This window comes from Azospirillum sp. FG154, assembly GCF_057809575.1.
Genome location: NZ_JBMDKF010000001.1, coordinates 54120 through 111790 on the forward strand (window position 1 = coordinate 54120; position 57671 = coordinate 111790).

Genomic DNA, 57671 nt, shown 5'->3' on the forward strand with positions numbered 1-57671 from the left:
GCGTTGAAGCCGAACCAACCCACCCACAACAGCGAGGCGCCGATCAGCGACAGCACCAGGTTGTGCGGCATGAAGGCTTCCTTGGGGTAGCCCTTGCGCTTGCCGATGACCAGCGCGGCGACCAGACCGGCGACGCCCGCGTTGATGTGAACGACGGTGCCGCCCGCAAAGTCAAGCACGCCCAGGCCGAACAGGAAACCCGCCGGGTGCCAGACCCAGTGAGCGATCGGCGCGTAGACGACCAGCGACCACAGCGCGGTGAAGACCAGAAGCGAGGAGAACTTCATGCGGTCCGCGAAGGCGCCGGTGATGAGCGCCGGGGTGATGATCGCGAAGGTCATCTGGAACATCATGAAGATCGGCTCGGGGATCGTCGTCGCCACCGGGGAGGCGCCGCCCTCGCCCAGAACGAACGGCGTGGCGAAGTTCAGGCCGTTCAGAAACAGGCGATCCAGACCGCCGACATACGCGCCCTGGCCGGTGAAGGCGAGGCTGTAGCCGATCACGTACCACAGGACGCTGATGAGGCAGGTGATGGCGAAGCTCTGCATCACCGTGGCCAGCACGTTCATCTTGCGGACCATGCCGCCGTAGAACAGGGCCAGACCGGGGATGGTCATCATCAGCACGAGCGCCGTCGAGACCAGCATCCAGGCGGTGTCGCCACCGTTGATGGTCGGGGCCGCCGGGGCCGCCGGAGCCGCTGCGGCGGCCGCCGCCGCAGCCGCAGCCGCCGCAGCGGCCGCAGGATCTTGCGCCAGGGCGTCGGCGGGCAGACCGGCCAAGCCCAGAGCAACCGCCATCATCGGTGCGGCCAGAAGGAACAGACGGTTCATCGAGGCTCCTCTTTCTTCTAAATCACTCCCGCCCGCTGCGGCTCGTCCGAAACCCGAGGTCTGTTGGACGATCGCCGCAAGGGGCACCCCGTCCCGGTCGCCCCGTCCCCGGCAAAGACGGGGCGGCGGACGGGACCAAGGACGCTCCAATCACTTCAAGAAGCGTGCCAGCCGAAAATGGCGGGGAATCGTCAGGGTTGCCGCCGCGTCGGGTCCATCAACAGGCTTCTCCCGCCGAGTCGCGCCCTGCTCTGCCCGCATAATAGGCATATGTCGTTCCTGACATTCCGGTGCGGTTTTCGGGCTTTGGGGGTAGAATCCACGCCAACAGCCCCGCATTCACCCCGCCATATGGCTTGCATTGGTGCATATGGTCATTTTTTAGGCACATTGTGCGCCGCACTCTTGCGCATCTCCCGCCATCCCGCGCCAAAAAATCCACGCTCGCCGCCGCCTCTTGGCCCGCCGTTGCAGATGTGGCACCGTCAACGCCTCGCATCGGGATCGCCGACCGGCAACGGCAACCAAAAAGAAGCATTAGGGAGTGACGGCCATGCTCGACAAACGGGATTTGCGTCTGGCGCCGCGACGCGCCTTGGCCTTGGTTCTGGCCGGTGGGCGCGGCAGCCGTCTGAAGCAACTGACCGACCGGCGCGCCAAACCGGCGACCTATTTCGGCGGCAAGTTCCGCATCATTGATTTCGCCCTGTCCAACTGCGTGAATTCCGGCTTCCGCCGCATCGGCGTCATCACGCAATACAAGTCGCACAGCCTGCTGCGCCATCTGCAACGCGGCTGGAACTTCTTCCGGGGCGAGATGAACGAGTTCTGCGACCTGCTGCCCGCCCAGCAGCGGATCGACGAAACCTCCTGGTATCAGGGCACCGCCGACGCGGTGTACCAGAATCTCGACATCCTGCGCAGCCACGAGCCGGAGCACATCCTGATTCTGGCGGGCGACCACATCTACAAGATGGATTACGGCGCGCTGCTGCTCGACCACATCGCGCGCGGGGCCGACGTGACGGTGCCGTGCGTGGAGGTGCCGCGCGATCAGGCCAGCGGCTTCGGCGTCATGCACATCGACGAGGACCGCCGCATCATCGACTTCGTCGAGAAACCCGCCGATCCGCCCGCCATGCCCGGCAAGCCCGATGTGGCGCTGGCCAGCATGGGCATCTACGTCTTCAACGCCCAATTCCTGTACGACCAGTTGGAGCGCGACGTCGCCACCCCCGGATCCAGCCGCGATTTCGGCAAGGACATCATCCCTTACCTGGTGAAGTCCGGCGCCCGGATCATGGCGCACAATTTCGCCGACAGCGCGGTGATCGACGCCCCGGACGACGTGCCCTATTGGCGCGACGTCGGCACCATCGACGCCTATTGGGAAGCCAACCTCGACCTGTGCCACGTCACGCCGCAGTTGAACATGTACAACCGCGACTGGCCGATCTTCACCTATCAAGAACAGCTTCCCCCCGCCAAATTCGTCTTCGACGACGAGGACCGGCGCGGCATGGCGGTGGATTCGCTGGTGTCGGGTGGTTGCATCATTTCCGGCTCCACCGTGCGCCGCTCGCTGCTGTTCAGCTCCGTCCGCGTCAACTCCTACAGCGAGCTGCACGAGGCGGTGGTGCTGCCCGATTGCGACATCGGCCGCCATTGCCGCCTGACCAAGGTGGTGATCGACCGGGGCGTGACCATCCCCAACGGGCTGGTGGTGGGCGAGGATCCCGAACTCGACGCCCAGCGCTTTTACCGCAGCGAGGGCGGCGTCTGCCTCATCACCCGCGAGATGATCGACGCCCTGCCCAAAGACTGACCCCCTCGCCCTGTCCCACCAATCCCCTCTCCCGCTGAAAGCGGGGGAGGGTTAGGGAGGGGGCAACCGCAAACATCCCATCCCCCCGCCCCATCCCCAACCGAGTCGCCCCCGATGCGCGTCCTCTACGCCACGTCCGAATGCTACCCGCTGGTCAAGACCGGGGGGCTGGCCGACGTGTCCGCCGCTTTGCCGCCCGCGCTGAACGCCGCCGGGGCCGACGTCCGTTTGCTGCTGCCGGGATACCCGGCGGTGCTGAACGGCCTGTCGAATCTGCACGAGGTCGGCGACCTCATCACCGATCTGCCCGGCTGCGACCGCGCCCGCCTGCTGTTGGGCCGCACGCCCGACGGGGTTCTGGCCTACGCGCTGGACGCGCCGTCGCTCTACAACCGTCCGGGCAATCCTTACCTGGGACCGGATGGGCAGGATTGGCCCGACAACGCCCAGCGCTTCGCCGCGTTGGCCTGGGCCGCCGCCGGTTTCGCCGCCCACGCCAGCTATGATCCCTGGTGGCGGCCCGACGTCCTGCACGGTCATGACTGGCAAGCCGCGCTGATCCCCGCCTATCTGACCTTGCGGCCCGACCGTTTCAGCGGCCCGACGCGGCCCGGCACGGTGCTGACCATCCACAACATCGCCTATCAGGGCAATTTCGGCCCCTGGATGCTGGGGGAGCTGGGCTTGCCCTCCTCCTCCTTCCGCATGGACGGGGTGGAGTATTACGGCAACATCGGTTTCCTGAAGGCCGGTTGCTATTACGCCGACCGCCTGACCACGGTCAGCCCGACCTACGCCCACGAGATCCAAACGGCGGAGCATGGCACCGGCCTGCAAGGCCTGCTGGCCAGCCGATCCGCCGCGCTGTCGGGCATTTTGAACGGGGTCGATTACGACATCTGGGATCCGTCGCGCGACCCGCACAGCGCCGCGCGCTACAGCCCCGACGATCTGGGCGGCAAGGATTCCTGCAAGGCCGACCTGCAATCCGCCTTTGGCCTGGAACGCCGCCCCGACGCGCCGCTGGCCGCCGTGGTCAGCCGCCTGACCTGGCACAAGGGCCTGGATTTGGTGCTCGACGCCGCGCCGCAGTGGGTGGCCTGGGGCGGCCAACTGGTGGTGTTGGGCAGCGGCGACCCGGCCAGCGAGGCCGGATTCCGCCAATTGGCGCAGAACCACCCGCAATCGGTCGGCGTCCGCATCGGCTATGACGAGCCGTTGTCCCACCGCATCCAGGCCGGATGCGACTTGTTCCTGGTGCCGTCGCGGTCGGAACCCTGCGGCCTGACCCAGATGTACGCCCTGAAATACGGCAGCCTGCCGCTGGTCCGCCGCACCGGCGGTCTGGCCGACAGCATCATCGACGCCAACCCGGCGGCGGCCAACGACGGCAGCGCCACCGGCTTCCAATTCGTCAACGCCACGCCCCAAGAGCTGCTGTGGTCGCTGCGCCGCGCGCTGACCCTCTACCGCAAACCCGACCGCTGGCAAGCCACCCAACGCCACGCCATGACCCGCGACTTCGGCTGGAGCGGCCCGGCGGAGGAGTATATGGAGCTGTACCGGGGGTTGGTCTGACATTCACCGTAAGGTGGAGAGCAACCTGTCGGTCAGGAAGCCTCCACCCATGACAGAAACCCTTCCAAATCGTGGGACCAAACCAAATAAAGCCCTGATTTTTGCGCTGTTTGCAAATTATCTACCCCGAACACCCCTGAAAGCAGAGCCACGGGAACCACCGTTTCACCAAACTTTCCAGCCCAATGCTTTGCTTTGGCTGCCGTATCGTTGAGCACGCGCTTGACGCTGTTCACCACGGACGCGCTGTCCTTGGCTTCTACGGCGACAGCCCGTCCATCAGACAACCCAATCAACAAATCCGCCTTGCGCCCCCTCAGCGTGCATTCACCAAAGAAGGTCTTGGGTTTTGGCAACTGGTTGGGAGCGTCAACCTTGTTGCCGTTGCCGGGCGACAGCTTGGTGAATTTAGCATCCAGCAAAGCCTTCGCGAGCATCCCCTCGACCACACGCCCATAGGCCCGACGCTCCGTTTGGATTCGTTGCGAAGCGTGCAGCGACGCCGTCGCATAGACGGCGCGCTTGACCTCCGAAAACGTTGCTTTGCGTCGCGCCTTGACCCATGGAAACCGATTTCCATCCGTCAGTTGGCAAATTAGGCTCAAGGTCTGGTGGGCAAGATCCGGCTCTTTTCGCAACCGCCCTTTGGTCAAACGGGTCGTGCTTGCCGTCACCAACACGCCCAGATCATCCGTGGACACCGGCGGCCCCGCGACATAACGCAACGCATCGAACAGGTCCGGGTTGTCAATGATCGCGGCCAGCGCGGCAGGATCAGGACTGTCAGGATTCACAGGCGTCAACACGCGGATAAGGCGCCGTACGGCGGTCTTTTCCTGGCGCAGAAGCTGCGCATAGCGCAAGGTCGGCTCCGCAAGCCGACGCCTGCGGAAATCCTCCAAAGACCTTTGAGCTTCCAAAGATAATTCGTGTGCAGACCATAATCGCGGAGTGACGGCAACGTTGGGGCGGGTCACGTTTTGGCTCCGATCTCGGCGAGTTCCGGCAAATCGGGAACCCACAACCGTTCTATCTCTCTTGGTTCAAACTTCGTCAACCCACCCGCGTAGGTTCGCCCGCTGTCGACGCTGGTTCGCTCGCGCAAAAACTTCAGAAGCCCGGCAATCTGATTCGGACTCAGGGTTTGGCGCGGATAAAGCCCATGAGCGATGTTGATGTGGCGCGCCCCGCAGAGATTCAAAACAAAGGCGGGCGCACGGCGCGCCATATAGGTGCACATGATCGGAGCCGGTTCATAAAGACGCACCGACCACCACGCGCCGCGATGCTGGGCCACATACCCATCGGCAGCCCCCCTGGCTTTCGCCCAAGCCAGAAATCGAGCGACCGCCTTTCGGTGATGGCTGTCGATTTCGTCCAAATCCATCGGCAAATTCACCACCCGGCGCAGCGACGAGGCGTCCCACAGCGCGTCTCCAGCCGCAATCAGCTCACGCGCTTTTGTCACCGTTGGCATGAGCACGGCTTCGGGAAGCTCTTTGGCTTCGGCTCCGGCAATCCACACGCCGTTGCTTCCCGTGACTTGCCCCCGTGACACCCGGCACAGCGCGCCCAATTCAACATAATGCGCCGGGGGAGCTGCCGTCGGTCGGAGAATGGACGACCAACCACGCGCGCGGTCAAGCCGCTCCCACGGCACCGGAGCGCCGTCGGACAGGCCATTGAGCTGTCCAACATCCGCGACGCTGCGCATCCGAAACTCGTCTGGTCGGCGCCCAACCCGGAAACAGGTGATCGCTCCGGTCGTCGCGACATCGGCAAAGAGAATCGCCTTGGGATCCAGCACATGAAGCGCGCACCCCCCCAAATGATCCACCAGCAGACGCCGCAACGCGCCGCCATAATTCACATCAAGCCACTCCGCCGACGTGATGAAACAACCAATGTCTCCGAACTTGCTCAGTTCCATCGTCTTGAAAAAGAAATGGATATGCAAACCGGCAAGCTTGCTGGCTTTGATGCCAAGCTTTGAAGCGCTTTCGGCAAACCAATTCTTCCAGGTTGCCCCAAGATCGTGGTGACGCACATACGGAGGATTGCCAATGAAAAGAGTCACTCCCCGAATATCCGGCAACTGGATGGATCGATAGTCGCCAACAATCACTTGCGTTCGATCAGCCAGCCCGCAAACCGCCAAATTGGCCCGGAGCAGAAGCGCCGCGAGCGGATCCAACTCAACCGCAATCAGCGCGGCCTCTGGAAACTGTTTCGCCGCAGCCCGAATGTAACGCCCCGATCCAGCGCCGGGATCGACAATGCGGGCCGGCTCGCCTTGTGACGCCGCCCAGGCGACCATCGAGCGGACAATGGCTGGAGGCGTATAGACCGCGCCAGCGCTCCTGCGCTCTGCGGCCGATCTCAAGGCGCAGAACGCGGAGCCGAGCGGATCCTCGCCGCGTTCAATGGAGGCGCGCGCCGCAGCGATCACTTCGGGCGAAAGTTCACGCACAGCAGCGTGGGGGACGCGCCGCTCCACAGCCGTCAGCGAATCACAACCGGCAAGCAGCCGGGCCAAACCGGCAAGGTGACGTTCAGATGGGATCAAGCCTGAGAAAATGATCGGATCGCGCATCTCCCGGCTCGCCGTCTCATCATGTGAACCCGCGATCCGTTGACACGGTCGCTCAGCAATCGTCACAGCACACTCCATACCATCCCACACCCGCCCTTGCCGTGCGGTGGCCCCACCCGCCGCTTTGAATGCGCCTGTCCTGCTCCCAACGCGCCCAAGGAAGGCCTGTGGACGATTGTAGTCAATCAAACTCTATGCCGCCACCCCAAGCCATTGCTCCCATTCCGCCCCCGCACACCATCGTTGCGCCTACCCCGCATCGGCCCTATGGTGCGCGGCAAACTCTTAAAGTCCCTGGGCACCGATGACTGACCTCTCGCACATCCGCAATTTCTCGATCATCGCGCACATCGACCACGGCAAGTCCACGCTTGCCGACCGGCTGATCCAGCAATGCGGGGGCCTCGACGCGCGCGAAATGCGCGAGCAGGTGCTCGACAGCATGGACATCGAGCGCGAGCGCGGGATCACCATCAAGGCCCAGACCGTCCGCCTGCTCTACAAGGCCGAAGACGGCAAGCAATACACCCTGAACCTGATGGACACGCCGGGCCACGTCGATTTCGCCTATGAGGTCAGCCGCTCGCTGGCCGCGTGCGAAGGCTCGATCCTGGTGGTCGACGCCAGCCAGGGGGTGGAGGCGCAGACTCTCGCCAACGTCTATCAGGCCATCGACAACAACCACGAGATCATCCCGGTCCTCAACAAGATCGACCTGCCCGCCGCCGAACCCGACCGGATCAAGCAGCAGATCGAGGACGTCATCGGGCTGGACGCGTCCGACGCGGTGGAGATCTCGGCCAAATCCGGCCTGAACATCGGCGCGGTGCTGGAGGCGGTGGTCAAGCGCCTGCCGCCGCCCCAGGGCGACGCCGACGCGCCGCTGAAGGCTCTGCTGGTCGATAGCTGGTACGACCCTTATCTGGGCGTCGTCATTCTGGTGCGCGTGGTCGACGGCGTGCTGAAGGTGAACCAGAAGGTCCGCTTCATGGCGGCGGGCAGCGCCCACGACGTGGAGCGCGTCGGCGTCTTCACGCCCAAGGCGCTGCTGACCGGCGAGCTGCGGCCCGGCGAAATGGGCTTCATCACCGCCGCGATCAAGGACATCACCCAGACCAAGGTCGGCGACACCATCACCGAGGAGCGCCGCCCCGCCGCCGAGGCTCTGGCCGGCTTCAAGCCGTCGATTCCCGTGGTGTGGTGCGGGTTGTTCCCGGTGGACGCCGCCGATTTCGAGCGGCTGCGCGACAGCCTGGGCAAGCTGAAGCTGAACGACGCCAGTTTCCATTACGAGGCGGAGACGTCGGCGGCGCTGGGCTTCGGCTTCCGCTGCGGCTTCCTCGGCCTGCTGCATCTGGAAATCATCCAGGAGCGGTTGGAGCGCGAGTTTAACCTGGACCTCATCACGACGGCGCCGTCGGTGGTCTACAAGCTGAGCATGACCGACGGGTCGGTGCGGGATCTGCACAACCCCGCCGACATGCCCGACGTGATGAAGATCGACCACATCGACGAGCCGTGGATCAAGGCCACCATCATGCTGCCCGACGAGTATCTGGGCGGCGTCTTGCAGCTTTGCACCGAACGGCGCGGCCAGCAGATCGAACTGACCTACGCCGGCGCCCGCGCCATGCTGATCTACCGCCTGCCGCTGAACGAGGTGGTGTTCGACTTCTACGACCGGCTGAAGTCGATCAGCCGGGGTTACGCCAGCTTCGACTATCAGATGGACAGCTATGAAGAGGGCGACCTCGTGAAGCTGTCGATCCTGGTCAACGCCGAGCCGGTGGACGCCCTGTCGATGATCGTCCATCGCGGCCAGTCGGAACGCCGTGGCCGCATGATGTGCGAACGCCTGAAGGAACTGATTCCCCGCCAGCTCTTCAAGATCGCCGTGCAGGCCGCCATCGGCGGCAAGGTCATCGCCCGCGAGAGCATCAGCGCCATGCGCAAGGACGTGACCGCCAAATGCTACGGCGGCGACATCAGCCGCAAGCGCAAGCTGCTGGACAAGCAGAAGGAAGGCAAAAAGCGCATGCGCCAATTCGGCCAGGTGGAGATCCCGCAGAGCGCGTTCATCGCCGCGCTCAAGATGGGGGATGAGTGAGAGTGTGAGGGGGCGGGCTTCGGCCCGCCCTCAACGTATCGCCGCTCGCGTTTTCAATTGAAGACGCTGACGAACCTGTTCGTAAATTTCGTTCACTCCTGGCATGGACAGCGTGACCGCCAGCCCGAACGGCACGCGCTCGTCAACCGGAGCGCCTTGATCCAACTCCCGTTGGACGATCAACCGAACGGTCATGTCTTTGCTGACCAATGGCGGGCGCTCACCGTCCCAACGCCGTGACAGAACCGTCCCCCGCCGTATCTGATTGTGATCGGGTTGCGCCTTGGATGGCTTGATCGCCAGCGTGTCGATGTTCTCCGGGTCCAGAAGAGTCAAACGAACCGCCCGATAGCTGCGCCGACCGGACTGAACCGGCGTGAACCACGCCAATGTGGCCGATAGACCATGCAAGCGCGCCTGCCCGCCGATGCAGGCCGGAATCGGCACCTCCACCAGCGCCGATTGTTTGCGACCCAATGCGCCAATGGCCCAAAAGGTCGCCCGATCCGCCGCGCAGGCCACAGCGTCGTCCGCATCCAGCGCGCCATACCCGAGGAACCGCCGGATGTTGTCCCTTTGGCGAACATGTTGTTTGGGGTCTGAAGGACCGAGCGTTTGATGAATAAATTCCGCCGTCTCCTTTGGCCACTGAGCGGGATGAACGACCAACGCCTTGAGCAGCACAGCGCGTTGAATGTGGCGCAGCCCCGTGAACGCCTCGCCATAGGCCGCTTCCAGCGCGTCGTGAATCCGGTGGCACGTCCGCGACGCCAACGCCGCAGCGGCGCTGGTGCCGTTGGTGAACCCCTCCGCAGCTTCATTTTCGGCAGTCGGTGGTGCCGCGACCTTCAGGCCGAAGGCGCGGGTTGGCTCCATCGGTTGAACCAGGACTCGCTCCGCGCCGCCAACAACCCGGAGATGCTCACGCGCGCCCGGCATCAGAATGTCCGGCTTCACCGATCTGGCGAACCCCGGCCCCAAGCGGCTCGATGGATTGGACATTGCATAACCAGCGAATGGTTCAACCGTCATGCCAACTGTCCGTCGTTGATGATCGGGCACCGCATCCTGGTTCAACGCGCCTACGGTCAACCCGTTCAGGGTCTCGGCAGGAGAAATCAAACGCCGTTCAGCGGCTTTGCCGTTCACCGCCAACAGCGTTGCGGTGGCGCGGCTGTTGGGGGCTGCACCCTCAAAATCCGACATCCGCTTGAACGGCTCTACCGGAAACCGCTTGACCGCGTTTCCCGCACTGACCACGAACAGCACGCCATAGAGCCACGCCAAACGATCCAGAACCCGCGCCCACGGGGACATTTGCCCATGGAAGGGGCGTCGAGGATTGCCAAGCGACAGATTCACGATGAGGACGTCGGGAGCTTCCGCGTCCTTACCCTCGCGCATGCTGCGCACAGCCTCGTAAATCACATCAACAATCAGGCGCCCTTTCGGGAATCCCTCTTCACCCCCGTTCCACGCCAGCACCGGAACGATATGAATTTTGCGATCCAAATGGCTTTCCGACCGGTTGCGGTCGCCATGGACAATCAACGACGCCATCGCCGTGCCGTGCACACGGTGCGCCGCTTCGGATCCAGTCTCCAAATCAAAGACATCGGAGACCACCACCCGGTCGGACAGCAACGGGTGTCGAGCCACAGGCACCCCGTCCAGCAACCCCAGGATGGGGGATTTCTCTGGCGCCTCATCAACCGATGCCAGCGATTGCTCGGTGTCAGCCACGTCCAACAGCGACGAAACGCTTTGGGACCGGATGTGCATCACGGCGGAATGACCGATCACGCTCGACGGCGACCGACCGGCAATTTCGCGCACGGACCGAACAGGAAGTTCGATCAAAACCGCATGGTACGCGATGTCCCCGATGTAAGAACGGTTCAGCTTGCGTCCGCCGGCGGCTTGGACATCCGTTAGAAAAGACCGCTCCCTCTGTTGAGCCGCTTTCTCATGTTTTTGAAAAACAAGATCAATTTCCAAAGAAATCAGATCCTCATCGGATTTTCCCTCGATTTCCTCCTGCAAGAAAGATTGATCTTCTTTGCTCAATCGATCATCCGGCCCCCAGGGGCGAAGATCACGCAAGAGAGAAAAGAACTTATTCCAAGCGACGGGACGCAAAGACTCGCCCGCAATCCACTGCTTCCACAATGACTGCATGTTGTCGAATGCGCGAACATCGGGGAAAAGCAGATACGCGACCGGAGCCTTATCCTCCGAATCTTCGTCCAACTCTTCTTCGTCAATGAGATCGATGCCAATTTTTCCGGCAGCCACCGCAAAATCTTGAATGGCTCCACGCACCTCGAACACCAACAACCGCTCAGGCGCCAAGGCGGTCGGATCCAAGGTCAACTCCAGCCCACCGGGCCGTGCCAGCACCTCCGTCAAGCGCGAGAATTTTCGCGCTTGCTCGTCGCGCGAAAACGGCTCAGGCCTCGGAGGAACCTTTGGCGGTCCTTTGCGGCGGTCGCCGTTTGGTTTTGGTGTCAGGCGCAGCAGCGGTTTGGTCGGATCGCTCGGCATCGCTCTCTGTCGGTTTGATACGCGACGCCCAAAGGTCAGACTCCACCTTCAACGCATCGTCGATATGAATTTCTCCCAAACCGAGTATATGCCGTCGCCGAACATTTTGACAGTATTCGCGCGCCTCTGCGTAACTTACCTTTCCAAGTGTGCGAACGATCTCTTTCGCACCCGTGCGCGGTCTTTGCGGCCATTGATCGATCAATCGGTCCACATAGGCGGCCAGCATATTTTGGTCTGGCGTCGGAAATCCCAAGCGCAACTGAAAGCGCCGCCACACCGCCCGATCCAGCAGTTCGGCGTGGTTGGTTGCCGCAACCACGATGACGTAGCTGGGCAATTGATCGAGCTGCATCAACAGGAACGATACGACCCGCTTGATCTCGCCGGTTTCGTGGGTGTCTCCACGCTCCTTGCCGATGGCGTCGAACTCGTCGAAGAACAGCACGCTGGGCTGGGTTCTGACATAGTCGAACAGCTTCCGCAGGCGGGTGTTCGTCTCCCCCAGATAGCTGCCGATCAGGGAATCGTAGCGCACGACGAAAAAGGGCAGATTCAAGGCTTCCGCGATGGCTTCGGCGAAAGACGTCTTGCCATTCCCCGGCGGCCCGGACAGCAGAATGCGGTGCCGTGGTTCCAGCCCGTGCGCGCGCAGCACGCTGGCCCGGAAATGCTCTTCAATGAATTGGTCGGCGTTGCGGCGAACCGGCAATGGCAGGATGAGATCATCCAACCGGACTTTTGGCGTAAGTTCGAGAATGGCGTCGCGCCCGCCACCCGCCCCCACGGACGCCGAGGTGAGCGGCGGCGGCGTCACCGCCACCGTGTTGAGCGCGCGTTGCAGCCGGTCGGCCAGCACATGGTGGCTTTTCGCCCGCTCATCGGCCACCAGCGCCTCGACCGTTGATTTCAGCGTCTCCCGCTCACCGGCGATGCCTGCGCGAACCAGAGAGACAAGGAGATCACTTCGGGCCATGGGAAACGCGCCACATTCAGATGCGGCAAGCCTGTGCTTGCCCTGTCACGCACTTTAGCAGGAAAGATTTTTCGCGTCTCTTCCCGATGGAAAACGCCCGATCCGCCTTGGGGAAGAGCCGTATCCCATCGGCCCTCCCCGTCCCACATCACAAACCAGCGCTCACCCCGCCGTCACCGTCAATTCGCCGACCAGCGGCGTCGGCATCAGCGTTCTGACCTCCGAGCTCGATTTGCCCGACGCGAACAGGCAGACCAGCTTGGCGAGCGAGGCTTCCGGGGTCATGTCATAGGCGCCGATGGCGCCGACCGCGCCAAGGCCGGTGGCGTAGGCGCCGGGCAGCACCGAACCGGCTTGCACCTGGGTGTTGTCCATCAGGACGACGCCGCGCGCGTCGGCGTCCGACAGGGCGGCGAGGAAGGCCGGATTCGACGGGCCGTTGCCCTCGCCAAAGGCCAGCAGAACCGCGCCCGTCACCGCCGGTTGCGTGGCGGTCAGCGCCGCCGTCACCGTGCTGGCCTGGATGCCGGGATAGAGCCACAGCATCACCACGGAAAAGCCGGTGACGGCCTGCGCCTGGGCGGCCAGCGCGGTCTGGCGCGCGGCGAGGTTGGCCGGTTCCGACAAGGATGTCTCCGGCCCCGGCGGCGGCAGCCACAGCGCGGTGTTCTGGGTGATGAAGCTGCCGACCTCCGCCAAGGGTGGGAAGTTGGGGGAGCCGAACCCGGCGAACTGGTTGGCGTTGATCTTTTCCGAACGGTTGCCGCGCAGCAGCTTGGTGTCGAAATAGACCGTCGATTCGGGAATCGGCACGGTTCCGGCCACGACAATGGCGCCGACCAGATTGGTCAGGGCGTCGCTCAAGCTGAAAATCAACGGCACCTGCGACCCGCTGACCACCACCGGCTTGGACAGGCCGGGCAGCAGGAAGGACAGGGCCGACGCGGTGTAGGCCATGGTGTCGGTGCCGTGCAGCACGACGAAGCCGTCATAATCCTGATACGCCCCGACCAGGGTCTGGGCGATGGTGATCCAGTCCGACGGCGTCATGTTGGAGCTGTCGAGCGTGGTGTCGAACCAGCCCATCGTCCAGGTCAGGCCGGGATAATCGGCGACTTGGTGGTTGGCCAGGCCAGGCATCGACAGGACCAGCGCCTCGAACTCCGCCCCGGGCATCGGGGCCAGCGCGCCGCCCGCGCTCTCGTCCGGTTTGCAACCGATGGTGCCGCCGGTGTACAGCACAAAGACCTTTGCCATCGCGTTCCTTTGCCCCCTTCGCCGTTCAGACCAACCACCCCGAATTGCAGAGTTCGGAGATGTTCGCCTGAACGATAAGACGGAACGGCTCATTCCTCAACCAGCAAACGGGCAAACAAACGCGACGACGCAAAATCTGAAACCAAGCGGTCGTCAAAGGCCCGGCTGGGCGCGCGGTCCAGACGCAGGCGGGGCAGCCCCTCCTCCTCCGCGTCCACGTGGGCGGCGGCGGGCTGGGGCGCGCGCAGGCCCCCGGCGGTCAGGACCAGATGGGCGCAGGCGGTGAACAGCGGCATGATTTGTCTCCACAGATCGGGTGTGAGCCGACCATGCGCGCGGCGGAATTCTCTTTGAAACGAATAGGCTTGATGACCTCATCACGATTCGTGATGACCAGCCGTTGCGGCGAACCGGCGCCTCTGCTTGAATGGGCGTCAATTTTCGGTTTCACGCCATCATGCCCGCCAATCTCGACACCGACCTGCTGCGCGCCTTCGCCGCCGTCGCCGACACGCTCAGCTTCACCCGCGCGGGCGAACAGCTCTTCCGCACACAGGCGGCGGTCAGCCAACAGGTTCGCCGGTTGGAGGACGCCGTCGGCAAGCGCGTGTTTGAACGCGACACCAAGGGCGTCCGCCTGACCCGCGACGGCGAGGTGCTGTTGGCCTACGCCCGCCGCATGCTGACCCTGAACGACGAGGTGATGGCGCTGATGCGGCGGACCACCACGGTGGCCAGCGTCCGCATCGGCACGCCCGACGATTACGCCACCATGCTGCTGCCGGAGGTGCTGGCCCGTTTCAACGCCAGCTACCCCGACGTGATGGTGGAGGTGGTGTGCGACAACAGCCCCGATCTGGTGGCCGAGATCGAACGCGGGCGTTACGATCTGGCGCTGGTGACGCAGCGGTCGGACACCCCCGGCGGCGAATTGGTGCGGCGGGAGCCGGTGGCCTGGGTCGCCCCGCCGCGCGATCCCGCCCTGTCCCGCCCGGTGGAGGATCTCGATCCGCTGCCCCTGGCCCTCTTCCCCAAGGGCTGCGTCGTCCGCGATCTGGCGGTGGACGCGCTGGACCGCATCGGGCGCGATTGGCGCGTCGCCTTCACCAGCAAAAGCGTGGTCGCCGTGCATGGGGCGATTCTGGGCGGGCTGGGGGTGACGGCGATGGAGGATTGCACGGTGCCGAGCAGCCTGCGGCGGTTGGACGCGGCGGACGGCTTTCCGGCTCTGCCCGACATCCACATCGCCCTGCACCGCGCGCCCGGAACCCTGGCCAAGCCGACGCGGCTGTTGGCCGACGCCATTCACGATCTGGTGGGAGAAACCGCGCGATGACCAACCGGACCATGACCAACCGGACCACGCGCCGCATGGCCCTGCTGGCCGCGACTCTGCTCACCGCGACTCTGACCGGCCCGACCAGCGCGCAAAGCCCGGTCGCCATCGGCGCGCCGCTGACCGGCGAGGTCATTCTGAACCGTGACATCGAGGTGCGGATCGGTCCCAGCGAAGACGCCCGCATCGTGATGACGATGAAGCAGGGCAAGGCGCTGAACGCGCTGGGCACGCCGCGCGGCACCTTCTGGACGGAGGTCGCCATCGGCGGCCAGCCCATCGGCTATGTCCCCGCCGACAGCCTGGATCCGGCCTTGATGGTCACGGGCCGCCCGGCCATCGGCGGCGAGGGGCCGAAACCGGCCAAGCCCGCCGCCGACGGCAAACCCGCCGAACCGCCTTACAGCGGGCGCACGGCCGCCGTCGTCCCACGCGCGGCGTGGGACAAGGCCACGCAAACGCCGGGGCAAGGTTACGTCGTCGCCGCCAAACCGATCAGCGCCATTGAGTTCATCGACGCCAAAAAACGGCGCAACTTCACCCTGCGCAAGGGCGACGTCGTCGCCGTCATCAGCATCGCCAACGGGCAAGCGACCTTGGCTCTGCCCGCCGGAACCCGCGCCACCGCGCCGCTGGATGGGTTGGTCGGCGTCGTCGCCCCCTATCCCCTGCCCGGCATGCCGCCCATCGAGCCGGGGATGCTCTATGGCGCCAAGCTCGGCCAATATGTCAGCTACAGCGAAGGGATGCGCGCCTGGAAGGAGTTCACCGCCGGGCCGGGCAGCGCCTACCGCGATCTGCCGCCGATGGTCTGGCCGGTCTTCAAAGGCGGGCGGACGCTGTATGATCTGGGCGTCGGCCCCTTCACCCGGTTGCAGGTGGACACCGCTTGCGGCACGCTGGCGCAGCGCGGGTTGGATTGCACGGTCATCGAATTGGAAACCTTTTGACGGTTTCGTTAAGCTTTGCCCGCCATTGTGGACGCCCCCGCGCCCCACGCCCGACCGACCGCCTTTCGGACCCGCCCGCATGACTCACGACGATCTGCCCCCCGGCGACGCGACCGACGACGATCTGTTCTTCCTGGAGGAGGAGCCGGAGGAGGTGGGCGGCGCCGAGGTTCCCGCCGCTCCGGTCGGCAGTCCACCCGGCGGCGCCCGCTGGAAAATGCTGATCGTCGATGACGAGCCGGAGGTGCATTCGATCACCAAGCTGGTGCTGTCCGATTTCGCCTACAAAGGGCGCCCGGCGCACTTCATCTCCGCCCATTCGGCGGCGGAGGCGCGGGCGATTCTGGCGCGGGAAAGCGACATCGCCATCATCCTGCTCGACGTGGTGATGGAGACGGAGGACGCCGGGCTGAAGCTGGTCCACCACATCCGCGAAGAGCTGAAAAACCGCCACGTCCGCATCATCCTGCGCACCGGCCAGCCGGGGCAGGCGCCCGAACGCGCCGTGATCCTCGATTACGACATCAACGATTACAAGGCCAAGACCCAGCTCACCGCCCAACAGCTCTTCACCACCACGGTCGCCGCCCTGCGGTCCTACGAGGACATCATGGCGATCGAGGCGAACCGGCGCGGCCTGCGCAAGATCATCGAAGCGTCGTCCTCGCTGTTTCAGGCCCGCTCGATGAAGCTGTTCGCCGGGGGCGTGTTGACGCAACTGTCCGGCCTGCTCGGCGTCGGCCCCGACGCGATTTTGTGCGTGCAGCGCGGTTCCGTTCTGGGCGGCGGCCGCGACGGGCTGTATGTGCTGGCCGGGTCGGGACGCTTCGAGTCGCTCATCAACGAACCGGCGGTCGAGCATGTCGATCCCGCCGTGCTGGGGCTGGTGGTCGCCTGCCTGGAAAGCCAGTCCAACCATTACGCAGGGGAGCACATCACGCTCTACATCCGCACGCCCAACCAGCGCGAGAACGTCGTCTATCTGCGCTCCGACCGCCCGCTGTCCGATCTGGACCGCGAGTTGATCGAGGTGTTTTGCGGCAAGATCTCAGTCGGCTTCGACAATCTGCACCTCTATGAACAGCTTCACCGCGCCCAACAGGGCACCTTGGCGGCGCTGGCCGATCTGGCCGAACGGCGGGCGGGGGACGACGAGGACGGCGACAACCGTTTCGCCCGGTCGCTGCGCATCGCGGCGGTGACGGAGCAGATCGCCCGCCGCCTGCGCGCCGAAAACCATTTCCCGGCGATCATCGACGAGTCCTTTCTGTCGATCATCGGCCTGTCGGCCATCCTGCACGACGTCGGCAACGCCGCCATCGACCCGGCGATCACCGCCAAGCCCGGCCCGCTGTCCGCCGACGAGCGCGCGGCGATGCAGCGCCACACGGTGGCCGGCGCCACCCTGCTCGACCGCGCCAGCCGCCTGACCGACGGCCACACCCATTTGCACGTCGGGGCCGACGTCGCCCGCTGGCACCACGAGAATTGGGACGGCGGCGGCTATCCCGACGGCCTGGCGGGCGCCGCCATCCCCTTGAGCGCCCGCATCGTCGCCGTGGCCGACGCCTACGACGCGATGCGCCGCCACCGCCCCTACCGCGCCGCGCTCAGCCACGAGGCTGCCGTCACCGAAATCCGCCGCCAATCCGGCACCCGCTTCGACCCGGTGGTGGTCGAAGCGTTCCTGGCGGTGGCGGGAGAGATTGCGGGGTTGTGAGGGAGGATCACTCAAAAGATCCCCATCACAGATCCAGAAGTTTAAAAATTGCAATCCATTAGCTAATTCGTTGAATCAACGTGCTATGCATTAAAAAATATATCCGCGTCGCGTTCTTGTATTTGAGTTGTTATTTTAATAATTATGCGCCTCATAATTTAGGATCCAACGGACGGAGAGTAAAGACAGCCTCGCGCAACAGCCAAACGCTTCAATTTCTTTGCAATATTCTTTTGATTCTTTAGTTCTTGAATTTTATGATAGTCCGCCAGAGCATGAGCAGGATTTTGTTCTCTGCCATTTTTAGCGGGAACCGGATCAGAAATGCAATCAATTGATTCAGCATTAAACTCCTCAACACTTACCCCATAGACCGCAGCAGATTTTAGTCCGTTTTTAGTGTATAGCGTGTAGGACTCTTCTGGTGTAAATATTGACGAACGATCAACGGACAAACGATTTTCGTCTCTTTCTGATGGACGAAAACGGTCGGCAGAAGGCTCATCGCCCGCCATGAAATTTGGATGTATCTGACGGAAAAGAATTTCCGCCTTATCGGTCAATTTACAACTCATCCGCCTTTTATCCTTTCACGCGTCTATCAAATTCTGCCATAAAATCTTTCCCAACATCTGGAAATTCCGTTGGCTCCATTTCTCCATCTCCAATTATTTCCACGCCATACATCTCCACATTACCATCAATGTTGAACTCGATAGTAAAATCCCACCCATTACTCTCAAATTCAATTTGGATACCGCTATTTTCGGTAGGGTATATGCGGTAGCCTCCACAGAAAGCTGGTCTTTTAGAAAGAAAGCATCTCGCAGCCTCTACAGCAGAAACACTAATCGCGCTCCCCTCACCATCATTCCACCCATCACCAAAAGCAGAGATTTCTTTCAAGCGCGCGTAGCATTGACTGATACCTTTTTCAAGATTATTATCAATGACCGCAACATCGAATACTTGTATAATACCACGATATTTATTTTCGCTGTCTAGCTCTATCAAAATATCAAATTGAACATCAGCATTCAGATTTCCATCAAAATCTTCAATAACAGTCTCAGGATCAACCTCGATTTCTATATCTCCATACTCATCCGTTCTTACTGTGATAGTTCCACTAGAGTTATTTGCAACCAACCTCCCAACACTCTCGATTCTCTTTTCATAAGTTTCTTTAACGTGAGTGATGAGTGACTTTCTCCTATACGCATCTAAAAATACTACGTTCCCATCTTGACCCGTAGACCCTTGGAATTCAATTCTCTCATCTTCCTTGAGGCCAGACCCAAGCTTATTCAGAGCACGTATATGCTCAGAAGGCAGGTATCTAGGAAAATTTCCTCCAGAAACCCCATCAAAAAGATCAACAACCTTTCCATAAGAATAATCAACGATTTCTTCCAAATGGTCAGATATGCCAGGCAGATTGCTTTGTGCGACATCCCGATTCCAATTAAGAATTGGGATGGCGCTTCCATCTTCAATACGCAATAAATCAAACGAAATACTTTTATCAAACCCTTTCGGAAGCCGCTTGCGGTCAGTGTTAATTTCCTTCCACCGCTCTTTTGCAAAAGCAACTAGCAAGTCACGAAATGCAGGGAGATCGGACAGCACGTCAATCGGCATGCGGGCGTTTTTGAACCGCGCCCCAACATACCTGAGTCCAAAGTTTGTACTTTCATCAGTCATGCTCTCTCTCCCTAGGCGAATTTGTATTATGAACACAACAATCTGCCAACACATATTGACAGTTGGTCGCCCTATGCCGGAGGTCCAGATATGTTCGCTTCCCATCGGCCCAATGCAATAGGAAGTTACCTTTTTGCTTCCGCTCCAGCTTCAACGCCACCCCCCACAAAAAAGGCCCCCGCCACCGGCGGGAGCCTTTCTGAACCCAAACCTTCTCACCCCACGCGCGGAATCACCCCCGCAACGACCCGCCGGTCGCCTTGATGACCGCCGCGACGATCTTTTGGCCGACGGCCTCGATGGCCTCGTCGGTCAGGGTCGCGGTGGTGGGTTGGTAGGTGACGGAGACGGCGACGGATTTGCGGCCTTCGCCGACGCCCATGCCCTGGTAGACGTCGAAGACCGTGGCGTCCTTCACCAGCGCCTTGTCGGAGCCCTTGGCCGCGCGCAGGATCTTGTCGGCCTCCACATCCTGGCCGACGAGGAAGGCGAAATCGCGCTCGATCGGTTGAAAGGCGGAGAGTTGGACCATCGGTTTGGCGGTGCCGCCCTTTTTCTTGGGCAGCGGGATGGCGTCGAGCATCACCTCGAACCCGACCAGCGGACCCTTGACGCCCAGCGTGTCGAGCACCGACGGGTGGATCTCGCCAAAGCGGGCCATTACCGTGGGGCCAAGCCGCAGCACGCCCGACCGGCCCGGATGGTACCAGGCGGGGGCGTCGGCGGTGACTTGCAGGTTGGCGGTCGGCGCGCCCGCCGCCTCCAACGCCGCCAGCGCGTCGGCCTTGGCGTCGAACACATCCACCGGACGGGTCTTGTCCGCCCAATGGCGCGGCACGGCGGCGCCCGCGCGGATGCCCGCCGCGACGCTGTCCTGCCCATCGGGGGCCGGGCTGCGGAAGGCCGCGCCGACCTCGAACAGGCGGACGTCGGCGTAACCGCGATCGGCGTTGCGGCCCGCCGCCTGGATCAGGTTGGGCAGGATCGACGGGCGCATCACGTCCAGATCGCTGCTGATCGGGTTGACCAGCCGCAAACCCTCATGCGACGCGCCGAACAAAGCCGCCGTGGCCGAGGCCAGGAAGGACCACGTCACCGCTTCCGACAGGCCGCGCGCGGCCAGCGCCCGGCGGGCGGAGGCGACCCGGCGTTGCTTGAGCGTCAGCGCCGGGCGAGCCAGCACGGTCAGGCGCGGCAGCGGCGTCGCCGGGATGGCGTCGAAGCCGTTGACGCGCAGCACCTCTTCCACCAGATCGGCTTCGCCATGGACGTCGGCCCGCCAGGACGGAACGCCAACGCGCAAGCTGCCGTCATCCTCCTCGCCCTCGATGGTGAAGCCCAGGTCGGTCAGGATGCGGGTCTGCTGGTCGTGGTTCAGATCGACCCCGCCCAGGCTCTTGACCCGGCCCGGGCGCAGGGTCAGCGCCCGGCGCCAGTTCGGCTCCGCCCCGGCGATCACCAGATCGGACGCCTCGCCGCCGCAGATCTCCAGAATCAGGCGGGTGGCGCGCTCCACCCCCTCGACCACCGCCGCCGGATCGACGCCGCGTTCCAACCGATAGCGGGCGTCGGATTCGACGCCCAGCCGCCGCCCAGCCTGGGCCACGCGCACGGTGTCGAAGATCGCCGCTTCCAGGAACAGGGTGGTGGTGGTTTCGGTGCAGCCCGACTCTTCGCCGCCGATGATGCCGCCCAGCGCTTCGGCCCGCTCATGATCGGCGATGACCACCATCGACGGATCGAGCGCGTAGTCCTTGCCGTTCAGCGCGGTCAGGCTCTCGCCCTCGCGCGCCATGCGGACGACGATCCCGCCCTTGACCTTGTCGGCGTCAAAGGCGTGCAGCGGGCGCGCCACGTCGAAGGTGACGTAGTTGGTGATGTCCACCAGCGCCGAGATCGGGCGCAGGCCGATGGCCAGCAGCTTGTCCTGCATCCATTGCGGCGACGGGCCGTTCTTGACGCCCCGGATGGTCCGCCCGACATAGAGCGGGCAGGCGTCCGGCGCCTCGATGGTCACGCCGATGGGGCTGGGGAAGGATCCGGCCACCGGGGCGGCGTTCAGGCGGCCTTCGGCCAGCGGCTTCAAGCGGCCCAGACCCGCCGCCGCCAGATCGCGGGCGATGCCGCGCACCCCGGCGCAATCGGCGCGGTCGGGGGTGAGGTTGATGTCGATCACCGGATCGCTCAGGCCCGCGTAATCGGCGTAGCTCGCGCCGACCGGCGCGTCGTCCGGCAACTCGATGATGCCGTCATGCTCGTCCGACAGCTTCAACTCGCGCTTGGAGCACATCATGCCGTTGGATTCGACGCCCCGGATGACGCCCTTCTTCAGCGTGATGTCGGAGCCGGGGATGTAGGCCCCCTCCGCCGCGAAAACGCCCTTCAGCCCGGCGCGCGCGTTGGGCGCGCCGCAGACGACCTGAAGCGTTTCCGTGCCGGTGTCCACCACCAGCACGCGCAGCTTGTCGGCGTCGGGGTGCTTGTCCGCCGACACGACATGGGCGACGCGGAACGGCGCCAGCTCTTTCGAGCGGTCCTGCACGCCTTCGACCTCAAGGCCAAGGGCGGTCAGCTTTTCCGTGATCTGGTCGAGCGAAGCCTCGGTTTCCAGATGGTCCTTCAGCCAGGACAGCGTGAACTTCATGGGGTCGGATCCGCGAGGTGAGAAGTGTCGGATGATGACGGGGACAGAGTATGCGGCGGCGACCGGATTATTCGGCGGCGACCGGACGGACAAAGGGGTTGTCGGCGGGGTGGGCGGCGAACCACAGGGCGTCGGCGTCGATGTCCAACTCCCCCGGCCAACTCAAGGAGCGACCGCGCGGGCCAACCGAGACCGCCGCGAACAGGGCCGGATCGGCCAGCGCGGCGAAGACCCCGCCCTGGGCGACCAGCGGGGCGGCGTCAAAACGGGTTTCCGAACCGTCGGCCCAGCGCAAAACCACCCACAGCCCATCGGCGGCGGGAACGGCGCTTTCGATCCGGTTCTTCAACAAGCCTGCCATAGCCAACCTCACAAACGATCCGGCGCCACATGGCTGCGGCACTTCACCCAGTTCAAAGCCAACGCCGCCTGTCGGTCCCGCGCCCAATCCGTCACCCGGCGCAGGACGCGGATGGGGACGTCCCCCTCGATCAATCCCAGATCGGCGATCCGCAGCAACGCTTCGCAATCGCCATGTTCGACATGAAAATGGGGCGGATCATGGTCCTGATAATACATCAAGACCTTGATCCCGTCGAATTCGGCGATGGTCGGCATCGCTCAGCGGGTCAAACCATGGGCGATGTTGGGAATGTCGAGCGGGACGAAGCCGTAATGCTTCAGCCAACGCAGATCGGCTTCAAAGAAGGTGCGCAGATCGGGGATGCCGTATTTCAGCATCGCCACGCGCTCCACCCCCATGCCGAAGGCGAAGCCCTGGTATTTGGTGCTGTCGATGCCGCAGGCTTCCAGCACGTTCGGGTGAACCATGCCGCAGCCGAGAATCTCCAGCCAATCGCCGTAATTGCCCAGCTTCAGCTCGCCGCCCTTGCGCAGGCAGCCGATGTCCACCTCCGCCGACGGTTCGGTGAAGGGGAAGAAGCTGGGGCGGAAGCGCAGCGGCAGATCGTCCACATCGAAGAAGGCGCGGCAGAACTCCACCAGGCAGCCCTTCAGATGGCCCATGTTGGTCGCCTCGTCGATCACCAGACCTTCGATCTGGTGGAACATCGGCGTGTGGGTCATGTCGTAGTCGGAGCGGTAGGTCCGGCCCGGCGCGATGATGCGGATCGGCGGCTTGTTGTTCAGCATGGTGCGGACCTGCACCGGGCTGGTGTGGGTGCGCAGCAGCATCTTCTTGTCGTCTGCGTCGGGCAGATAGAAGGTGTCGTGCATGTCGCGCGCCGGGTGGCCGACCGGGAAATTCAGGGCGGTGAAGTTGTGGAAATCATCCTCCACATCCGGCCCTTCGGCGACGGAGAATCCCATTTCGGCGAAGATGGCGATCATCTCGTCCATCGTCTGGCTGATCGGGTGGATGCGGCCCTCGGTCTCCGGGCGGATCGGCAGGGTGACGTCCACGCGTTCGGCCTCCAGCCGCGCCTTCATGTGGGCGGCGGCAAGGTCAAGCTTGCGGGCGTCCAGCGCCTCGGCGATCACGTCCTTCAGCGCGTTCAGCGCCTGACCGCGCTCCTTGCGCTCGTCCGGCGACAGGCCGCCCAGCTCCTTCATAAAGCCGGTGATGCGCCCCTTCTTGCCCAGCGCGTTCACGCGCACCTCGTCCAGCGCCGGAAGATCGGCGGCGGCGTTGACCAGCGACAGGAGTTCGTCTTTCAGCGCGTCGAGCATGGCGGTTCCCGGCAAGCGTGGGGAAAAATCGGAATCGAAACAAAAAGGGAGCCGGACCCAACGGCCCGGCTCCCTTCTCTAGCACTTGGCGCCTGAAAAAGCGTCTGCGAACGGGTCGCGAACGCCTTACGCGGCGGCCTTGGAGGCGAGCGCGGCCTGGGCCTTGTCCACCAAGGTCTTAAAGGCTTCCGGCTCACGGGCGGCCAGATCGGACAGGACCTTGCGGTCGATCTCGATGCCGGCCATCTTGATGCCGTTGATGAAGCGCGAGTAGGTCAGGCCATACTGCCGAACGCCGGCGTTGATGCGCTGGATCCACAGGCCACGGAAATCGCGCTTCTTGTTGCGACGGTCGCGGTAGGCGTAACGAAGCGCCTTTTCGACCTTCTCGATCGCAATGCGGAAGTTCTTGGAGTTGCGACCCCGATAGCCCTTGGCGAGCTTCAGAATCTTGCGGTGACGGGCGTGCGTGGTAACGCCGCGCTTAACACGAGCCATAGTTCAGATCCTTCCCAGTATCAGGCGTTGCGCAGCCAGTTCTTCAACACCGTGCGGGCGTTGGAGTCGCACAGAGTCATCATGCCGCGCGCGTTGCGCTTCATGGTCGGAGACTTCTGCTCGAGGCAGTGGCGCTTGTAGGCCGCCTGGGCGCGGACCTTGCCGGAGGCGGTCACCTTGAAACGCTTCTTGGCGCCGCTCTTGGTCTTCAGCTTGGGCATTTTGGGTTCCTATCGGATAGGGTCGAGTTCCATCGGACGGTTGGGCATGCCCTGGCCTTTCAGCCTAGCCTCGCCGCTCGTGGAAGGAACGCCTTATACGCGCGGGATCGCCGCGACGCAAGGGGGGCGTTACGGGCGCGCCACGCTGGGCAGGGCCGCTAGAAACGCGTCCCGCGTCGCCCAACCGCTCGGCGTGTTGGACGGGGCGTCGCCGATCTCCAGCCGGGCGAACACGACGCGCCCACCGGCGCGCTCGGCCCAGCCGACGAACCAGCCCAGCGGACGCTTGCGATCCGGCGCGCCCGAGGCGTCGCGCATCCAACCGCTGCCGGTCTTGCCCCAAACGGTCCAGGCTCCGGCGAAGCGCCCGCCGTCGTCGGCGGTGAATTGCGGCAGGATCGCGGCGGTCATGTCCTGCGCCCGCCGCGACACCGGCAAATCGCGGGCGAGAAAGCGCCGAAGAAACTGGACCTGCTCGTCAGGGGAGATCGCCAAGGACGACGTCAACCAACTGTGGGTCAGCCCGTCCGCCTTGCCGGGGTTGCCGGAAATGTCGCGGTTCCCGTAGCCCAACCGCTCCACATAGTCGCGGAACCGCTCCAGCCCCAGCTTGCGGGTCAGGGTCTGGGAGTACCAGACCACCGAGTCGCGTTCCCACGAGGTCGGATCGACGTTGCGCGTGTCGGCGGGATTTTTGCTCGATTCCGGGCGGCCGTCCCAGCTTGGATGACGCTCGTCCTCCAGAACGCCCGCGTCATAGCCCATCAAGGCGAGGGGAATCTTGAAGGTCGAAGCCGGGCTGACCCGCCGGTCGCACGGCCCCTGGCGGAACAGCGGGGCGCCCGACGCGGCGTCAAGGACGACCATGCAAACCGCCTTCCCGCCCTCCGCCGCCCGCGCGGCGAAGGGCGCCGCGACCGTCGCCAGAGTCAGACCGATCCAAATTGCGTTTGTGAGCGTGCGGCGACCGATCACCGGGTCTCTCCTTGCGTTCATGCGGCGTTGGTTGGCGTTGGGCAAGGAGTAAGGGGCTGGCGAGGGGCTGGCAAACGATGATAAATCGGTCGAGTTCCTAAACAGGTTTTCCAAGCCCGTCCATCTGTGGGCGGGCTTGGAAAACCTGCTCAACATGCGCCATCGCTGGAAATGGGACCCGCATGGATGAAATCGAATATGCGTTGATGGACAAGGCGGATGGCGCGATGTGGTGGTATCGCTGTCTGCAAGAGCTGGTGATCCTGTCCCTGAACCGTCATCTGACGACCACGGCGCCGGTCATCCTGGACGCGGGCTGCGGCACCGGCGGCATGATGGTCCGCCTGCGCCAAGCGTGGCCGCAGGCGACCCTGCACGGCATCGACCTGTCGCGGACGGCCTGCCTGCGGACACGGGCCAAGACGGGCGGCGCGGTCGCTGTCGCCAGCGTCGACCGCCTGCCCTTCCCTGACGCCAGCATGGACATCGTCATTTCCACCGACGTGCTGACCCTCACCGGGGTTGACGAGGTCCGCGCGGTGATGGACGCGCGCCGCTGCCTGAAGCCAGGGGGATTGTATTTGGTGAACCACCCCGCCTACGCTTGGCTTATGGCCGACCATGATCGCCATGTGGGGAACGCGCGGCGGACGACGGCGGGGGCCTTGCGCGGGCAACTGCGCGCCGCCGGGCTGAAGCCCCTTTTCGTCACCTATTGGAACACCTTGCTGTTCCCCCTGATGGTGGCTCGCCGCAAGCTGTGGCCCAACGGCTCGGAGACGTCCGACGTCGGCCGCTTTTCCGGCCCCTTGAACCAAGCGCTGAACGGATTGTGCGGACTGGAGCGCGTGGCCCTGCGACGGGGCGTCGCCCTGCCCTTCGGCGGGTCTGTCCTGGCGGTGGCGACCAGAGCATGACTCCCTCGACGGATACCCCCGCATGCGCGCTGAGCGTCGTGGTCCCGGTCTACAATGGGGCGAGAACGGTGGGAACCCTGGTGGCCGCGCTGTCCAATCTCGCCATCCCGGGCGGTCATGAGATCATCCTGGTGGACGACGGCAGCGCGGACGACAGCCGGTCGGTCTGCGAGCGGCTGGCGCGGACGGTGTCCCGCGCACCCATCACCTTCGTCCGGCTGTCCCGCAATTTCGGAGAGCACAACGCCGTCATGGCCGGTCTGGGTCTGGCCCGGGGCGCCTACATCATCACCATGGACGACGACCTGCAAAACCCGCCGGAGGCGGTGATCCATCTGTTCCGGCACGCGTGCGACGGCGGCTACGACGTGGTCTACACCTATTGCGACCGCAAACGGCACAGCGCGTTCCGCAATGTCGGCAGCGCCTTCGCCAACCGCACCGCCGCCCTGATGCTGGGGCTTCCGCCGGGGCTATATCTCTCGACGTTCCGCTGCCTGTCCGCCTTCGTCGCGCGGGAGGCCTGCCGTTATACCGGTCCCTTCCCCTTTGTTGACGGGCTGGCGCTACAGGTCACGCGCTCCATCGGCCGACTGCGGGTGGCGCACCTGCCCCGAGCAGGCGGGCACAGCAACTACACCCTGCGTCGCCTGGTTCGCCTGTGGCTGTCCATCGCGCTAAATTTCTCCACCCTGCCCTTGCGCCTCAGCGCACTCCTGGGCATCGGCGCCATGGCGGGGGGCGTCTTGCTGAGCGGCTCGCTTCTGGTCCGGCACCTGTTGCTGAACATCCCCGTGACAGGCGCCGCCGGACTGCTGGCGGCGCTGCTGCTGACATCCGGGTTGTCGTTGGCGATGCTGGGCGTGGTCGGCGAATATGTGGGCCGAACCTTCCAAACCGTCAGCACTCGTCCACAATACGTCATCCGCGCCATTGTCAGCAGCCGGGATGAACCGGCCGATCCAGCCCCCTAAAGCGACGGCCCATGCTTCTGGACGCTCTGATCCACAACCCACTCACGAGAGCCGAGCCGCTGGCTCCGCTGAGCTTGGCGCTGTTGGGTCTAGCCCTCGCGGCCCGACTGTCCCGGCGCCCCCTCGCCCGGCGCTGGAGCATGGCGGCGATCCTGTTGGTCGGGGTCGCCACCGTCATGGTCGTCGGCAGCCGACTGATCGAATACGGCGTCATCCTGCGCCATGGCCCCTTGGACCCGTGGAACCACAACATAGCCGCGGTCGCCGCAGCCTGGCTGCGCGGACAACCCTTGTATCCCCTGCCGACGGACGGCCTCTACTACGGCCTGCTGTACGGGCCGCTGCTCTATCGCATCCTGGCCGCGATGCAGGATTTGTTCGGTATCGGCACGCCGCTGGCGACGGTGCCGGGCGTGGCGGCCGAGGCGGCAAGCCTGCTCGTCACCTGGCGTGCGGCTAGGCGCGGCGGCGCCAGCGGCGGCGGCGCCCTGTTCGCCGCGGCGGTCGCCGCAGGGCTGATTGTGTGGATCTATCCCAGCGTCGGCTTTCGCGCCGATCCCTTTCTGCTGTTGCTGTCATCCCTGGGGCTGCTGGCCACGACCTGGACGCCCGGCCTGAGGCAGGCCGTCGCGCTGGGCCTGTGCGCCGGCCTCGCCACCGCGCTGAAGCCATCGGGCGGCCTGTATCTGGGACCGGCGCTGCTGGCGGCCCTGCCGGCGCACAGCCCTGTGGCGGTCGGCCGCTTCATAGCGTTGACCGGGATCGCCGGCCTGGCGGGCGCCCTCCTTCCCTTTGTCGGCGCCGGCGCCTCGCCAGCAGGTTACCTGGCTTATCTGGCAGCCTTGAAGCCCGTGAGTGTGCATGCCAAGGAGTTGATGGAAAACGGCCTTCTGGCCCTGCTCATGTCGGTTCCCGCCCTGGTCGTCCCACCGGCGGAACGGCGTGCGCGCAGGGCGATGCTGGCAGGTCTGTGCCTGTGCCTGCCGGTGGCCTGCGTTCTAGGGGCCGTAGACGGCGCCGGCGTCTGGCACGTGCTGCCCTTCGCCCCTTACACCGCCCTGCTGGTCGGCCTCGCCGCGACCGCCCAGCCAGGTTGGAGCCCCCGGACCCTGGGGCAGACCCTGGTCATCCTGCTGATCATGGCCTATGGAGCCAAGCATGCCGCAAGCGAGGCAGCCGAAGCCGTCGCCAAAGCGCCGCAGGCTGAACGGCTGCACCGGGCCGTCGTGGACTTCCTATCGCAGCACCCGGACGCGGTCGTCGCCATAGCGCCCCGCAGTCGGCTATTGAACCGGGAGGCGGCGTGGCTGGTCGGCCAGGGCAAACCCCTGATCCTGACCCGCACCAGCTGGATCGACCTCGGCAAGCCGGATGCGATCCAGATGTTCATCGATCGCTATCTCTCCCGCTGCGACGGCCTGTCCTGGCTGGCGGTGGGCAACCCACCCTTCGATCCCGTCGGGGAAACACCGGTCGCCGTTTCAGCGGCGTTCATGGCGCTCTATCATCGCCAGTCGGAGGGGGAAGAGCTGGAGGTCTGGTCCTGCGCTCCAGCGCCGGACGAACCGCCGATGTGACGACGCGCCGCCACCCGCATGCCAAAGCCGATCGCTTTTGGGGCTGAACGCGATCCAGGGGGACGGCGTCGCCCTGGATCCGTCGCTGATGGCCTCCCGCCCGCTGGAGGCCGGACGGACCGTCCGCCCCTTCGTCCCCGACGTCACGCTGGGCGGCTATTGGCTGACCTGGCTGCGATCAAAACACGTCTCGCCCGGAATGCGGGCCTTCCGCGCCTGGATCACCGCCGCCTGCGACCGGTTCAGCGATACTCCTTGAAGCGCTCCGTCGCCTGGACCAGCGCGGCGCGGATGCCGGGTTCCATCGCGGAATGTCCGGCGTCGGGGACGATGCGGTAATCGGCCTCCGGCCACGCGCGGTGCAGCTCGTCGGCGGACACCACCGGGCAAACCACGTCATAACGCCCCTGGACGATGGCGCCGGGAATGTGGCGGATGCGGTGGACGTCGCGCAGCAGCTTGTCTTCCGGGGTGAAGCGGTTGGCGCGGAAATAATGCGCCTCGATCCGCGCCAGCCCCAGCGCGTGGGTGTCCTCGCCGCTCGCCGCGATCAGTTCGGGCGAGGGCAGCAGGGACGAACAGCTTCCCTCATAAACGCTCCACACCCGCGCCGCCGCCAGACGGGTCGCGCGGTCGGGCGAATCCAGCCGCTTCCAATAGGCTTCCAGCAGGTCGCCCTGCTCGCTCTGCGGGATGTGGGCGGCGAAGGCCGACCAGGCTTCCGGGAACAGGATCCGCATCGAATAGAGGAACCAATCGATCTCGCTTTTGCGCATCAGGAAGATGCCGCGCAGGATCAGGCCCAGGCAGCGTTCCGGGTGGGTCTGGGCGTAGGCCAGCGCCAGGGTGGATCCCCAAGAGCCGCCGAACAGATGCCAACGCTCGATCCCCAGATGACGGCGCAGGGTCTCGATGTCCTCGACCAGCCGTTCGGTGGTGTTCTCCCGCGTTTCGCCCAGCGGGGTGGAGCGCCCGGCCCCGCGCTGGTCCATCACGACGACGCGGTAATGGGCCGGGTCGAAAAAGCGGCGGTGGGTGGGCGAGGCGCCCGCCCCCGGCCCGCCATGCAGGAACATCACCGGCACGCCGCGCGGGTTGCCCGCCTGCTCCCAATAGACCGTGTGCCGATCGTCCACCGCGATCGTTCCGGCCTGATACGGGTCGATGGGCGGGTAAAATTCGCTGCGGGGCATAAGCGGGGATCCTTGGGAGCGTCGGTCCTGTGGTGCGAGCGGCGAGTGTAAAGGACCGACGCCGGGTTGCGCCAGCGCGCAAAACCCCAAGGCCGCGACGATTTTACGGCGTCTTCCGCCCGGCCATATGGGTCAGATAGGCGATGACCCGCTCCAGATCGCCGTCGCTCAACATGCCGACGTCAAAGCCGGGCATCTGTTGGTTGGGCCAGCTCCGCACCGCGCGCGGATCGCGGATCAGTTTGGCCAGCCCCGATGGGGTCAGATATTCGGTCGGATTCATCGGGCGGTTCAGATCCGGCCCGACGTTGGCGCTGCCCGCCCCGTTCAGCGTGTGGCAGGCCATGCATTGGGCGACGAAGGCGGCTTGTCCGGCGCGGATCGGCGAATCCGGCGACAGCGCGGCGTCCACCGCCAATTGCGGCCAGCGCTTCAACGGGTTGTCGGTGCTGGCGAAGCGGGCGAGTTGGTAGGGCCATTGTTCGTTGCCCACGCCCGACGCCTCGGGCCGCACCCACACCAGATAGAAGGGACCGGCGGAGACCTCCTTGCCCGGCAGCGGCGGCCAGGGTTGGTCGGGCGGCTCCACCGCCAAAAAGGCGACCGACCCACCGTCCGCCGTCCGCAAACACAGCTCCGGCGGCAGCAGCGCGGCGAAGCCGTCGCTGGCGACGCCCTCCAGAACCGCGTCCTTGGGGAATTGGTCGGCGGCGATCAGGCTGGCCAGCGGCACGGCGCGGTAACGCATCGGACGGCCATAGGCGGCGTCGTTCGGGATGTCGACCGTCGCCACGTCGGAACGGGCGAGCAGGGCGTCGCGGTCGATGGTCCGTTCGACGCCCGCGATGGCGATGGTCAACACCGGTCCGGCGGCCTGGACCGGCGAAACCACGGCGACCAGAAGCAAACAGGCGGTCAACAAGCGTGCGATCATTCGGGGTCCTCCTCCTCAAGATGGGCGTCAGAACTGGGATCCGGGGGCCGGACGGCGGGCGCGGATCGGGTCGGCTGTGGAGACGGCGGCGGCGCGGTCGCCGCCCCGCCCTCCAGCCGTTCGATCTGCTCGGGGTGGTTCGCCTCGATCATGGGGCCGCTGCGCAGGCCGATCCAGCCCCGAACGCGGATTCGTTTGCCCTCGTACGACAACGGGTCGATTCCCGCCTTGGCGAAGTCGCGCATCGCCGGGCGGGCGATGTGGACGGTGACGTCGGCGCGCCAATCGGCGCCGAAATCCAGATAGGCCTCGCCGCCGGTCTTGGTGACGCGCAGCACCCGCCCCTCCACGATCTGGAAGCTGTCGCGGTCGCGGGCCAGCGCGTCGGGATCGGCGGGGCGCAGGGCGTAGACGCGGGTCCGCCACAGGCCGCGCTGGGCGACGCGCGCGCCGTCCTCCGTCGCCAGCATCTCGGCGGCGAAGGCGCGGGCGTCGGGCCGGGTGTGAACGCGGGCGTGGCCGCGCGCCAGCATCTCCGCCTGCAACCACACCCCATCCTCGCGCAGCAGATGGACCAGCAGCCGCCCATGCCGGTCCACCACGACGGTCCCGCGCGGCGTCACCACCCGCCCCAACGCCAGCTCGCCCAGCGCCGCCGTCGCCGCCTTGGCCAGCGGCCAGGAACGGCCTCCATCGGCGGCGGCGTAGCGGGGAGGTTTCGCCGCCTCGATCCCCGCCAAGCGGACCTGCCGCCCATCCTCCAACGCCAGCGTGTCGCCATCGACCACCGCGACCACGCGCCAGGACTCCGCCGACGCCGCGACGGCGGGCGCGGCGGTCAGCGGCGGCAGCAGGATCGCCGCAAGCTTCAGGCAATGGGAACGGGGTTTCATGACTCAACCCTATGACGCTCCCGCCCCTGTCGGGCAAGGGCGCCGCCGTTCCGGATCGCCGCGTGAATTCTTTTTTATTTCCCCCGTCGCGGGCGCCGCGCGGGTTGCCCCAATCCGGCCCCGTCGGCTAATTTGCCCGCCATGCTTGACAGCCCCCCAGCGTCCCCGGCGGACAGCGCCCGGTCCGCGACCCGGAAACGGATTCGCTTGCCCATCGCGGCGGTGCTGGTGGCCGGATTCGGCTCGCTGATGCTGGCGGCGGTCGCCAGCGTCCTGATTTTGGGGTTGGTCAGCGCCAGCACCAACACCTTCGCCCTGCTGAACGACAAGGCCGATCTGGCGTTGGCCGGGGTGGAGATCAGGGTTCGCCACCAACTGGATCCCGCCCGCGACATGGCCCGCTTCGTCGCCGGTCTGATCGAGCGCGGGGAGCTGGATCCCGACGACGCCGACCGGCTGACCACCACCCTGCGCGGCGCGCTGGCGGCGGCCCCCGACGTGACCGGAATCGCCTTCATGCGCCCGGACCTGACCGGCGCGCAGGCCGGACGCCTGAACGGCGGCTTGCAGGTCGGCCCCCTCGACATGCAAGGCGACGGCGCCATCCCGCCCGAGGTGCTGAACGGTCCCAGCCGGGGGGCCGCCGCCTGGGCCGATCCCTTTTGGCTGAAGGAAGCCTCGAACAGCCTCATCACGCTCTATCAGCCGGTGCGGCGCGACGGGCGCTATCTGGGGCAGGTCGCGGTCGGCGTCTCGCTGGGCGACCTGTCGCGCTTCCTATCGGCGCTGTATGTCGAACAAGGGCTGAACGCCTTTGTCCTGTACGACCATGAGCATGTTTTGGCTCACCCGGCGCTGGTCGGGCGGAGCTTCGATTTCTCCAACAAGCCCGACGGCCCGCCGCTGCCGCGCATCGATCAGGTGGACGACCCGGCGCTCGCCGCGCTGTGGAGCAAGGGCGTGCCGGTCCAGGCGTTGAAAAAGCGGGTGGAGGGCCAATCCGTCCACATCGCGGGCGACGATTACCTGTTTCTGATGCGGTCGATGGCGGGCTACGGCCAACGGGAATGGATCATCGGCATCGGTTTCCGCGAAAGCGAGATGAATGGCGAGATCCAAAGGCTGGTCAAAACAGGGCTGGCCGGTTTGGCCATCTTGCTGATTTCCGTGGCGGTCGCGCTGTTTGTCGGACGCAAGATCAGCCGCCAAGTCGCCCGGCTGGCCGAGGCCGCCGACCGCGTCCGCGCGTTCGAGTTCAAGACCATCGCCGATCTGCCCGATTCACGCTTGCAAGAAATGGCGCGCGCCGCCACCGCCTTCAACGCGATGGTCGCGGGCCTGCGCTGGTTTGAAACCTATGTGCCCAAGGCGCTGGTGCTGCGCCTGATGCGCCAGCGTGAAACCCAGGGCGACGGGCTGGATTCGGTGCAGCGCGAGGTGACGGTGATGTTCACCGACATTCGCGGCTTTTCCCGCATGGCCGAACACCGCAGCGCCGCCGACACCGCCACCCTGCTGAACGAGCATTTCACCCTGCTCGCCGCCTGCATCGAGGCGGAGGGCGGCACGGTGGACAAATTCATCGGCGATTCGCTGATGGCCTTCTGGGGCGCCCCCGAAAAACAAGAGGACCACGCCGCCCGCGCGCTCCGCGCCGCCCACGCCATCCACCACGCCGTGCTGGCCGACAACCGCGAACGCGCCGCCGCCGGGCAAGAGCCGATCCGCGTGCGCGTCGGCCTGCACAGCGGCCCGGTGGTGGTCGGCAACATCGGCTCGGCCAACCGGATCAACTACACCATCATCGGCGACACGGTGAACGTCGCCGCTCGGATCGAAGAATTGTCCGCCGCGCTTCAGGGCGAGGCGGAGGTCATTGTGCTGACCAGCGGCGTCACCGCCGCCAAGGGGACCGGAGCCGCCCCGCTGGTCCGCCAAGGCGGACGCTCCTTGCGCGGACGCAGCGGCACGACGGAGTTGTGGCGGTTGGTTGCGGCGGAGGGCGCGGAACACGCGCCGCCGCCGGTCGCGGAACCGGGGTCTGCCGACAAGGGGAGAGCTTTGTCAGGAGCGGATTGAGCGGAGGCGCATCGATCCGGCGACGCTTTGCCCCCTCCCCACCCCTCCCCCGCTTAACAGCGGGAGAGGGAGTCGGCAAACTTGTCGGCGCACGGCAAAGTTCCCTCTCCCGCGTGAGCGGGGGAGGGCTAGTGAGGGGGCGGAAGGCGGCCAAACCGAAACGCTTACAGGTTGGCGACCAGATCGCCGGAATCCTCGACGCGCTTCAGCATCGAATCGCGCAGCTTCATCAGGGCGCGGTGCTCCAACTGGCGGACGCGCTCCTTGCTGACGCCCAGTTCACGGCCCAGCTCTTCCAGGGTCGCGCCCTCGTCGCGCAGGCGGCGCTCCTGGATGATGGTGCGTTCGCGCGGGCTGAGTTCGCCCAACGCCTCGGCCAGCCATTGCGAGCGGGTGTTGGCGTCGCGCATGCCGATCACCACCTCTTCCGGCGAAGGGCGTTGGTCGGCCAGGAAATCCTGCCAATCATCGTCCGACCCGTCGGCGACCGGGGTGTTCAGCGACTGGTCGGCCCCCGACAGCCGCATCTCCATCGCCTCGACCTCGGCGACGGCGACGTTCAGTTCGCCCGCGATCCAGGCGCGGCCTTCCTGGGTCAGGCGGGCGCCGTTGCCGTTCTGCGACGCGCTGTCGATTTTGGCGCGCAGGCGGCGCAGGTTGAAGAACAGCGATTTCTGCGCGGCGGTGGTGCCGGTGCGGACGATCGACCAGTTGCGCAGGATGTAATCCTGCATGGCCGAACGGATCCACCAGGCGGCGTAGGTGGAAAAGCGCACCTCGCGGTCTGGCTCGAAACGGCCCGCCGCCTGCATCAGGCCGACATTGCCCTCCTGCACCAGATCGCCCATCGGCAGACCGTAATTGCGGAAGCGCGAGGCGGTGGCGATGACCAGCCGGGTGTAGGCCCGCACCAGCTCGTGCAGGGCGCGTTCGTCGCTCTCCTCCCGCCATTTGCGGGCCAGCTCGAACTCATGGTCCCGCGACAGCAGCGGTTCGCGCATGGACGCTTTGATAAAGCTCAGATTCGCCCGCTGCGTCTCTGGATCGTCGATGTAAGCCATCCGTCCCTTCCTTCCCGTCTGGGCGGCGCCGTGTTCCGATGGTGCAGCCAGTCTCGCGCATGTTGGGCTTGGCCGTTGCCCCCGCCCGGTTTCCCGCCGTTGCGGAAAATGGGCAGGCGTCGGCGCGCCCTGTTGCTAGAGATACGCGACGGGGAAGGATTCGGATCACACCAGATGGACAAATTTCTTGTGCGTCGGTCAAAAAATCGCAGACGCGCGGCGGGCGTTTCCGACCAACCCACCATATAGGGCGCGCGCCGGTTGCGACCAGTGACGCCCCCCACAACAAGATCCCAAGGACATTTGGGAAGCGCCCCCTGCTCACACAGGGCTTGCGGCGCATGACGCCCCAGCGTCGCGCTCGGTCATTGATCGCACTCGCTTGTGTTCTACGGGAGAATGTCGTTAATATCACTTCAACGTGACTTCATCAGGACCAAGCCTTGCATTTTTCTCCAATATTACAAAAATACGTCAAATCCCCACTCCTCCGAATGGGCTAAAATCCACCAAAATCATGATTTCCCTGGACATCTTTACAGTTCTTGTCTTGCACATGACGTCTCTCATTGCCGGAGCGATGGGTTTCATTCATTTGCGTCAACAATCCTTGGAAACGAAGGGGCTTGCTCTGCTTGCCGCCGCGTTTCTGGGGCTGGCGGTTGGATCGTTCAGCGCCGGGCTTGGCGAGCGCGACGTCTTGCCCGCTTGGTTTTGGCAACCAGGAAGCCTCGCCATCGGAAGCGTCAGTTACGCGTATCTGTGGCTTGGCGCCCGCGCGCTCAGCAGCGGTCGGGGGCTGCGCCGCTCATGGATCCTGCTGCTGATTCCACTCGCGTGGTTTTGCCTTGCCGCGATCACAGACTTCACCGCCGACAACCAACTGCGGGCAAGCGCGTTCCACATCACCGCCTTCCTGTTCCTGCTGGCCGCCGCCCACGAGATCGCCCGTGACCAACGGGTTGATCCGCTGCCGTCCCGGCGGCCTCTGGCCGTCATTTTGGGACTTGCCGCAACGGTCTACGCCTCCGAATTCCTGATGATGACCCTCGGTCGGATCAGCGTTCCCAACATCGCCTTTGGTTTTTATCTGCAAATATTTTTCAATTTCGGAATCACCATTCTGGTCTATGGCGTCGTGAAGGAACGCGCCGAAAACGCGCTGCGCCTCGCCGCCGAAATCGACCCCCTGACCGGCATCGGCAACCGCCGCTGGATGGACGCCCGCATGCCGGGATTCATCAAGCGCGGCGACACCATCATGATGCTCGATCTCGACCATTTCAAAACGGTCAACGACCGTTACGGCCATGCGGCGGGCGATCATGTGTTGCGCGCCTTCGCCGATGAGGTCAGTCGGAATCTGCGCCCGCAAGACCGATTTGCCCGCGCAGGCGGTGAAGAGTTCATCCTTTACATGCCCGACCTCAGTCTGGCCGACGCCAAAGCGGCGGGGGAGCGCCTCTGCCGGTTGGTCGCGTCCCTCGTCGTCCAGCATCGCGGCGACCGCATTCCGGTCACGACCAGCCTTGGCGTCGCCTGGTCGGATGGCGGCTACCAAAGCTGGGATCTGATGCTCCAGGCGGCGGACACGGCTCTTTACGCCGCCAAAAAGGCTGGACGCAACCGGGTCGCCGTCCAACCGCCGCCCCTATCCTCGGACGTCGTGGGATAAGCCGCCGCGCCTACTCCCCCTCCCCGCGCAGGGCGTCGAACGCCCGGCGGTCGCGCTTGGTCGGGCGGCCAGAGCCGGGGGCGCGGTAGGGATCCTCCAACCGCTCCTCCGCCACCGGCGGGGCGAGATCCTCGTAGAGCGCCTGGGCCTCCGGGGCGGGGCCGCGTCGGCTTCCCAGCGCCAGCACCTTGATGACGCGGATGTGCCGACCCTGCGCGAAGGTCAGCACGTCGCCCGGCTTCACCGCCGCGTGCGCCTTGCTGACGACCGCGCCGGACAACCGGACGCCGCCGTCGTTGCAGATTTTGGCGGCCAGACTGCGCGTCTTGAAGAAACGCGCGTACCACAGCCATTTGTCGATGCGCAGCCGTCCGGGCGGAAGGCCGTCGCTGCCGTCGTCGCTCATGGTTCTCGGTCCATGCTGGTTGATTCCGTTGGTCGATCTTTGAGCGTTTCTTCCCCCTCCCTAACCCTCCCCCGCTGCGCGGGAGAGGGAACTCCGCCGCAAGCTGGGCCACACGCTGAGCTGCACGCTGACAAGGGTCCGGCCCCCTCTCCCGCGAAGCGGGCTACCGGATTCACACATCTTTTTCTTGCTGCAACCAATTGAAATGAAACGGATTTTCCGTCATCCCCGCGCAGGCGGGGATCCAGAGTTTGCCAGACGAACCCTATGGGTAAGTCTGGATTCCCGCCTGCGCGGGAATGACGGAGAAAAATTCTTTTTCTTCCAATGAGTTGCCTAAACCAAAGATGTGTGCATCCAGTAGCGCGAAGCGGGGGAGGGATGGGGAGGGGGAAATCGACAGCCGGACACCCACCCCCGGACGGCCTTCACCCTCCCGACAGTTGACGCAACTTGGCGAAGGGATGGTCGGCGTTGACCGGCGCGCGGTCGCGGCGGGGCTTGGCCGCCGACGGGCGCCGCCGTTTCCACGTCACCGCGCCATCCTCCGCCACGCTGCGGGCGTAGCCCAAGCCGGCCAACACCCCGGCCAACTCCTCCGCCGACAGGCCGACCCGTTGGCCGAGCGCCGTCTCGGGCGCCGACGCGCCGGATTTGGCCAAGGTCAGCATCTCCGTCTCCAGCCGGTCGAGCATGTCCACCCGCAGCGCTCGCCCCTCTCCGCCCTTTTGATCGCCCGCTTTGGCCGACGCCACTGGATAACCAATCGCCTCCCAGAAGGCGGGCGGCGCGCCAACCGCCGCGACCGACACCCGCCCCGGCGGCGGCAGCGGCACCGGCAGGGCGTGGCCGGTGGCGACCGCCCACAGCAGCCCGCGCAGGGCGACCGCCGCCGGTTTGGCCAGCGCCGTCAGATACAGGTGCGACACGCCCAACCGCACGCCCAGCCGGGTCAGCGCCTTGCGGTCCTCGCGCTCCAGCCCTTCGACCAAGGCGGCGACCGGCGGACGCGGCAGAACCCCCAGCCCCTCCACCAGTTGAAAGGCCAGCCCCCGCGCGGCGCCCGACAGGCCGTCGGCGTCGGCCAGCGCGAACAGCGGCTTCAGCCGGGCGGCGACATGCCGCTTGAGCCACTGATCGAGCCGGGCGCGCACCCGCTCGCGCTGGGCTTGGTCGAGCATCCCCTCGTCAAAGGGAACCACCAGCGGCGTCAACACCGACGGCCCGGCGGCGAGCTTGGCCACGCTCACGCCATGGACGCTCAACAGCCCGTCGGGGGCAAGGGCGAAAGCGTCGTCGGGTTCCTGCTCGAACCGGCGCAGCCGCTTGGCCAGTTCGTCGCGCAGCGCCTTCCGCGCGGCGGTTTCCAGGGCGCGGGCCTCCTCGGAGCGGTCTGGCGCGTCGGCGACGAAGCGGAAGCCCTCCAACCGCCCGACCACATGCCCCTCCACCACCACCTCGCCGTCGGCGCGGACGCCGCCGATCAAGGCGCGGCCATCCTTCAGCGTGCGCGACAGGCTGGCCGACCGACGGTCGATGAAGCGTTGCGTCAAACGCTCGTGCAGAGCGTCGGACAGTTGGTCCTCGATGGCGCGCGTGCGCTCCTGCCAATGCAGCGGATCGGTCAGCCAGGTGGGTCGGTTGGAAATGTAGGTCCAGGTGCGGATGTGGGCGATGCGGGCGACCAGCGCGTCGATGTCGCCCTCCGTCCGATCCAGCCGGGCGATCTGCTTGCCGACCCAATCGCTGTCCAGCCGCCCGAAGCCGGTGCGCAGGGATTTGTATATTTGCGCCAGCAAGCGGGTGTGGGCGTCCGACAGCACCTTGCGGAAATCGGGGATCTGGCAGACCTCCCACAGCAGCCGCACGGCGTCGCGGCCCTTGGCGAGATCCATCACCTCCGGGTCGCGGACCAAAGCCTGAAGGGCCAGATGGTCGTCGGCGTCGCGCGAGCGGCTCAATTCGGCGATGGGGGCGCGCTCCTCCAGCGTTTTCAGCAGGAAGCCCGGCGTGTCGAAGCGCAGGGCGCTGTTGCGCCAGGTCAGCGTCTTCAGCGTCTCGAACTCGTGGTTTTCGACGCGGCTGATGATGTCGGCGTCCAACTCCCCCGCCTCGTCGGTGGTCCCGAAGGTGCCGTCGCGCATGTGGCGCCCGGCCCGCCCGGCGATCTGCGCCACCTCGGCGGCGCGCAGGCGGCGGGGGGCGAAGCCGTCGAACTTCACCATGCGGGCGAAGGCGACATGATCGACGTCCATGTTCAGCCCCATGCCGATGGCGTCGGTCGCCACCAGATAATCCACCTCCCCCGCCTGATAGAGCGCCACCTGGGCGTTGCGGGTGCGGGGCGACAGGGCGCCCAGCACCACCGCCGTGCCGCCGCGCTGGCGGCGGATCAATTCGGCCATCGCGTAGACGTCGGTGGCGGAAAAGGCGACGACGGCGGAGCGCGGCGGCAGCCGGGTCAGCTTCTTGTGCCCGGCGTAAGTCAGTTGGGAAAAGCGCGGGCGGTTGATGAATTCGGCGCGCGGAATCAGCTTGCGGATCAACGGCTGCATGGAATCGGAGCCGAGAAACATCGTCTCCACCAGCCCGCGCGCGTTCAGCAGCCGGTCGGTGAAGATGTGGCCGCGTTCGGGATCGGCGCAGAGCTGGATCTCGTCAACCGCCAGAAAATCGACCACCCGGTCGAGCGGCATGGATTCGACCGTGCACACCCACCAGGACGGGTTGGGGGGCAGGATCTTTTCCTCCCCCGTCACCAGGGCGACGGCCTGTTTTCCCTTGATGGCGACGATGCGGTCGTAGTTTTCCCGCGCCAGCAGCCGCAGGGGAAAGCCGATCATGCCCGACTTGTGACCAAGCATCCGCTCGATCGCCAGATAGGTCTTGCCGGTGTTGGTCGGCCCCAGCACGGCGACCACCCGACCGCCAAGCCCCAGAGCGCCGCCCGACGAAGCGTGAGAGGACGTCATGGGCGTAAGCTTTGGTGGGTCCGGCCCCGCTTTGCAAGAGACAGATTGGATGAGTTCAACGCGCCTATAGACTGTCTCCCAGAAATAATCAAATACATCCAGGAGACAATTATTATTGGAAAAAATACACAAAATCGACAGTTAATGATCAATATCTTCGGAATCCATGCTATATATTGCAATATTTCTCGTAACTCCACGATGATCTGTCACGGATTTTCTCTCGCTTTTCACGCGGTGCCCATCATTTTTTATCTCTTTAATTCTAGCAGCAAGGCGGCGAACTCCGTATTTTTCCTGAGCAATTTCCTGAGTTAGCTTCTCTTCGTTTTGGAGAGATTCGAGGACTATTTGTTTTTGGTTAATTTTCGGCATGTTTGGACCCTTAATATTTTTGAGGGGGCGTGACCAAATCACGATCGATGATAGGTAGTATCAGATTTTCATAACGCAATATTTCAGCCCAAAAAAAACGCGACCGATACTGCCGGTCGCGTTTTCCTGAATCAATCAGATTGAGCAGATCAAACCGGCTGCGGCAGGCCGTGGATGTAGCCGACGCCGCCGCTGCGGCGGTTGCGGTAGGCGCCGTCGATCAGACCGGCGACGCTGTCCTTGACCTTGTCGTGCAGGCCCTTTTCCCAATCGCCGGGATGCTGGAAGTTGCTCATGATGTAGGCGAAGCCGTTGACGTCGTCGACCGCTTGCAGGCCGGTCGATTCCGCGCCCGCCGGGCAGGACAGGATGCGGCTCAGCGCCTTGGTGTCGACGTTGTAGGCCCACAGGAAGTTGTTGACGTGGTTGCCGCTGTCCTCGCCGACGAACAGCGTGCGCAGGCGTTCGGAGAATTTCAGATTGTCCGGGTTGGCGATGAAGTCGGCGTGGGCGGTGTTGCCCAGCGCGTCGGGGGTCGCCAGATCCTTGCCGACCAGGGCCGGGACGGCGCTGAAATGCACCGGCACCCAATCGCTGTCGATGGCGGCGCCCGCCGCGTCGGTCTGGCCGCCGGTCATCGGCAACTGATACACGGCGCCGGCGTTGATGGCGTTGACCTTGATGCCGCTCTTGCCGTCGCTCATCGACTTGTACATGTAGGACACGGCCATGTAGGCGGTCTTGTCCTTGGCGTTGACGGTCACGCCCTCCAGCTTGGTCAGGGCCAGCGTGGCGCCGACGGTGGGGGCGTAGCGGTGGGTTTCCAGGAAGGCGGCGGCCTTTTCCATGCCCGGCTTGAACTTGACCCACTGGGTCTTGCCGTTGAAACCGATGGCGGTGAAGGAGGGATCCTTCGGGTCTTCCTTCTTCACCTCGACGATGTCGGCGGCCTTCAGGCTGTCGGCCAGCTTTTCGATTTCGGCGCTGGCAGCGTGGCCCAGCTTGATCCATTTCAGGGCGAAGGCGCCGCCCTTGTCGAGATCCTTGCCCTCTTCCTGGATCATCTTGGCGGCGTAAAGCGCGCCCGCCGACAGGTCGGCGGCCTTGTCGGCGATGAACATGAACAGGCCGCCGTTGGTGGTGTCGTCGCCCATCAGCACGGTGCGCTGGTCGGGCATCACCTGCACCAGCTCGTGCGAGATGCGGCCCATGCAATAATGCTTCTTGATGCTGCCGGCGCCGTCGGGCTTGACGGTGACTTCCGGCATATGGCCGTAATGATAGGGGTTGGCCTTGTTCGGGTCGCCGAACAGATTCTGGCTGTAGGCGCGGAACTGGTCGTCGAGCGCGGTGGCGTCCGGCTCATACTCCTCGCTCGACAGGTGGGTGTTCCAGGGCGACAGGCTGGCGCCGCAGGTGATCCACAGACCGTGCACCGGGCTGGTGTCCACCGTGTGGTACTGCACCAGCTTCAGCGCGCCGGTCTCCTTGTTCTGGTCCAGAGTCAGAACGGCGATGGGCGACGGCAGGCGGCCGTACATCGACGCGTCCTTGGAATCGCGGGTGGCGTATTCAAACTGCACGACGGCGAACAGGGTGTTGCCCGACACGCCCGGCACGGTGGCGGGCATCGGGTTCAACAGGTTGCAGCCGTCCGGGCAATCGGAGAAGAACTGGGTCGGCGTCGCCAGCGAGGCGTCGAGGATCGGCTTGCCGTTGATGTCGTAATAGCCGCCCGCCAACGTCGTGCCGCCCTTGCCGTCCGGCGCCATGTCGCCGGTGATGAACAGCGGCTGATAGCCCAGCGCGAAGCTTTGCTTCGTGCCGTCGGCCCAGCTCACGACCATGCTGGATTCGACCGTGGTCGTCGCCTGCGCGGCGGCGGTCGTCGGCGCGGCCATGCCGACGAACTCGACGGACACCGGCGCGCCCTTGGCGGCGGCGGCCTCCGCGCCCGAGGCGAACAGCAGGCCGCCGACGCCCCCGGCGACCGGCAGCAGCGGCATTCCAGCCAGCATGCGCAGCACGGAGCGGCGCGACGTTTCGGACAGATGGACGGACGAATTGGTCATGATGTGATGTCTCCCGACCCCTCGTGAGGTCAAACGGCTGGCATGACGCGCGGTTGAAACGCGCGGTCTTGTTTTGGCGAGCGGGCGGGAGGTTACTGCGGGGATGTTACAGTTTGACGGTCATGGGCAAGGAACGGGGCAAGGAACGACGGTGACGAAGGCGTCGTTCCTTCCGCCTTGAACGTGAAACGGGGTTGGATGAGGCGAAGTCCTTATGGCGCCCTCGCTTTTTCCGGCGCCTTCTCCGGCGGCGCGCTGGCCATCTTGGCCGCCCGGTCCAGATTCACCGCCGCCGCCCGCCCGAACTCGCTGTCGGGGGCCAGCCGCTTGACCAACGCCCAATCGTCGCGCGCCCCGTTGACGCTGCCGCTGAGCGCCTTGACGTTGCCGCGCAGCAAAATGGCTTCGGGGTCGCCCGGCTTCAGTTCCAGCGCGCGGTCAATGTCGGCCAGCGCCTGCCGATGATTCGACAGCGCCTTGTGCGCCTCCGCCCGATAGAGATAAGCGTCGGCCCGTTTGGGATCCTTGGTCAACGCCGCGTCCAGATCGGCGATAGCGTCCCAGAAACGTTCGCCTTCGGCGCGGGCGAAAGCGCGGTCGATCAGCAGATCGACGTCGCCCGGCTGCTTGTCCAACGCCGCGCTGTAGAGCTTTTCCGCCCGGACCTGATCGCCCGCCCGCAGCCACGCCCAGCCGCCGCGCCCCAGGATCGAGGCCGCCGCCTTGGGATCGTCCTTGCCCAGCAGCGGAGCCAGCTCCTCCAACCGCGCGCCAGCGGCCTTGAAGTCGCCCTTGTGGAACAGCGCCAGCGCCTGACAGAGCCGGGCGAGGTCGCCGCCGTCCTTCTCCTGCCAGCGCAAGGCGCGTTCAAAGGCGGCGTCGGGATTGCTTTCGGCCTGCGCCGCGCACTCCTTGAGCGTCTGATTGGGATCCGGGGCCGAAGCGGGCGCGGCGGCCTGGACCGGGAGGGGGAGCAAGGCCGCCGTCGACAGCGACAGGGCGGCCAGCGTGATGAAAGCGTTGCGTCGGATCATGGTCGCCTTACACTCCGCCATCGTTCCGTCCGACGCAAGGGCTTGAAACCGCCCGTAAGGAAGCCCCGATGACCGCACCCCGCCTGTTCGTGTTCGGCCTTGGCTACACCGCCCGCGTTTTCGCCGACGGCCTGCGCGCCGAAGGCTGGCGGATCGCCGCCACCTGCCGCAGCGAGGACAAGCGCGCCGCCCTGGAGGCCGAAGGGATCGAAGCGTTCGTCTTCGACCGGGGCCGCCCGCTGGCCGACGCCCACGCGGCGCTGGACGGCGCGACTCACCTGCTGGTCAGCGTGCCGCCCGACGCCAAGGGCGACCCGGTGCTCGACCACCACGCCCGCGAATTGGCCGATCTGCGCACCTTGGACTGGGCTGGCTATCTGTCCACCACCGGAGTCTATGGCGACGCCAAGGGCGAATGGGTGAGCGAAGCGGCGTGGCTGAAGCCGACCGGCGACCGCCAGAAACGCCGGGTGGAGGCTGAACGCGGCTGGCTGGGCATCTACCGGCAATATGGCGTGCCGATGCATCTGTTCCGGCTGGCCGGGATCTATGGGCCGGGCCGCAGCGCGCTCGATTCGGTGCGCGCGGGCGACGCCAAACGGGTGGACAAGCCGGGGCAGGTGTTCTGCCGCGTCCATGTCGACGACATCGCGACGACGCTGCGCGCGTCGATGGCCAAGCCGACCCTGGGCGCGGTCTACAACGTCGCCGACGATCTGCCCACCCCCTCGCACGAGGTGGTGGAGCACGCCTGCCGCCTGTTGGGGGTGGAGCCGCCGCCGCTCATCCCCTTCGATCAGGCCGAATTGTCGCCGATGGCGGCCAGCTTCTACACCGACTGCCGCCGGGTGAAAAACGACCGGATCAAGCGGCAATTGGGCGTGACGCTGGCCTATCCCGACTACCGCGCCGGCCTGGACGCCCAGTTCGCGGCGGAGCAGGGCGCCTAACCAAAAGACTATGCCCAAAGAGCGATGACCAAAAGGGAAGGGATCGCATGGTCGCGGGCAGCAGAACCGCTTCGACATCGAAGCAAAACAAAAACATACCCGGATATTAATCGAAAACGTCACAAAAGACTTTGTCGCTTGGAAAAGGATATTTAACAATCTCGCTGGATTATGTTTGGATTGACGACGGCGATCCGGCGAGGGTGTGGGGCATGAACAGCGCAATATCCGCCATGTTGCCAAAAGACTCCGCGTCGCCCGTTGAAAGCCCGGCGGCGGAGAGTCTGGCGTCCACCGCTTTCCGGCGGCAGATGGACGAGGTTGTGGCGCGCATCCCGATGCACGCGATCCGGTCGGTTCTGGACGCCGTCGATGGCGCCTCCACCCCCAACGGCGAGCGCGCCCGCCATCTGCGCGAGGCGCTGGTCGATCACTTCAACCGGCTGCGCCCGATGAAGGCGCGCCGCCTGTTCACCGGCCTGTTCGAGCCGTTCCTGGTCGATGACCATGTGCTCTACCGGGCGCCCGAAGCGGTTCCGGCGCTGATTCAGCGCGTGGACATGGGCGGGATCTGGGCCGCGCTGGTCCAATACGCCTTCCCGGCGCTGGCGGCCGAGGTGCAAAGCCATCTCGACGATCTGTCGCGCGACGCCATGCTCGACGCCGTGCTGTCCAGCCCCCAGGCGATGAGTCTGCGTGAAACGATGCGCCGCGAGGCGTTGGACTATCTGACCCGGCTGACCGCCGACCGCAAGGCGACCGACCGTTTCCTGGCGCTCGCCAACGACGAGGCGTTGCAGGACGCCCGCCTGCGCACCCAATATCTGAACCGCAAGGCCGCCATCGACAGCGACATGCTGGGATTCGTCCGCGCCCTGCTGGAGCACAACGCCGTGCTGGTCCCGCTGACCGAACGGATGCGCCGCGACATCGACGAGATGCAGGGCGGCGGCGATGGCCGTTCGGTCGAGGTCGATTGCCAATCGGCGCTGATGGTCGGCTTCGTCCGGCGGGTGCGCGACCTCGGCCTGCCCTTCCGCGACCAGACCCAGATTCTCGCCTGGTTCGCCCCGCTCTATGGGCTGAACGTCAAGCGGCGCTACGACGTGTTCCTGCGCCACATCCGCGAGCATGGCGGCCCGACGGTGCGCGAGTCGCACCCGCTGTTGCGCGCCCTGCTCGCCCATTTCAACGCCGCCAGCATCACCATCCGCGAGGTGGTGGACGGCATGTTCGGCGATGTGGACATCCGCGACGGCGGCGTGCTGTCGGTCAACGGCGCCACCCGCGATCTGCTGACCGGCGCGGTGGAGCGGTTCGACCGCTCGCTGACCGCGCTGACCGGCTGCGGTTTTCTCGCCAGCCGCAGCAGCGGCCCGGCGATCCGCACGCAATTGGCCGAGGTCAGCCGTGGCCTGACCGCCACCGTCATTCCCGCTCTGGCGTCCCGCATGCAGGCGGCGATGGTGTCCCGCCACAACCCGGTGGCCGATCACGACGACGTGGTGTGGCTGCTGGAACTGGTCTGGCGTTGGGGCCGCTATCTGGGCGCCGCCGGTTACGCCAACCCGGAGCTGAAATCGCTGCGGCTCTACGCCGTGGAAAGCGGGCGCATCGCCTTCATCCAGGCGATGAAGGCGGAGGAGCACGAAAAACCGAGCCACCGGATGGCCCATCTGCTGCGCATCCGCCGCCTGATGAAGGCGATGGGGGAAAGCGTCGATCCCTGGATCAGCCCGGTCAGCCAAGGGCTGCACCGCGTCGTTCACGTCTATCTCGATCAGGTTCCAACCATCACCGAAGAGGAATGGACGGTGATCGACGCCTTCGTCGCCTCCGTCCGCGCGGAACTGACCCGCTCCCGCCACTGGCAAAGCGCCGACTTCGTGGCGATCCTGCGCCTGCATGAAACGCGGGAGCGGTGACGGGGGGGGCGTGATGATCTTGGAAACGGAACAGGCCTTCTCAAAACGCCGTTGACCAGTATGCGTTGCGTAACACATACTGGTCAATGTGGGGGAAGCGGATGCCGATACGGAACTGCGCGGACAAGCAAACCGCCGCCTTCCTGGCCGGAAAACGGGTGAAAGAATTTCAGGCGTTCGACCGGCAAGCGGCCAAGGCGCTCACCAAACTCATGGCCGCCACCCGGTTGATGGATTTGAGACACCCGCCGTCCAATCGCTTTGAAGCGCTGGGCGGCGACCGCAAGGGCCAGTACAGCATTCGGATCAACGACCAATGGCGCGTCTGATTTGGTTGGGCCTTTGCCGAAAGCGCGTCGGACGCGTCCGACCCGTTGACGCTGCTGGGGGATCCCATCGACGTCGAGATCACCGACTATCATTGAGGCGCATCATGACCCATCCCGCCATCGACAACCTGCCGCCCATCCATCCCGGCGAGATCCTGCGCGATGATCTGGAGGCGCTGGGTCTCAGCGCCAGACGCTTCGCCGGGCATATTGGCGTTCCGCCCAACGCGGTGACGGAGATTCTGAACGGCGAGCGGCGCGTCACCGCGCCGATGGCGCTGCGCCTTGGCAAGGCCTTTGGCACCGATCCCCGCTATTGGACGAACCTTCAAAGCCTCTACGAGACCAAGCTGGCCCGCGCGGAGATCGGCGACGTGATCGACGCGATCAAACCCTTGCCGCATGTCGGACAGGCCGCATGACGCCCCAATGACGCGACGCTTGCGCCACCCGCTTTGACGGACGACGGCCAAGAGACGCCGCGCCACGGCGGAAAAATCCAAACGTCTCGTCTTTTGGGTTTCCTGAACCGCCCGCGCCAACCGTCCAACGCACGAATTTGGTTCGACACAAGCGCCTTTATGGTATGATGCGCGCCCGCTTGTGGGCGGAACCACCCGTTAGCCCGCGCCCCCAACGCCCCGCCGCCGAGACGACGACAGCAATGAACATCACCATCGAACGCGCCGCCCTTCTCCGGTCTCTGGGTCACGTGCAAAGTGTGGTCGAGCGGCGGAACACCATTCCCATTCTGTCCAACGTCCTGTTGCGCGCGAAGGACGGCGAGCTGTCGCTGGCCGCCACCGACATGGACCTGGAAATCGTCGAGTCGGTCCCGGCCAGCGTCGCCCGTCCCGGCGGAACCACCGCTCCGGCGCACACGCTGTACGACATCGTCCGCAAGCTGCCCGACGGCTGCCAGGTGGAGTTGGACGTCAGCGGCGACGGCGCCCTGCTGACCCTGCGGTCGGGCCGTTCGCAATTCCGGCTGTCCTGCCTGCCGGTGGATGATTTCCCGCAATTGTCCGGCGGCGAGTTGAAGCACAGCTTCGCGGTGTCTGCCGCCGATCTGCGCGGGCTGGTGGACCGCACCCGCTTCGCCATCTCCACCGAAGAAACCCGCTATTACCTGAACGGCATCTATCTGCACGCCGCGCGCGCCAAATCGGGCGGGTCGGATTTGCCGGTCCTGCGCGCGGTCGCCACCGACGGCCACCGTCTGGCGCGGGTGGAAATGCCGCTGCCCGAGGGGGCCGACGGCATCCCCGGCGTCATCGTGCCGCGCAAGACCGTCACCGAAATCCGCAAGCTGATCGACGAGGCCGCCGACCGCATCCAAATCTCGATGTCGGAGAACAAAATCCGCTTCGGCTTCGATTCGGTGGTCGTGACGTCGAAGCTGATCGACGGCACCTTCCCCGATTACGAGCGCGTCATCCCGGTCGGCAACGACAAGGTGATGGAGGTGGACGCCAAGCTGTTCGCCGCCGCCGTTGACCGCGTCGCCACCATCTCCACCGAAAAGAGCCGGGCGGTGAAGCTGTCGCTGACGCGCGGCACCCTGACCCTGTCGGCGACCAGCCCGGAAGCGGGCAGCGCGACGGAAGAGCTGGAGGTCAGCTATCAGGACGGCCCGATGGAGATCGGCTTCAACTCCCGCTATCTGCTCGACATCACCCAGCAGATCGAGGGGGAGGGCGCCCGCTTCACTCTGGCTGACGCCGCGTCGCCGACGATCATCCGCGACGTCGTTGACAACGCCGCGCTCTATGTCCTGATGCCGATGCGGGTGTGATGGAACGGCGGGGGTTACGTCCCCCAGCCGCGCCTCTTGGCCTCCCCTGTGACCGCCGACCGTTCCGCCTTTGACAGCCCCGCCCATGACGGTTGATGATCGGGCCGCCCCCCGTGTTCTGACGCCCGCCTTGGCGGTGCGGCGGCTGACGCTGACGCGTTTTCGCGGCTACGACTCCGCGCGGCTGGACAGCGACCAACGCCCGGTGGCGTTGATCGGCCCCAACGGCGCGGGCAAAACCAATCTGCTGGAGGCCGTCAGCTTCCTCGCCCCCGGTCGCGGTCTGCGCGGGGCGAAGCTGGCGGAGGTCGAACGCATCGGCTCACCCCCTGGGTCCGGTTGGGCGGTCGCCGCCACGCTCGACACGCCCGGCGGCCCGGTGGAGATCGGCACGGGGCGCGAGCCGCACCTCGCCCCGCCGCGCCCGACCGACCGCGACCGCCGTCTGGTCCACATCGACGGGCGCCCGGCGAAAAGCCAAACCGCGCTGGCCGAGCATGTCGCCGTGATCTGGCTGACCCCGGCGATGGATCGGCTGTTCGTCGAAAGCTCCAGCGGGCGCCGCCGCTTTCTCGACCGTCTGGTCTTCGGCTTCGACCCCGCCCACGCCGGACGGCTGTCGCGCTACGAACACACCCTGCGCGAACGCGCCCGCCTGCTGCGCGAGGGCCGGTTTGACCAGGGTTGGCTGGGCGGGTTGGAAGACCAGATGGCGACCACCGGCGTCGCCGTCGCCGCCGCAAGGCGCGAGGTGATCCAACGGCTGCGCGCCGCCTGCGACCGCGCCGTCGGCCCCTTCCCCGGCGCCGATCTGGCCGTGGCGGGCGCGGTGGAGGATTGGCTCGACCAAGGCCCCGCGCTGGACGCCGAAGACGCGCTGCGCCGCAGCCTGCGCGACAACCGGCGGCGCGACGCCGAAAGCGGCGGCGCGACGGTCGGCCCGCACAAAAGCGATCTGGCCGTGCGCCACGCCGCCAAGGACATGCCCGCCGCGCTCTGTTCGACGGGCGAGCAAAAGGCGCTGTTGATCGCCATCGTTCTGGCCAACGCCCGGCTGCTGGCCGCCGAACGCGGAGCCGCGCCGCTGCTGCTGCTGGACGAGGTCGCCGCCCATCTCGACCCCGACCGGCGCGAGGCGCTGTTCGGCGAAATCCTGGCTTTGAGGGCGCAAGCCTGGATGACCGGCACCGACGCGGCGGTCTTCGCCCCCCTGGCGCAGGAAGCCGCGCGGGTTTTCATCGACGACGCCCGAATCCGACCGGGATAGCCCGGCGGATCGCGCGAAAAAATACACACGGCGGCACCGAAACCGCCGAAATTCCAACCGGATCTGGTATAGTCGGCGCATGGCACAGGAAGCACTGAAAAACGACCTCCCGCAGCAGGACTATGGGGCCGAGTCGATCACCGTTCTGCGTGGGCTTGACGCCGTGCGCAAACGCCCGGGCATGTATATTGGCGACACCGACGACGGTTCGGGTCTCCATCACATGGTGTATGAGGTGGTGGACAACGCCATCGACGAGGCGCTGGCGGGCTACTGCGACAAGGTCGAGGTGCAGTTGAACGCCGACGGCTCGGTCACGGTGCGCGACAACGGGCGCGGCATCCCCACCGACATCCATTCCGAAGAAGGCGTGTCGGCGGCGGAAGTCGTCATGACCCAGCTTCACGCGGGCGGCAAGTTCAACCAGAACAGCTACAAGGTGTCGGGCGGCCTGCACGGCGTCGGCGTCTCGGTGGTCAACGCGCTGTCGGAAACGCTCGATCTGCGCATCTGGCGCAACGGGCGCGCCCACGCCATGCGGTTCCGCCACGGCGTCGCCGACGCGCCGCTGGCCGACGTCGGCCCGGCCCCCGAGGTGTCCGACAATCAGGGCGGCGTGAAGCCGTTGAGCGGCACCGAGGTGACGTTCCTCGCCTCCAAAGACACCTTCACCAACACCGAATTCGATTACGCGACGCTGGAACACCGGCTGCGCGAGTTGGCCTTCCTGAATTCCGGCGTCCGGCTGGTGCTGACCGACGCGCGCGGGGTCGAGCCGAAGGTCCAGGATCTGCATTACGAAGGCGGGCTTGAGGCCTTCGTCACCTACCTCGACCGCTCGAAAGCAGCGCTGCACAAACCGGCGATCACCCTGAAGGCCGAACGCCCGACCGAACATGGCGGCATCGTCACCGTGGAATGCGCGCTCCAGTGGAACGACAGCTACCACGAGACGACGCTGTGCTTCACCAACAACATCCCGCAAAAGGACGGCGGCACCCATCTGGCCGGTTTCCGTGGCGCCCTGACCCGCGCCATCAACAACTACGCCAATGAATCCGGCATCGCGAAAAAGGAAAAGGTCAATCTGTCGGGCGACGACGCCCGCGAAGGCCTGACCTGCGTCTTGTCGGTGAAGGTGCCGGATCCGAAATTCTCCAGCCAGACCAAGGACAAGCTGGTCTCGTCCGAAGTCCGCCCGGTGGTCGAGACCATCGTCGGCGAGGCGCTGGCCCAGTTCTTCGAGGAACATCCCGCCGACGCCCGCCGCGTCGTCATGAAGGTGGTGGAGGCCGCCGCCGCCCGCGAGGCCGCCCGCAAGGCGCGCGAGTTGACCCGGCGCAAGGGCGCGCTGGACATGGCGTCGCTGCCCGGCAAGCTGGCCGATTGCCAGGAACGCGACCCCGCCGGGTCCGAACTGTTCATCGTCGAGGGCGATTCGGCGGGCGGGTCGGCCAAACAGGGCCGCTCGCGTCAGTTCCAGGCGATTTTGCCCCTGCGCGGCAAGATTTTGAACGTGGAGCGCGCGCGCTTCGACAAGATGCTGGGGTCGGCGGAAATCGGCACGCTGATCGCCGCGCTGGGCACCAGCATCGGCCGCGACGAGTTCAACGCCGACAAGGCGCGCTATCACAAGATCATCATCATGACCGACGCGGACGTGGACGGCAGCCACATCCGCACCCTGCTGTTGACCTTCTTCTTCCGCCAGATGCCGGAATTGATCGAGCGCGGCTATCTCTACATCGCCCAGCCGCCGCTCTATCGGATCAAGCGCGGCAACGCCAAGGAACGCTATCTGAAGGACGACCGGGCGCTCGAAGAATATCTGGTCGAAGCGGCGTTGGGCGATCTGTCGGTGCAATTGTCCGACGGCACGCTGCTGATCGGCGACCAGTTGATCGGCCTGGTCGAACAGGCGCGCGCCGCCCGCCCCGCCATCGACACGCTGGCCCGCAAGGTCGGCAATCTGACGGTGGTCGAGCAAGCCGCCGTGGTCGGCGCCCTGTCGGGCGGCCTCGCCAGCAACCCCGACGCCGCCTTGACCGCCGCGCAAAGCGTCGCCGAACGGTTGAACAGCCTGTTGGGCGACGGCGGTTGGCGCGGCGAAACCCTGCCGAACGGCGGTTACGCCGTGGTCCGCACCCGGCGCGGCGTCACCCACCGCCATCATTTCGACAGCGACCTGTTGAAGAGCGGCGAGGCCCGCCGCCTGGACGGTCTGGCCCCCGACCTGCTGCGCGTCTTCGGCACGGCAGGCCGCGCCTTTGAAAAGCAAAAGGAAACCCGCGCGCTGACCGGCCCCGTCGCCCTGTTCGACACGGTGATGGAGTTGGGCCGCCGGGGCGTGACCATCCAGCGTTACAAGGGTCTGGGCGAAATGAACCCGGATCAGCTTTGGGAAACCACGCTGGACCCGACCAAGCGGTCGCTGTTGCAGGTCCGCGTCCACCACGCCGATCAGGCGGAGGAGGTCTTCTCCACCCTGATGGGCGACATCGTCGAACCCCGCCGCGAGTTCATCCAGGACAACGCGCTGAAGGTGTCGAATTTGGACGTGTGAGGACGGCGTCCCAGCCCAATCAACGTTGAAACGCAAAAGGAGCGGGTGGGAATACCCGCTCCTTTTCGTTTGCCCGAGTCTCCAATCCCCCGCCCCATCACCCCGCCAGCACGGGATAATCGGTGTAGCCCTGGGCGTCGCCGCCGAACAGGCTTTCCGCCACGAAGGGCGCCAGCGGCAAGCCCTGGCGCAGCCGTTCGGGCAGGTCGGGGTTGGCGATGAAGGGGCGACCGAACGCCACCAGATCGACCAGACCAGCGTCCAACAGCGCCTCCGCCCGCGCCGCCGTGTAGCGTCCGGCGACGATGATCGCGCCCCGGAACCGCGCCCGCCACGCCCGCCGCCACGAGTCCGGCAACGGCGTTCCGTTGTCCCAATCACCCTCGGCCAGATGCAGATGGGCGACGCCCAACTCGTCCAGCCGCGCGACCGCCGCGCCGAACAGCGCCTCGGGATCGCGGTCGCTCATGCCCTTCAGGGTGATGAGCGGCGACAGCCGGACGCCGGTGCGCGCCGCGCCGATCCGCGCCGTCACCGCCTCCACCACCTCGGTCAGAAAGCGCAGTCGGTTGGCGATGGGGCCGCCATAGCGGTCGGTCCGCTGGTTGCCGCCATCGCGCAGGAACTGTTCGATCAAATAGCCGTTGGCGGCGTGCAACTCCACCCCGTCGAACCCGGCGGCGACGGCGTTGGCCGCCGCCTGGGCGAAATCCTCGACGATGGCGGCGATTTCGCCAAGCTCCAGGGCGCGCGGGACGCCGGTGGGGATCATGCCGCCCACGCCGTCCGCCCCGACCGCCCAGATCGACGTGTCCGCCGGGGCGATGGCCGAGGGGGCGACCGGCGGCGCGCCGTTGTGGAACATCGGGTGCGAGACGCGACCCGTGTGCCAAAGCTGCGCGACGATGCGCCCGCCCTTGGCGTGGACGGCGTCCGTCACTTCCCGCCAACGGGCGATCTGCGCCGGGCTGTGCAGGCCGGGCGTGCGGGAATAGCCCTGGGCGTCGGCGCTGATCTGCGTCGCCTCCGTCACGATCAAGCCCGCCGAGGCGCGTTGCGCGTAGTAGGTCGCGGCCAGGTCCGACGGCACGCCGTCCTCCCCCGCCCGCGCCCGCGTCATCGGGGCCATGACCACCCGGTTCGGCAGTTCCAGCCCGCCCCAGCGCTGGGGGGTGAACAGCCGGGCGCTCACAGCAGCCCCCCGCCGTCGGCGTCGATGACCGATCCGCTGACGAAGCCGTTGGCCATGGCGAACAGATAGGCGGCGGCGACCTCCTCCGCCCGCCCGACCCGGCCCACCGGCAGGCCCGCCCCGACCTTGGCGTAAAAGGCCTCGCGGTCGGCGGGGGCCATGCCGCGCCAATTGTCGGTGGCGGTCACGCCGGGGGAAACGACGCTGACCCGCAGCGGGGCCAGTTCCTTGGCCAGCGCCTTGGCGATGGTTTCGAGGGCGGCGTTCATCGCGCTCTTGACCAGCGAGCCGACGGCGACCTTGCGCGACAGCAGGCCCGAGGTGAGGGTGATCGAGCCGTCGGCGGCCAGATGCGGCAAGGCGGCCTGAACCGCGTCCAACGCGCCCCAGACCTTCACGTCGAAGGCCGCGCGCGCCGCCGCCAGATCAAGCTGGGCGAAGGGCGGGGAGCCGAACAGTGGCCCGGCGGTCACGACCAGATGATCGAGCGGGCCGACCGCCGCGAACAGGGCGTCGAGGCTGGCGCGGTCGGCCAGATCGGCCCGCAGCGCCGAAACGCCGATGGCGTCGGCGGCGCGCTGGGTCCGATCCACATCATGACCGGCGATGACGACGCGGGCGTTCCGCGCCGCCGCCGCTTCGGCCACGGCGCGGCCAATGCCGGACGCCCCGCCGATGACCAGCAGAGTCCGCCCGCTGAGCGGATCGGGAATGAGGGTGGATGTGGATGTGGATGTGGATGTGGGCGGCATGAGCTGGCTCCGTGTTCAAGAAGGGGTGATGACGGGGCCATTGTCGCCAATCCGGCTTTGCGTGATAATCACCGCCGATGTTGACATATTATCAAATGAGACTTGGCAATGGTCGCGCTCGACGATTTGCGGCTGATGGTGAAGATCGCCGAATTCGGCAGCCTATCGGTCGCCGCCCGGCATCTTGGCCTGCTGCCCGCCACCGCCAGCGCCGCGTTGAAGCGGATGGAAACAACGCTGGGCGCGCGCCTGTTTGAACGCTCCACCCGCAGCGTCCGGCCAACCGACGCGGGCGCGCTGTATCTGGCGCAGTGCCGTCAGGCGCTGGAGCAGTTGGACGCGGCGGCGGATCGGCTGGCGGGCGACCGCCAGCGCTTCGCCGGACCGTTGCGGATGGCGGCGCCGTCGGATTTCGGGCGGACTCTGCTGAACGGCTGGCTGGAGGAATTCCAGGACCAACACCCGGCGCTCCGCGTCACGCTGCTGCTGGGCGACGATCTGGCCGACCTGCTGCGCGAGGACGTCGATTGCGCCCTGCGCTATGGCCAATTGGCGGATTCCAGCCTGCGACGGCGCTGGATGGCGGCGTCGCGCCGGGTTCTGGTGGCGGCCCCGGCCTATCTCGCCGCCCATGGCGCGCCCGACCACCCGGACGATCTGGCCCGGCACCGTTGTCTGACCCTGCTGCGCGGGAGCGAGCCGGTGAACCGCTGGCGGTTGGTCGGCCCGACCGGCGCGGGAGAAACCGAGCGGACCTGCCAAGTCGCCGTGGACGGCGCGCGGGCGACCAACGACGGTGCGCTGTTGCGGGATTGGGCGATCAAGGGCGGCGGCGTCGCCTACAAATCCTGGCTCGACGTCGCCGCCGACCTGCGCGCCGACCGGCTGCGCCGTGTCCTGCCCCAATGGCGGGGGGAAGACGCGCCCCTACAACTGCTGTTCGGGTCCGGGCCGCAACGCCCGCTGCGGGTGGACGCGCTGGCCGATCATCTGGCCGCCCGCATCGCCGCCCACGCCGCCGCCTTCGCCGGGGACGATCCGACGGTCGCGCGTTAAGCCCCCGCCCTCCGCGCCGTCAAAAAAGCGCGCCAGCTTTTGCCGCCCCGTCCGTGTGACCAGTCACCCGCATTCAAGGAGTGACCGCCATGCTCGACGCAAAGCCGGATGTGAAGCTTGGCAACATGCTGCTGCACGTCAATCTGCTGGCTCTCGGCACGCTGATGGCCAAGCTGATGGAGGAGCAGTTCCGCCAGTCCGGCGACCCGGCGGCCAAGGCCGACGAGTGGCTGCGCCTGTTCGAGGCGACGGCGGGACAGATGACCTTTCCCAACGAAACGCCGGAATGGAGCGATCTGGCCGCGCAGGAGTTTCGCGACATCCTGATGCAGCACATCCACCGCGCCCGCGCCGTCGCGCTGGGGGAAGAGTGCGACCCGCGCGCCTATCTGCGCCACCATGGCGCGAAAGACGCGGCCTGACGTCGCCCCCGCCGCAGCAAATGAATCGTCTCTGAGAAAGAAAACGCCCAAACCGCCGCAGGACATTGCAAGCCGCCCCGTACAAGGAACATGCCCAGTGAAGACGCTGGGGGATGATCCGACAGACGGAGCGGCGACGGGCCATGGACGGGAACGCGACACGGCAGACCGACAGCTTGCTGCGTTTGGCGGTTCAGCATCACAACGCTGGTCACATGGAACGCGCCGCCCGGTTTTACCGGGAAATTCTGCGCATCGATCCCAATCATTGCGACGCGGCCCATTTGTTGGGCCACATCGCGTATCAGGATGGGCGCCACCAGACGGCGACCGCGCTGTTCACCACCGCCGCGCGCGGCAACGCGACGGTCGCCTCCTACCATCTGGCCCTGGGCCAGACGCAATTGGACGGCGGCGATCCGACCGCCGCCGCCGCCAGCGCCCGCCGCACCCTGGCCCTTTCGCCCAACGACGCCGACGCGCTGTGCCTGCTGGGCGCCGCCGCCGGGCGGTTGGGCGGTCGCGCCCTGGCCTTTCACTGTTTCCGCGCCGCCGTCCGTCTGGTTCCCGCCGCGCCCGAGACGCGGATCGGTCTGGGCCGGGCGCTGGAGGATTTGCGGCAGATCGACGCCGCCATCGGCTGCTACCGTCTGGCCGCCCGCCTGCGCCCGAAAGACGCGGGCGTCTGGATCACCCTGGCCAACGCGCTGCGCCGCTGGTCGCGCCCGGTCGAGGCCGCCGCCGCCTATCAGGAAGCGCTGAAGCACGGAATCGACAACGTGTCGGTCTGGGCCAATCTGGGGGCCGTCTGGCAAACGCTGGGGCAACCCGCGCGGGCGCAGGACGCCTATCTCCAGGCGTTGCGCCGCGATCCCCACAACGCCGAAGCCCGCAACAATCTGGGCCTGCTGCTTCTTGGGCTGGGGAACAACGACGCGGCCCGCGCCTGCTTCCTCGCCGTTCTGGCGTCAGCGCCGCAACATATTCCGGCCCTCGTCAATTTGGGGCTGGCGGAAGCCGCGCTGGGGCGGTTCGCGCAGGCCGCCGCCTGCCACCGCCGCGCCATCACGCTGGACCGCAACCAGCCGGAAGCCTGGAACAATCTGGGCAACGCCCTGAAGGCGCTGGGCCAACGGGCGACCGCCTCAGCCTGCTGGAAACAGGCCCTGGCGTTGAATCCGGCCTTCGCCGACGCGCTGGGCAATCTCGGCGCCGAATGGTCCGATCAGGAGGATTTCGCGGCGGCCTCGCGTCATCTGCGCCGGGCGGTTCGGCTGATGCCGACGCACGCGCCGTTGCACGCGGTGTTGGCCTACACGCTGAACGGAGCCGGGCGGTTGATCGAGGCGGCGCGAGCCTGCCGCCACGCGCTGGCCCTGCTGCCGTCGCTGGCCGATCCGCTCTGCACGCTGGGGCTGATCGAGCAGCGGTTGGGCATGGCCAAGGCCGGGCGCTGGTTCGACCGCGCGGTCAACGCCGCCCCCTCCCACGCGCTGGCCCGCTTCAACCGGGGGCTTCTGGCGCTGGAGCGCGGATCATTGAGCCTCGGCTGGGCCGATTACGCTTGCCGATTCAAGGCCGGACGCGCCCGCCCGGAACGCCGCTTCACCATCCCCGAATGGCGGGGCGAGCCGTTGGCGGGCAAGCGCCTGTTCATCTGGCGCGAACAGGGGGTCGGCGACGAGTTCCTCTTCGCGTCCTGCTACGCCGACGCCATCCGCTTGGCGGGCGAGGTGGTGATCGAGTGCGACCGGCGGCTCGTGCCCCTGTTCGCCCGCTCCTTCCCCCGCGCCCTGGTCCGGGCC

At 65.8% G+C, this 57671-nt stretch carries 49 protein-coding genes (2 of these 49 cut by a window edge); 22 read left to right on the plus strand and 27 right to left on the minus strand.

Annotated elements, in window-relative coordinates:
* Positions 1–836, minus strand: the 5' portion of a protein-coding gene (locus tag ACODS4_RS00310; protein ID WP_488859631.1) for an ammonium transporter. It extends 607 nt beyond the left edge of the window; 836 of the gene's 1443 nt are visible here — the first part of the coding sequence; the start codon lies at positions 834–836; its stop codon lies off the left edge, out of view.
* Positions 837–1389: 553 nt separating this feature from the next.
* Between ACODS4_RS00310 and glgC the strand changes: the two genes are divergently transcribed.
* Positions 1390–2661 carry a glucose-1-phosphate adenylyltransferase gene (gene glgC, locus ACODS4_RS00315; protein WP_488859633.1) on the plus strand — a complete coding sequence of 424 codons (1272 nt, stop codon included), beginning with the start codon at positions 1390–1392 and terminating at the stop codon, positions 2659–2661.
* 114 nt (positions 2662–2775) lie between these two features.
* On the plus strand, positions 2776–4239 hold the full coding sequence (glgA, locus tag ACODS4_RS00320) for a glycogen synthase GlgA (RefSeq protein ID WP_488859635.1): 1464 nt from the start codon (positions 2776–2778) through the stop codon (positions 4237–4239).
* A 32-nt stretch (positions 4240–4271) separates the two neighbouring features.
* Here the strand turns inward: glgA and ACODS4_RS00325 are convergent, their stop codons facing one another.
* Together ACODS4_RS00325 and ACODS4_RS00330 are read right to left on the minus strand one after the other, a co-directional pair.
* Positions 4272–5216, minus strand: coding sequence for a XamI family restriction endonuclease (locus tag ACODS4_RS00325; RefSeq protein ID WP_488859637.1), 945 nt, complete (start codon positions 5214–5216; stop codon positions 4272–4274).
* The gene (locus tag ACODS4_RS00330) at positions 5213–6832 is read right to left on the minus strand and encodes an Eco57I restriction-modification methylase domain-containing protein (RefSeq protein ID WP_488859639.1); all 1620 of its coding nucleotides are present in this window, start codon (positions 6830–6832) and stop codon (positions 5213–5215) included. The genes ACODS4_RS00325 and ACODS4_RS00330 overlap by 4 nt, the downstream gene beginning before the upstream one ends.
* A 304-nt stretch (positions 6833–7136) precedes the next feature.
* On the opposite strand from ACODS4_RS00330, the gene lepA reads away from it, so the two are divergent.
* Positions 7137–8939 carry a translation elongation factor 4 gene (gene lepA, locus ACODS4_RS00335; RefSeq protein WP_488859640.1) on the plus strand — a complete coding sequence of 601 codons (1803 nt, stop codon included), beginning with the start codon at positions 7137–7139 and terminating at the stop codon, positions 8937–8939.
* A 30-nt stretch (positions 8940–8969) separates the two neighbouring features.
* On the opposite strand, the gene ACODS4_RS00340 is transcribed toward lepA, so the two are convergent.
* The 4 genes from ACODS4_RS00340 to ACODS4_RS00355 form a co-directional block, all read right to left on the minus strand.
* Positions 8970–11483, minus strand: coding sequence for a S8 family peptidase (locus tag ACODS4_RS00340; RefSeq protein WP_488859642.1), 2514 nt, complete (start codon positions 11481–11483; stop codon positions 8970–8972).
* Positions 11389–12459, minus strand: a complete 1071-nt coding sequence (locus tag ACODS4_RS00345; protein WP_488859644.1) for an AAA family ATPase — start codon at positions 12457–12459, stop codon at positions 11389–11391. Before ACODS4_RS00345 ends, ACODS4_RS00340 begins: the two co-directional genes overlap by 95 nt.
* A gap of 162 nt (positions 12460–12621) precedes the next feature.
* Positions 12622–13716 (minus strand): asparaginase domain-containing protein, encoded by a 1095-nt coding sequence (locus tag ACODS4_RS00350; RefSeq protein ID WP_488859646.1) that lies wholly within the window; start codon positions 13714–13716, stop codon positions 12622–12624.
* Positions 13717–13805: 89 nt separating this feature from the next.
* Entirely contained in the window at positions 13806–14012 is a 207-nt protein-coding gene (locus ACODS4_RS00355; protein ID WP_488859648.1) for a hypothetical protein, read from the minus strand.
* 131 nt (positions 14013–14143) lie between these two features.
* Here ACODS4_RS00355 and ACODS4_RS00360 point away from each other — a divergent pair, with 131 nt between their 5' ends.
* The 3 genes from ACODS4_RS00360 to ACODS4_RS00370 all read left to right on the plus strand — a co-directional run bounded on the left by ACODS4_RS00360 (position 14144) and on the right by ACODS4_RS00370 (position 17722).
* Positions 14144–15052, plus strand: coding sequence for a LysR substrate-binding domain-containing protein (locus ACODS4_RS00360; RefSeq protein WP_488859650.1), 909 nt, complete (start codon positions 14144–14146; stop codon positions 15050–15052).
* Complete coding sequence (locus ACODS4_RS00365; RefSeq protein WP_488859652.1) at positions 15049–16002, plus strand: SH3 domain-containing protein; 954 nt, start codon at positions 15049–15051, stop codon at positions 16000–16002. The genes ACODS4_RS00360 and ACODS4_RS00365 overlap by 4 nt, the downstream gene beginning before the upstream one ends.
* Positions 16003–16081: 79 nt before the next feature.
* Positions 16082–17722 carry a DUF3369 domain-containing protein gene (locus tag ACODS4_RS00370; protein WP_488859654.1) on the plus strand — a complete coding sequence of 547 codons (1641 nt, stop codon included), beginning with the start codon at positions 16082–16084 and terminating at the stop codon, positions 17720–17722.
* 158 nt (positions 17723–17880) lie between these two features.
* Here ACODS4_RS00370 and ACODS4_RS00375 read toward each other — a convergent pair whose 3' ends face one another.
* From ACODS4_RS00375 to blaOXA, 9 genes are all read right to left on the minus strand, one after another.
* A complete protein-coding gene (locus ACODS4_RS00375) occupies positions 17881–18297 on the minus strand; it encodes a hypothetical protein (protein WP_488859656.1) in 417 nt (138 codons plus the stop codon).
* Between the two features lie 7 nt (positions 18298–18304).
* The gene (locus ACODS4_RS00380) at positions 18305–19426 is read right to left on the minus strand and encodes a hypothetical protein (protein WP_488859658.1); all 1122 of its coding nucleotides are present in this window, start codon (positions 19424–19426) and stop codon (positions 18305–18307) included.
* Between the two features lie 232 nt (positions 19427–19658).
* Positions 19659–22070: a phenylalanine--tRNA ligase subunit beta gene (gene pheT, locus ACODS4_RS00385; protein WP_488859660.1), complete on the minus strand. Its 2412-nt coding sequence runs from the start codon at positions 22068–22070 to the stop codon at positions 19659–19661.
* A gap of 67 nt (positions 22071–22137) precedes the next feature.
* Positions 22138–22431 (minus strand): DUF2442 domain-containing protein, encoded by a 294-nt coding sequence (locus ACODS4_RS00390; RefSeq protein ID WP_298380093.1) that lies wholly within the window; start codon positions 22429–22431, stop codon positions 22138–22140.
* Positions 22432–22439: 8 nt separating this feature from the next.
* Complete coding sequence (locus ACODS4_RS00395) at positions 22440–22688, minus strand: DUF4160 domain-containing protein (RefSeq protein ID WP_488859662.1); 249 nt, start codon at positions 22686–22688, stop codon at positions 22440–22442.
* 3 nt (positions 22689–22691) lie between these two features.
* Entirely contained in the window at positions 22692–23759 is a 1068-nt protein-coding gene (gene pheS, locus ACODS4_RS00400; protein WP_488859664.1) for a phenylalanine--tRNA ligase subunit alpha, read from the minus strand.
* Between the two features lie 126 nt (positions 23760–23885).
* Positions 23886–24257 (minus strand): 50S ribosomal protein L20, encoded by a 372-nt coding sequence (gene rplT / locus ACODS4_RS00405; RefSeq protein WP_045581580.1) that lies wholly within the window; start codon positions 24255–24257, stop codon positions 23886–23888.
* A gap of 20 nt (positions 24258–24277) precedes the next feature.
* Entirely contained in the window at positions 24278–24478 is a 201-nt protein-coding gene (gene rpmI / locus ACODS4_RS00410) for a 50S ribosomal protein L35 (RefSeq protein ID WP_119828916.1), read from the minus strand.
* Between the two features lie 129 nt (positions 24479–24607).
* Positions 24608–25453 carry a class D beta-lactamase gene (gene blaOXA, locus ACODS4_RS00415; RefSeq protein WP_488859667.1) on the minus strand — a complete coding sequence of 282 codons (846 nt, stop codon included), beginning with the start codon at positions 25451–25453 and terminating at the stop codon, positions 24608–24610.
* Between the two features lie 182 nt (positions 25454–25635).
* Here blaOXA and ACODS4_RS00420 point away from each other — a divergent pair, with 182 nt between their 5' ends.
* From ACODS4_RS00420 to ACODS4_RS00435, 4 genes are all read left to right on the plus strand, one after another.
* Positions 25636–26370: a class I SAM-dependent methyltransferase gene (locus ACODS4_RS00420; RefSeq protein ID WP_488859669.1), complete on the plus strand. Its 735-nt coding sequence runs from the start codon at positions 25636–25638 to the stop codon at positions 26368–26370.
* Entirely contained in the window at positions 26367–27344 is a 978-nt protein-coding gene (locus ACODS4_RS00425) for a glycosyltransferase family 2 protein (RefSeq protein WP_488859671.1), read from the plus strand. The genes ACODS4_RS00420 and ACODS4_RS00425 overlap by 4 nt, the downstream gene beginning before the upstream one ends.
* A 140-nt stretch (positions 27345–27484) precedes the next feature.
* Positions 27485–28921 carry a hypothetical protein gene (locus ACODS4_RS00430; RefSeq protein ID WP_488859673.1) on the plus strand — a complete coding sequence of 479 codons (1437 nt, stop codon included), beginning with the start codon at positions 27485–27487 and terminating at the stop codon, positions 28919–28921.
* Positions 28922–28958: 37 nt separating this feature from the next.
* Positions 28959–29180: a LysR substrate-binding domain-containing protein gene (locus ACODS4_RS00435; RefSeq protein ID WP_488859675.1), complete on the plus strand. Its 222-nt coding sequence runs from the start codon at positions 28959–28961 to the stop codon at positions 29178–29180.
* Here ACODS4_RS00435 and pip read toward each other — a convergent pair.
* The 3 genes from pip to ACODS4_RS00450 all read right to left on the minus strand — a co-directional run bounded on the left by pip (position 29164) and on the right by ACODS4_RS00450 (position 31941).
* Entirely contained in the window at positions 29164–30114 is a 951-nt protein-coding gene (gene pip, locus ACODS4_RS00440; RefSeq protein ID WP_488859677.1) for a prolyl aminopeptidase, read from the minus strand. The two genes, ACODS4_RS00435 and pip, sit on opposite strands and share 17 nt — an antisense overlap.
* Positions 30115–30217: 103 nt before the next feature.
* Entirely contained in the window at positions 30218–31048 is an 831-nt protein-coding gene (locus tag ACODS4_RS00445) for a c-type cytochrome (protein ID WP_488859679.1), read from the minus strand.
* The gene (locus tag ACODS4_RS00450; RefSeq protein WP_488859681.1) at positions 31045–31941 is read right to left on the minus strand and encodes a thermonuclease family protein; all 897 of its coding nucleotides are present in this window, start codon (positions 31939–31941) and stop codon (positions 31045–31047) included. The genes ACODS4_RS00445 and ACODS4_RS00450 overlap by 4 nt, the downstream gene beginning before the upstream one ends.
* 141 nt (positions 31942–32082) lie before the next feature.
* Between ACODS4_RS00450 and ACODS4_RS00455 the strand changes: the two genes are divergently transcribed.
* Positions 32083–34020, plus strand: coding sequence for an adenylate/guanylate cyclase domain-containing protein (locus ACODS4_RS00455; RefSeq protein WP_488859683.1), 1938 nt, complete (start codon positions 32083–32085; stop codon positions 34018–34020).
* Between the two features lie 164 nt (positions 34021–34184).
* Here the strand turns inward: ACODS4_RS00455 and ACODS4_RS00460 are convergent, their stop codons facing one another.
* The gene (locus ACODS4_RS00460) at positions 34185–35081 is read right to left on the minus strand and encodes an RNA polymerase factor sigma-32 (protein ID WP_488859685.1); all 897 of its coding nucleotides are present in this window, start codon (positions 35079–35081) and stop codon (positions 34185–34187) included.
* 556 nt (positions 35082–35637) lie between these two features.
* Here ACODS4_RS00460 and ACODS4_RS00465 point away from each other — a divergent pair.
* On the plus strand, positions 35638–36756 hold the full coding sequence (locus tag ACODS4_RS00465; protein WP_488859686.1) for a GGDEF domain-containing protein: 1119 nt from the start codon (positions 35638–35640) through the stop codon (positions 36754–36756).
* Positions 36757–36766: 10 nt separating this feature from the next.
* Here the strand turns inward: ACODS4_RS00465 and ACODS4_RS00470 are convergent, their stop codons facing one another.
* The 5 genes from ACODS4_RS00470 to ACODS4_RS00490 all read right to left on the minus strand — a co-directional run bounded on the left by ACODS4_RS00470 (position 36767) and on the right by ACODS4_RS00490 (position 43615).
* Positions 36767–37162: an RNA-binding S4 domain-containing protein gene (locus ACODS4_RS00470; RefSeq protein WP_488859688.1), complete on the minus strand. Its 396-nt coding sequence runs from the start codon at positions 37160–37162 to the stop codon at positions 36767–36769.
* Between the two features lie 428 nt (positions 37163–37590).
* The gene (locus ACODS4_RS00475; RefSeq protein WP_488859690.1) at positions 37591–40134 is read right to left on the minus strand and encodes a helicase-related protein; all 2544 of its coding nucleotides are present in this window, start codon (positions 40132–40134) and stop codon (positions 37591–37593) included.
* A 141-nt stretch (positions 40135–40275) separates the two neighbouring features.
* Positions 40276–40509 carry a helix-turn-helix domain-containing protein gene (locus ACODS4_RS00480; protein ID WP_488859692.1) on the minus strand — a complete coding sequence of 78 codons (234 nt, stop codon included), beginning with the start codon at positions 40507–40509 and terminating at the stop codon, positions 40276–40278.
* 149 nt (positions 40510–40658) lie between these two features.
* Positions 40659–42581, minus strand: coding sequence for a PhoX family protein (locus tag ACODS4_RS00485; protein WP_488859694.1), 1923 nt, complete (start codon positions 42579–42581; stop codon positions 40659–40661).
* A gap of 212 nt (positions 42582–42793) precedes the next feature.
* Complete coding sequence (locus ACODS4_RS00490; RefSeq protein WP_488859696.1) at positions 42794–43615, minus strand: hypothetical protein; 822 nt, start codon at positions 43613–43615, stop codon at positions 42794–42796.
* Positions 43616–43683: 68 nt separating this feature from the next.
* On the opposite strand from ACODS4_RS00490, the gene ACODS4_RS00495 reads away from it, so the two are divergent.
* The 7 genes from ACODS4_RS00495 to gyrB all read left to right on the plus strand — a co-directional run bounded on the left by ACODS4_RS00495 (position 43684) and on the right by gyrB (position 52444).
* Positions 43684–44565 carry an SDR family oxidoreductase gene (locus ACODS4_RS00495; RefSeq protein ID WP_488859698.1) on the plus strand — a complete coding sequence of 294 codons (882 nt, stop codon included), beginning with the start codon at positions 43684–43686 and terminating at the stop codon, positions 44563–44565.
* 212 nt (positions 44566–44777) lie between these two features.
* Complete coding sequence (locus ACODS4_RS00500; RefSeq protein WP_488859700.1) at positions 44778–46490, plus strand: hypothetical protein; 1713 nt, start codon at positions 44778–44780, stop codon at positions 46488–46490.
* Between the two features lie 101 nt (positions 46491–46591).
* Positions 46592–46819, plus strand: a complete 228-nt coding sequence (locus tag ACODS4_RS00505) for a type II toxin-antitoxin system RelE/ParE family toxin (protein WP_488859702.1) — start codon at positions 46592–46594, stop codon at positions 46817–46819.
* 104 nt (positions 46820–46923) lie between these two features.
* The gene (locus ACODS4_RS00510) at positions 46924–47241 is read left to right on the plus strand and encodes a HigA family addiction module antitoxin (RefSeq protein WP_488859704.1); all 318 of its coding nucleotides are present in this window, start codon (positions 46924–46926) and stop codon (positions 47239–47241) included.
* A gap of 242 nt (positions 47242–47483) precedes the next feature.
* Positions 47484–48614: a DNA polymerase III subunit beta gene (dnaN, locus tag ACODS4_RS00515; protein ID WP_488859706.1), complete on the plus strand. Its 1131-nt coding sequence runs from the start codon at positions 47484–47486 to the stop codon at positions 48612–48614.
* 85 nt (positions 48615–48699) lie between these two features.
* Positions 48700–49881 (plus strand): DNA replication/repair protein RecF, encoded by a 1182-nt coding sequence (gene recF / locus ACODS4_RS00520; protein ID WP_488859708.1) that lies wholly within the window; start codon positions 48700–48702, stop codon positions 49879–49881.
* Positions 49882–49960: 79 nt separating this feature from the next.
* Positions 49961–52444 (plus strand): DNA topoisomerase (ATP-hydrolyzing) subunit B, encoded by a 2484-nt coding sequence (gene gyrB / locus ACODS4_RS00525; protein ID WP_488859710.1) that lies wholly within the window; start codon positions 49961–49963, stop codon positions 52442–52444.
* A gap of 97 nt (positions 52445–52541) precedes the next feature.
* On the opposite strand, the gene ACODS4_RS00530 is transcribed toward gyrB, so the two are convergent.
* Both ACODS4_RS00530 and ACODS4_RS00535 read right to left on the minus strand, forming a co-directional pair.
* Complete coding sequence (locus tag ACODS4_RS00530; RefSeq protein WP_488859712.1) at positions 52542–53636, minus strand: alkene reductase; 1095 nt, start codon at positions 53634–53636, stop codon at positions 52542–52544.
* Positions 53633–54388 (minus strand): SDR family oxidoreductase, encoded by a 756-nt coding sequence (locus ACODS4_RS00535; protein WP_488859714.1) that lies wholly within the window; start codon positions 54386–54388, stop codon positions 53633–53635. Before ACODS4_RS00535 ends, ACODS4_RS00530 begins: the two co-directional genes overlap by 4 nt.
* Positions 54389–54496: 108 nt before the next feature.
* Between ACODS4_RS00535 and ACODS4_RS00540 the strand changes: the two genes are divergently transcribed.
* The 3 genes from ACODS4_RS00540 to ACODS4_RS00550 form a co-directional block, all read left to right on the plus strand.
* The gene (locus tag ACODS4_RS00540) at positions 54497–55444 is read left to right on the plus strand and encodes a LysR family transcriptional regulator (protein ID WP_488859716.1); all 948 of its coding nucleotides are present in this window, start codon (positions 54497–54499) and stop codon (positions 55442–55444) included.
* Between the two features lie 89 nt (positions 55445–55533).
* Positions 55534–55866: a hypothetical protein gene (locus tag ACODS4_RS00545; RefSeq protein WP_488859718.1), complete on the plus strand. Its 333-nt coding sequence runs from the start codon at positions 55534–55536 to the stop codon at positions 55864–55866.
* Positions 55867–56009: 143 nt separating this feature from the next.
* Positions 56010–57671 carry the 5' portion of a tetratricopeptide repeat protein gene (locus ACODS4_RS00550; RefSeq protein WP_488859720.1) on the plus strand. The gene runs 708 nt beyond the window's last position, so 1662 of the gene's 2370 nt are visible here — the first part of the coding sequence; the start codon lies at positions 56010–56012; its stop codon lies beyond the right edge, outside the window.

What these genes read in the sequence shown, in the direction of transcription:
- ACODS4_RS00450 (WP_488859681.1), bottom strand. Translation starts at nt 31,941, where the DNA reads ATGAAACCCCGTTCCCATTGCCTGAAGCTTGCGGCGATCCTGCTGCCG.
- ACODS4_RS00445 (WP_488859679.1), bottom strand. Translation starts at nt 31,048, where the DNA reads ATGATCGCACGCTTGTTGACCGCCTGTTTGCTTCTGGTCGCCGTGGTT.
- ACODS4_RS00360 (WP_488859650.1), top strand. Translation starts at nt 14,144, where the DNA reads ATGGGCGTCAATTTTCGGTTTCACGCCATCATGCCCGCCAATCTCGAC.
- ACODS4_RS00430 (WP_488859673.1), top strand. Translation starts at nt 27,485, where the DNA reads ATGGCGGCGATCCTGTTGGTCGGGGTCGCCACCGTCATGGTCGTCGGC.
- recF (WP_488859708.1), top strand. Translation starts at nt 48,700, where the DNA reads ATGACGGTTGATGATCGGGCCGCCCCCCGTGTTCTGACGCCCGCCTTG.
- rplT (WP_045581580.1), bottom strand. Translation starts at nt 24,257, where the DNA reads ATGGCTCGTGTTAAGCGCGGCGTTACCACGCACGCCCGTCACCGCAAG.
- pheS (WP_488859664.1), bottom strand. Translation starts at nt 23,759, where the DNA reads ATGCTCGACGCGCTGAAAGACGAACTCCTGTCGCTGGTCAACGCCGCC.
- ACODS4_RS00490 (WP_488859696.1), bottom strand. Translation starts at nt 43,615, where the DNA reads ATGATCCGACGCAACGCTTTCATCACGCTGGCCGCCCTGTCGCTGTCG.
- ACODS4_RS00460 (WP_488859685.1), bottom strand. Translation starts at nt 35,081, where the DNA reads ATGGCTTACATCGACGATCCAGAGACGCAGCGGGCGAATCTGAGCTTT.
- ACODS4_RS00330 (WP_488859639.1), bottom strand. Translation starts at nt 6,832, where the DNA reads ATGCGCGATCCGATCATTTTCTCAGGCTTGATCCCATCTGAACGTCAC.
- ACODS4_RS00480 (WP_488859692.1), bottom strand. Translation starts at nt 40,509, where the DNA reads ATGCCGAAAATTAACCAAAAACAAATAGTCCTCGAATCTCTCCAAAAC.
- ACODS4_RS00505 (WP_488859702.1), top strand. Translation starts at nt 46,592, where the DNA reads ATGCCGATACGGAACTGCGCGGACAAGCAAACCGCCGCCTTCCTGGCC.
- ACODS4_RS00535 (WP_488859714.1), bottom strand. Translation starts at nt 54,388, where the DNA reads ATGCCGCCCACATCCACATCCACATCCACATCCACCCTCATTCCCGAT.
- ACODS4_RS00365 (WP_488859652.1), top strand. Translation starts at nt 15,049, where the DNA reads ATGACCAACCGGACCATGACCAACCGGACCACGCGCCGCATGGCCCTG.
- ACODS4_RS00340 (WP_488859642.1), bottom strand. Translation starts at nt 11,483, where the DNA reads ATGCCGAGCGATCCGACCAAACCGCTGCTGCGCCTGACACCAAAACCA.
- glgA (WP_488859635.1), top strand. Translation starts at nt 2,776, where the DNA reads ATGCGCGTCCTCTACGCCACGTCCGAATGCTACCCGCTGGTCAAGACC.
- ACODS4_RS00485 (WP_488859694.1), bottom strand. Translation starts at nt 42,581, where the DNA reads ATGACCAATTCGTCCGTCCATCTGTCCGAAACGTCGCGCCGCTCCGTG.
- pheT (WP_488859660.1), bottom strand. Translation starts at nt 22,070, where the DNA reads ATGAAGTTCACGCTGTCCTGGCTGAAGGACCATCTGGAAACCGAGGCT.
- ACODS4_RS00390 (WP_298380093.1), bottom strand. Translation starts at nt 22,431, where the DNA reads ATGGCAGGCTTGTTGAAGAACCGGATCGAAAGCGCCGTTCCCGCCGCC.
- gyrB (WP_488859710.1), top strand. Translation starts at nt 49,961, where the DNA reads ATGGCACAGGAAGCACTGAAAAACGACCTCCCGCAGCAGGACTATGGG.
- ACODS4_RS00425 (WP_488859671.1), top strand. Translation starts at nt 26,367, where the DNA reads ATGACTCCCTCGACGGATACCCCCGCATGCGCGCTGAGCGTCGTGGTC.
- ACODS4_RS00465 (WP_488859686.1), top strand. Translation starts at nt 35,638, where the DNA reads ATGACGTCTCTCATTGCCGGAGCGATGGGTTTCATTCATTTGCGTCAA.
- ACODS4_RS00395 (WP_488859662.1), bottom strand. Translation starts at nt 22,688, where the DNA reads ATGCCGACCATCGCCGAATTCGACGGGATCAAGGTCTTGATGTATTAT.
- dnaN (WP_488859706.1), top strand. Translation starts at nt 47,484, where the DNA reads ATGAACATCACCATCGAACGCGCCGCCCTTCTCCGGTCTCTGGGTCAC.
- ACODS4_RS00470 (WP_488859688.1), bottom strand. Translation starts at nt 37,162, where the DNA reads ATGAGCGACGACGGCAGCGACGGCCTTCCGCCCGGACGGCTGCGCATC.
- ACODS4_RS00500 (WP_488859700.1), top strand. Translation starts at nt 44,778, where the DNA reads ATGAACAGCGCAATATCCGCCATGTTGCCAAAAGACTCCGCGTCGCCC.
- ACODS4_RS00345 (WP_488859644.1), bottom strand. Translation starts at nt 12,459, where the DNA reads ATGGCCCGAAGTGATCTCCTTGTCTCTCTGGTTCGCGCAGGCATCGCC.
- pip (WP_488859677.1), bottom strand. Translation starts at nt 30,114, where the DNA reads ATGCCCCGCAGCGAATTTTACCCGCCCATCGACCCGTATCAGGCCGGA.
- glgC (WP_488859633.1), top strand. Translation starts at nt 1,390, where the DNA reads ATGCTCGACAAACGGGATTTGCGTCTGGCGCCGCGACGCGCCTTGGCC.
- ACODS4_RS00545 (WP_488859718.1), top strand. Translation starts at nt 55,534, where the DNA reads ATGCTCGACGCAAAGCCGGATGTGAAGCTTGGCAACATGCTGCTGCAC.
- ACODS4_RS00495 (WP_488859698.1), top strand. Translation starts at nt 43,684, where the DNA reads ATGACCGCACCCCGCCTGTTCGTGTTCGGCCTTGGCTACACCGCCCGC.
- lepA (WP_488859640.1), top strand. Translation starts at nt 7,137, where the DNA reads ATGACTGACCTCTCGCACATCCGCAATTTCTCGATCATCGCGCACATC.
- ACODS4_RS00510 (WP_488859704.1), top strand. Translation starts at nt 46,924, where the DNA reads ATGACCCATCCCGCCATCGACAACCTGCCGCCCATCCATCCCGGCGAG.
- ACODS4_RS00420 (WP_488859669.1), top strand. Translation starts at nt 25,636, where the DNA reads ATGGATGAAATCGAATATGCGTTGATGGACAAGGCGGATGGCGCGATG.
- ACODS4_RS00375 (WP_488859656.1), bottom strand. Translation starts at nt 18,297, where the DNA reads ATGAGTTGTAAATTGACCGATAAGGCGGAAATTCTTTTCCGTCAGATA.
- rpmI (WP_119828916.1), bottom strand. Translation starts at nt 24,478, where the DNA reads ATGCCCAAGCTGAAGACCAAGAGCGGCGCCAAGAAGCGTTTCAAGGTG.
- ACODS4_RS00380 (WP_488859658.1), bottom strand. Translation starts at nt 19,426, where the DNA reads ATGACTGATGAAAGTACAAACTTTGGACTCAGGTATGTTGGGGCGCGG.
- ACODS4_RS00350 (WP_488859646.1), bottom strand. Translation starts at nt 13,716, where the DNA reads ATGGCAAAGGTCTTTGTGCTGTACACCGGCGGCACCATCGGTTGCAAA.
- ACODS4_RS00540 (WP_488859716.1), top strand. Translation starts at nt 54,497, where the DNA reads ATGGTCGCGCTCGACGATTTGCGGCTGATGGTGAAGATCGCCGAATTC.
- ACODS4_RS00455 (WP_488859683.1), top strand. Translation starts at nt 32,083, where the DNA reads ATGCTTGACAGCCCCCCAGCGTCCCCGGCGGACAGCGCCCGGTCCGCG.
- ACODS4_RS00355 (WP_488859648.1), bottom strand. Translation starts at nt 14,012, where the DNA reads ATGCCGCTGTTCACCGCCTGCGCCCATCTGGTCCTGACCGCCGGGGGC.
- ACODS4_RS00370 (WP_488859654.1), top strand. Translation starts at nt 16,082, where the DNA reads ATGACTCACGACGATCTGCCCCCCGGCGACGCGACCGACGACGATCTG.
- ACODS4_RS00475 (WP_488859690.1), bottom strand. Translation starts at nt 40,134, where the DNA reads ATGACGTCCTCTCACGCTTCGTCGGGCGGCGCTCTGGGGCTTGGCGGT.